This window comes from Marinobacter halodurans (assembly GCF_004327985.1).
Taxonomy (GTDB): Bacteria; Pseudomonadota; Gammaproteobacteria; order Pseudomonadales; family Oleiphilaceae; genus Marinobacter_A; species Marinobacter_A halodurans.
Genome location: NZ_SJDL01000033.1, coordinates 1 through 57,208, shown reverse-complemented (window position 1 = coordinate 57,208; position 57,208 = coordinate 1). Strand labels below are relative to the sequence as shown.

General features: G+C 61.6%; 50 protein-coding genes and 1 pseudogene. 26 read left to right on the top strand and 25 right to left on the bottom strand.

Translation table 11 applies throughout. From position 1 onward, the window contains the following. Positions 1 to 37 precede the first annotated feature (37 nt). Complete coding sequence (locus tag EZI54_RS17980; RefSeq protein WP_131483269.1) at positions 38 to 715, top strand: GntR family transcriptional regulator; 678 nt, start codon at positions 38 to 40, stop codon at positions 713 to 715. A 29-nt stretch (positions 716 to 744) separates the two neighbouring features. Here the strand turns inward: EZI54_RS17980 and EZI54_RS17975 are convergent, their stop codons facing one another. Beyond that, the gene (locus tag EZI54_RS17975) at positions 745 to 1,191 is read right to left on the bottom strand and encodes a DUF4864 domain-containing protein (RefSeq protein ID WP_242674515.1); all 447 of its coding nucleotides are present in this window, start codon (positions 1,189 to 1,191) and stop codon (positions 745 to 747) included. 190 nt (positions 1,192 to 1,381) lie between these two features. Between EZI54_RS17975 and EZI54_RS17970 the strand changes: the two genes are divergently transcribed. After that, positions 1,382 to 2,170 (top strand): substrate-binding periplasmic protein, encoded by a 789-nt coding sequence (locus EZI54_RS17970; RefSeq protein ID WP_131483268.1) that lies wholly within the window; start codon positions 1,382 to 1,384, stop codon positions 2,168 to 2,170. Between the two features lie 201 nt (positions 2,171 to 2,371). Then, the gene (locus EZI54_RS17965; RefSeq protein ID WP_131483267.1) at positions 2,372 to 3,367 is read left to right on the top strand and encodes a DUF6160 family protein; all 996 of its coding nucleotides are present in this window, start codon (positions 2,372 to 2,374) and stop codon (positions 3,365 to 3,367) included. A gap of 146 nt (positions 3,368 to 3,513) precedes the next feature. On the opposite strand, the gene EZI54_RS17960 is transcribed toward EZI54_RS17965, so the two are convergent. From EZI54_RS17960 to EZI54_RS17950, 3 genes are all read right to left on the bottom strand, one after another. Continuing rightward, complete coding sequence (locus tag EZI54_RS17960; RefSeq protein WP_131483266.1) at positions 3,514 to 5,259, bottom strand: alpha-amylase family glycosyl hydrolase; 1,746 nt, start codon at positions 5,257 to 5,259, stop codon at positions 3,514 to 3,516. A gap of 27 nt (positions 5,260 to 5,286) precedes the next feature. Continuing rightward, positions 5,287 to 6,531 (bottom strand): glycosyltransferase family protein, encoded by a 1,245-nt coding sequence (locus EZI54_RS17955; RefSeq protein ID WP_131483265.1) that lies wholly within the window; start codon positions 6,529 to 6,531, stop codon positions 5,287 to 5,289. Positions 6,532 to 6,614: 83 nt separating this feature from the next. Then, positions 6,615 to 7,439, bottom strand: coding sequence for an HAD-IIB family hydrolase (locus EZI54_RS17950; protein WP_131483264.1), 825 nt, complete (start codon positions 7,437 to 7,439; stop codon positions 6,615 to 6,617). 316 nt (positions 7,440 to 7,755) lie between these two features. Here EZI54_RS17950 and EZI54_RS17945 point away from each other — a divergent pair, with 316 nt between their 5' ends. From EZI54_RS17945 to EZI54_RS25360, 3 genes are read left to right on the top strand one after another with little or no spacing between them, the layout of a single operon-like run. Then, positions 7,756 to 8,847, top strand: coding sequence for a lysylphosphatidylglycerol synthase transmembrane domain-containing protein (locus EZI54_RS17945; protein WP_131483263.1), 1,092 nt, complete (start codon positions 7,756 to 7,758; stop codon positions 8,845 to 8,847). Next, positions 8,834 to 11,059 (top strand): glycosyltransferase, encoded by a 2,226-nt coding sequence (locus tag EZI54_RS17940; protein WP_131483262.1) that lies wholly within the window; start codon positions 8,834 to 8,836, stop codon positions 11,057 to 11,059. The genes EZI54_RS17945 and EZI54_RS17940 overlap by 14 nt, the downstream gene beginning before the upstream one ends. Positions 11,060 to 11,067: 8 nt before the next feature. Further along, positions 11,068 to 11,175 carry a hypothetical protein gene (locus EZI54_RS25360; RefSeq protein WP_131483261.1) on the top strand — a complete coding sequence of 36 codons (108 nt, stop codon included), beginning with the start codon at positions 11,068 to 11,070 and terminating at the stop codon, positions 11,173 to 11,175. A gap of 7 nt (positions 11,176 to 11,182) precedes the next feature. Here the strand turns inward: EZI54_RS25360 and EZI54_RS17930 are convergent, their stop codons facing one another. The 6 genes from EZI54_RS17930 to EZI54_RS17905 form a co-directional block, all read right to left on the bottom strand. Then, entirely contained in the window at positions 11,183 to 11,941 is a 759-nt protein-coding gene (locus tag EZI54_RS17930) for a DUF481 domain-containing protein (RefSeq protein WP_131483260.1), read from the bottom strand. Positions 11,942 to 12,057: 116 nt separating this feature from the next. Continuing rightward, positions 12,058 to 13,056 (bottom strand): oxygen-dependent tRNA uridine(34) hydroxylase TrhO, encoded by a 999-nt coding sequence (gene trhO, locus EZI54_RS17925; protein ID WP_131483259.1) that lies wholly within the window; start codon positions 13,054 to 13,056, stop codon positions 12,058 to 12,060. 133 nt (positions 13,057 to 13,189) lie between these two features. Beyond that, entirely contained in the window at positions 13,190 to 13,741 is a 552-nt protein-coding gene (locus EZI54_RS17920) for a porin family protein (RefSeq protein ID WP_131483258.1), read from the bottom strand. Between the two features lie 193 nt (positions 13,742 to 13,934). After that, positions 13,935 to 14,666 (bottom strand): DsbA family protein, encoded by a 732-nt coding sequence (locus EZI54_RS17915; RefSeq protein WP_131483257.1) that lies wholly within the window; start codon positions 14,664 to 14,666, stop codon positions 13,935 to 13,937. A 217-nt stretch (positions 14,667 to 14,883) separates the two neighbouring features. After that, positions 14,884 to 15,222 (bottom strand): chaperone modulator CbpM, encoded by a 339-nt coding sequence (locus EZI54_RS17910; protein ID WP_423227009.1) that lies wholly within the window; start codon positions 15,220 to 15,222, stop codon positions 14,884 to 14,886. Between the two features lie 10 nt (positions 15,223 to 15,232). Continuing rightward, positions 15,233 to 16,189: a DnaJ C-terminal domain-containing protein gene (locus EZI54_RS17905; protein ID WP_131483255.1), complete on the bottom strand. Its 957-nt coding sequence runs from the start codon at positions 16,187 to 16,189 to the stop codon at positions 15,233 to 15,235. A 284-nt stretch (positions 16,190 to 16,473) separates the two neighbouring features. Here EZI54_RS17905 and EZI54_RS17900 point away from each other — a divergent pair, with 284 nt between their 5' ends. Then, positions 16,474 to 17,181, top strand: a complete 708-nt coding sequence (locus EZI54_RS17900; RefSeq protein ID WP_131483254.1) for a MerR family transcriptional regulator — start codon at positions 16,474 to 16,476, stop codon at positions 17,179 to 17,181. Next, positions 17,178 to 17,585 (top strand): PIN-like domain-containing protein, encoded by a 408-nt coding sequence (locus tag EZI54_RS17895; protein WP_131483253.1) that lies wholly within the window; start codon positions 17,178 to 17,180, stop codon positions 17,583 to 17,585. The genes EZI54_RS17900 and EZI54_RS17895 overlap by 4 nt, the downstream gene beginning before the upstream one ends. A 70-nt stretch (positions 17,586 to 17,655) precedes the next feature. Here EZI54_RS17895 and fba read toward each other — a convergent pair whose 3' ends face one another. From fba to EZI54_RS17870, 5 genes are all read right to left on the bottom strand, one after another. Then, entirely contained in the window at positions 17,656 to 18,720 is a 1,065-nt protein-coding gene (fba, locus tag EZI54_RS17890; protein WP_131483252.1) for a class II fructose-bisphosphate aldolase, read from the bottom strand. A gap of 33 nt (positions 18,721 to 18,753) precedes the next feature. Then, positions 18,754 to 19,920: a phosphoglycerate kinase gene (locus tag EZI54_RS17885; RefSeq protein WP_131483251.1), complete on the bottom strand. Its 1,167-nt coding sequence runs from the start codon at positions 19,918 to 19,920 to the stop codon at positions 18,754 to 18,756. Between the two features lie 53 nt (positions 19,921 to 19,973). Continuing rightward, positions 19,974 to 21,002, bottom strand: coding sequence for a type I glyceraldehyde-3-phosphate dehydrogenase (gap, locus tag EZI54_RS17880; protein ID WP_131483250.1), 1,029 nt, complete (start codon positions 21,000 to 21,002; stop codon positions 19,974 to 19,976). Between the two features lie 103 nt (positions 21,003 to 21,105). Then, complete coding sequence (gene tkt / locus EZI54_RS17875) at positions 21,106 to 23,106, bottom strand: transketolase (RefSeq protein WP_131483249.1); 2,001 nt, start codon at positions 23,104 to 23,106, stop codon at positions 21,106 to 21,108. Between the two features lie 115 nt (positions 23,107 to 23,221). After that, on the bottom strand, positions 23,222 to 23,401 hold the full coding sequence (locus EZI54_RS17870; RefSeq protein ID WP_131483248.1) for a hypothetical protein: 180 nt from the start codon (positions 23,399 to 23,401) through the stop codon (positions 23,222 to 23,224). A gap of 79 nt (positions 23,402 to 23,480) precedes the next feature. On the opposite strand from EZI54_RS17870, the gene EZI54_RS17865 reads away from it, so the two are divergent. The 7 genes from EZI54_RS17865 to EZI54_RS17835 all read left to right on the top strand — a co-directional run bounded on the left by EZI54_RS17865 (position 23,481) and on the right by EZI54_RS17835 (position 30,852). Next, positions 23,481 to 24,485, top strand: a complete 1,005-nt coding sequence (locus EZI54_RS17865; protein WP_131483247.1) for an ArsR/SmtB family transcription factor — start codon at positions 23,481 to 23,483, stop codon at positions 24,483 to 24,485. A 94-nt stretch (positions 24,486 to 24,579) separates the two neighbouring features. Then, positions 24,580 to 25,770: a methionine adenosyltransferase gene (gene metK / locus EZI54_RS17860; RefSeq protein WP_131483246.1), complete on the top strand. Its 1,191-nt coding sequence runs from the start codon at positions 24,580 to 24,582 to the stop codon at positions 25,768 to 25,770. Positions 25,771 to 25,995: 225 nt separating this feature from the next. Next, complete coding sequence (ahcY, locus tag EZI54_RS17855) at positions 25,996 to 27,390, top strand: adenosylhomocysteinase (RefSeq protein ID WP_131483245.1); 1,395 nt, start codon at positions 25,996 to 25,998, stop codon at positions 27,388 to 27,390. A gap of 98 nt (positions 27,391 to 27,488) precedes the next feature. Continuing rightward, positions 27,489 to 28,358: a methylenetetrahydrofolate reductase [NAD(P)H] gene (gene metF, locus EZI54_RS17850; RefSeq protein WP_131483244.1), complete on the top strand. Its 870-nt coding sequence runs from the start codon at positions 27,489 to 27,491 to the stop codon at positions 28,356 to 28,358. Between the two features lie 232 nt (positions 28,359 to 28,590). Then, complete coding sequence (locus EZI54_RS17845) at positions 28,591 to 29,349, top strand: transporter substrate-binding domain-containing protein (protein ID WP_131483243.1); 759 nt, start codon at positions 28,591 to 28,593, stop codon at positions 29,347 to 29,349. 72 nt (positions 29,350 to 29,421) lie between these two features. Then, complete coding sequence (locus tag EZI54_RS17840; RefSeq protein WP_131483242.1) at positions 29,422 to 30,093, top strand: amino acid ABC transporter permease; 672 nt, start codon at positions 29,422 to 29,424, stop codon at positions 30,091 to 30,093. Between the two features lie 12 nt (positions 30,094 to 30,105). Then, on the top strand, positions 30,106 to 30,852 hold the full coding sequence (locus tag EZI54_RS17835) for an amino acid ABC transporter ATP-binding protein (RefSeq protein WP_131483241.1): 747 nt from the start codon (positions 30,106 to 30,108) through the stop codon (positions 30,850 to 30,852). Positions 30,853 to 31,277: 425 nt separating this feature from the next. On the opposite strand, the gene EZI54_RS17830 is transcribed toward EZI54_RS17835, so the two are convergent. Then, complete coding sequence (locus tag EZI54_RS17830; protein ID WP_131483240.1) at positions 31,278 to 31,766, bottom strand: DUF2505 domain-containing protein; 489 nt, start codon at positions 31,764 to 31,766, stop codon at positions 31,278 to 31,280. 242 nt (positions 31,767 to 32,008) lie between these two features. Between EZI54_RS17830 and EZI54_RS17825 the strand changes: the two genes are divergently transcribed. From EZI54_RS17825 to EZI54_RS17800, 6 genes are all read left to right on the top strand, one after another. Further along, entirely contained in the window at positions 32,009 to 33,358 is a 1,350-nt protein-coding gene (locus EZI54_RS17825) for an adenosylmethionine--8-amino-7-oxononanoate transaminase (RefSeq protein WP_131483239.1), read from the top strand. Between the two features lie 18 nt (positions 33,359 to 33,376). Continuing rightward, a complete protein-coding gene (locus EZI54_RS17820; RefSeq protein ID WP_131483238.1) occupies positions 33,377 to 34,120 on the top strand; it encodes a 16S rRNA (uracil(1498)-N(3))-methyltransferase in 744 nt (247 codons plus the stop codon). A 151-nt stretch (positions 34,121 to 34,271) separates the two neighbouring features. Beyond that, entirely contained in the window at positions 34,272 to 35,543 is a 1,272-nt protein-coding gene (locus EZI54_RS17815; RefSeq protein ID WP_165495790.1) for an efflux RND transporter periplasmic adaptor subunit, read from the top strand. Continuing rightward, complete coding sequence (locus EZI54_RS17810; protein WP_131483236.1) at positions 35,536 to 38,697, top strand: efflux RND transporter permease subunit; 3,162 nt, start codon at positions 35,536 to 35,538, stop codon at positions 38,695 to 38,697. The genes EZI54_RS17815 and EZI54_RS17810 overlap by 8 nt, the downstream gene beginning before the upstream one ends. Positions 38,698 to 38,870: 173 nt before the next feature. Further along, a complete protein-coding gene (locus EZI54_RS17805) occupies positions 38,871 to 40,100 on the top strand; it encodes a DUF445 domain-containing protein (RefSeq protein WP_131483235.1) in 1,230 nt (409 codons plus the stop codon). A 109-nt stretch (positions 40,101 to 40,209) separates the two neighbouring features. Beyond that, entirely contained in the window at positions 40,210 to 41,238 is a 1,029-nt protein-coding gene (locus tag EZI54_RS17800) for an HDOD domain-containing protein (RefSeq protein WP_131483234.1), read from the top strand. A gap of 6 nt (positions 41,239 to 41,244) precedes the next feature. On the opposite strand, the gene EZI54_RS17795 is transcribed toward EZI54_RS17800, so the two are convergent. The 5 genes and pseudogenes from EZI54_RS17795 to EZI54_RS17775 form a co-directional block, all read right to left on the bottom strand. Continuing rightward, positions 41,245 to 42,573, bottom strand: coding sequence for a YihY/virulence factor BrkB family protein (locus EZI54_RS17795; protein WP_131483233.1), 1,329 nt, complete (start codon positions 42,571 to 42,573; stop codon positions 41,245 to 41,247). A 218-nt stretch (positions 42,574 to 42,791) separates the two neighbouring features. Then, positions 42,792 to 42,920 (bottom strand): annotated as a pseudogene (locus tag EZI54_RS25115) (NAD(P)-dependent alcohol dehydrogenase); the annotation flags it as partial. A gap of 127 nt (positions 42,921 to 43,047) precedes the next feature. Next, positions 43,048 to 44,076 (bottom strand): acyltransferase, encoded by a 1,029-nt coding sequence (locus EZI54_RS17785; protein ID WP_165495789.1) that lies wholly within the window; start codon positions 44,074 to 44,076, stop codon positions 43,048 to 43,050. A gap of 213 nt (positions 44,077 to 44,289) precedes the next feature. Beyond that, a complete protein-coding gene (locus EZI54_RS17780) occupies positions 44,290 to 44,685 on the bottom strand; it encodes a DUF952 domain-containing protein (protein ID WP_131483231.1) in 396 nt (131 codons plus the stop codon). A 51-nt stretch (positions 44,686 to 44,736) separates the two neighbouring features. Continuing rightward, positions 44,737 to 45,306 (bottom strand): NADPH-dependent FMN reductase, encoded by a 570-nt coding sequence (locus EZI54_RS17775; protein WP_131483230.1) that lies wholly within the window; start codon positions 45,304 to 45,306, stop codon positions 44,737 to 44,739. A gap of 111 nt (positions 45,307 to 45,417) precedes the next feature. Between EZI54_RS17775 and soxR the strand changes: the two genes are divergently transcribed. Continuing rightward, complete coding sequence (soxR, locus tag EZI54_RS17770; protein ID WP_131483229.1) at positions 45,418 to 45,900, top strand: redox-sensitive transcriptional activator SoxR; 483 nt, start codon at positions 45,418 to 45,420, stop codon at positions 45,898 to 45,900. A 75-nt stretch (positions 45,901 to 45,975) separates the two neighbouring features. Beyond that, positions 45,976 to 46,638 carry a DsbA family oxidoreductase gene (locus EZI54_RS17765; protein WP_131483228.1) on the top strand — a complete coding sequence of 221 codons (663 nt, stop codon included), beginning with the start codon at positions 45,976 to 45,978 and terminating at the stop codon, positions 46,636 to 46,638. Between the two features lie 48 nt (positions 46,639 to 46,686). Here the strand turns inward: EZI54_RS17765 and EZI54_RS17760 are convergent, their stop codons facing one another. Further along, positions 46,687 to 47,577, bottom strand: coding sequence for an AraC family transcriptional regulator (locus tag EZI54_RS17760; RefSeq protein ID WP_131483273.1), 891 nt, complete (start codon positions 47,575 to 47,577; stop codon positions 46,687 to 46,689). A gap of 689 nt (positions 47,578 to 48,266) precedes the next feature. On the opposite strand from EZI54_RS17760, the gene EZI54_RS17755 reads away from it, so the two are divergent. The 3 genes from EZI54_RS17755 to EZI54_RS17745 all read left to right on the top strand — a co-directional run bounded on the left by EZI54_RS17755 (position 48,267) and on the right by EZI54_RS17745 (position 54,124). Then, positions 48,267 to 49,442 carry an efflux RND transporter periplasmic adaptor subunit gene (locus tag EZI54_RS17755; RefSeq protein ID WP_131483227.1) on the top strand — a complete coding sequence of 392 codons (1,176 nt, stop codon included), beginning with the start codon at positions 48,267 to 48,269 and terminating at the stop codon, positions 49,440 to 49,442. 70 nt (positions 49,443 to 49,512) lie between these two features. Beyond that, positions 49,513 to 52,689, top strand: coding sequence for an efflux RND transporter permease subunit (locus EZI54_RS17750; protein WP_131483226.1), 3,177 nt, complete (start codon positions 49,513 to 49,515; stop codon positions 52,687 to 52,689). Continuing rightward, the gene (locus tag EZI54_RS17745) at positions 52,682 to 54,124 is read left to right on the top strand and encodes an efflux transporter outer membrane subunit (RefSeq protein WP_131483225.1); all 1,443 of its coding nucleotides are present in this window, start codon (positions 52,682 to 52,684) and stop codon (positions 54,122 to 54,124) included. The genes EZI54_RS17750 and EZI54_RS17745 overlap by 8 nt, the downstream gene beginning before the upstream one ends. A gap of 352 nt (positions 54,125 to 54,476) precedes the next feature. Here EZI54_RS17745 and EZI54_RS17740 read toward each other — a convergent pair whose 3' ends face one another. From EZI54_RS17740 to EZI54_RS17730, 3 genes are all read right to left on the bottom strand, one after another. Continuing rightward, positions 54,477 to 54,731 (bottom strand): hypothetical protein, encoded by a 255-nt coding sequence (locus EZI54_RS17740; protein WP_131483224.1) that lies wholly within the window; start codon positions 54,729 to 54,731, stop codon positions 54,477 to 54,479. 458 nt (positions 54,732 to 55,189) lie between these two features. Beyond that, positions 55,190 to 55,840 (bottom strand): hypothetical protein, encoded by a 651-nt coding sequence (locus EZI54_RS17735; RefSeq protein WP_131483223.1) that lies wholly within the window; start codon positions 55,838 to 55,840, stop codon positions 55,190 to 55,192. After that, a complete protein-coding gene (locus EZI54_RS17730; RefSeq protein WP_131483222.1) occupies positions 55,837 to 57,147 on the bottom strand; it encodes an RHS repeat-associated core domain-containing protein in 1,311 nt (436 codons plus the stop codon). Before EZI54_RS17730 ends, EZI54_RS17735 begins: the two co-directional genes overlap by 4 nt. Positions 57,148 to 57,208 lie beyond the last annotated feature (61 nt).

The following is a 57,208-nucleotide window of genomic DNA, read 5'->3' as shown; positions in this document are numbered from 1 at the left end:
GGGATTTATCCCACTCTTGCAAAGCGACGAACCGTCTATGGAATTCCGGGCTCCCAATACGCTCGCCGAACAGATCGCGAACTACCTGGCCGAACGTCTGATGACGGGCGACATCCAGCCGGGCGAACGCATCCAGGAAGCCACCATCGCCAGTGACCTGGCCGTCAGCCGGGCGTCGGTCAAGGAAGCGCTGTATACCCTGGAACGCTGGCATCTGGTGGACATCACGCCGCGAAAGGGCGCGTCAGCGACGGTACTGGACGCCAGCCACGCCGCCGAACTCTATGACGTGTATATGCATTTGCTGATCATGCTGGCCCGGCGGCTCTGCGAACGCTGGGAAGAACGGGATCGGGAGGGTCTGCTGGCGGCCATCAAACAGGCCACCACCCGGCTCTACGCCAAGCCGCCTAATATCCTGGCGGTGGTGCAGGCAAGTTTCGACGTGATGGATGCCTGTTGCGAGGTGGTGCGTAATCCGTACCTGACCGAGGCACTGACCAATTTCAAGCCGGCGGTCAGCCGCACCTACTATTTCTGCGCCGATCGCTACCGGCAGGATCTGGACCGGACAGCGGCCTTCTTTGCCCGGCTGACCCAGGCGGTGCTGGCGCGGGACGCGGGCGCCGCAGAGGAGCAGATCGTCCAGTTTGCCGAGCACCAGAAAACGCTCATTCACCAGGCGCTGACGCAGGACATACCGGCGACAAGCTAGAGCCCGCCAGGAACGCCGCTGAACAATGCTTAGATGCCGCCGGCCACCCGCTCAAGCACCACGCCCCCGATACACCACCCGCCATCCCGGCGTTCCATCCGGTAATAGGCGTCCCAGTACAAGCCGTTGGGGTCCCGCAACTGGACCCGCTGGACGACAAAGCCCGGGTGCGGCACCTGCTCACGGAATCTCACGGTGGTGGCGTTGTACACCTCCGGATAGCGCTCACGCACCATATCGCCGAAGGCCCGGGGGCTGGAGAACCCCCGCTGGATGGCTGGCGAGGCAAAGCTGAAGGCTTCTTCGTCGTCATCCCGGGAGAAGGCCTGCAACTGGGCCCGGATGACCCGTTCGAGGCTATCCTGTTCCGGGGCGCCGTCTGCCCGGACCGCCACCGGGCCGGATGCAAGCACCATCAGCACGACCAGCCACACGTAAACGGTCAAACGATGGCCGACACTCACGTTCAGGTTCATGGCGATTCCTCCCGTGGGATATCTTCGCGCCGCGACTTCGACCGGATGCGCCCGGGCCAGGGCGCAGATTTTGCAAACTTTGTCGTTCTGGGCCTTTGTCGCTTCCCCTGTCAGCTATATTAGACTCGTGGCCTCATCGGCACTATGCCAAGCGCCATGCTTCAGCTAACCGTCACCATGTGGTTATTCAATGCAAGCCAGTCACGACGGATTTCCGGCCCGGGTCTTCATGTTTTTAATCAGCCTGCTGATGCTGAATGCCTCCGCCGCAGTTCATCCTGCCGAATCGGACGACCGGCTTTCGGTGATCCACTTCAACATCGCACCGGGCGGTTACCCCCCTTACACCATCATCCATGATGGTGGCCAGGTTTCTGGCATCATGTGGGATGTCATGGAGGTCCTGGCCAGGCGTCAGAACCTGACACTGGAAGCCCGGCAGATTCCGACAAAACGGGTCAACGGCTTCCTCCTGTCCGGCCATCTGGACGCCACCATGCGAGCCATCGAGTGGACGTCGAAGCCCGAACGTTTCGTGTTCACCGACAGCGTCGTGCAAGCGCACGACGTTATCTTCAGCACCACTCAAAATCCCCTCAACGCACAGACGATTGACGACCTGAAAGGCCACACCCTGCTGGCTAACCTGGGTTATCACCATCCGGTGCTGAAGCCCCTTTTCGATAACGGCGCGATTCATCGGGTCGATGTGCACAACACGCTGGAGATACTGAAGCGGCTCAGCGCCGGGGACCGTTTCGACGGCGGCATTGCCAACGCCAGGGCCGGCCTGTGGCTCATCCGCCAACATGGATGGGAAGGGGCGTTCCAGATAGAGCCCGTGAAGCTGGACGAGACCAAGTACCGCCTGATGTTCGCTCCAAGGTGGGCTCCGATGATAGCCGCCTTCAACCAGACGCTGGCCGACCTGAGGCAATCCGGCGAACTGGACGCCATCATCAACCGCTATGTTCCCTGAACCGGCCGCTCCAGACCCGGGACGTGAATCCGTTCACAGACCCGACACACCCCGCCCATTAGTGTAACGATATGTCATTCGCCCCGAGCCGCCAGTCCGGTGCAATTGCACACAACAACACGGAACCGGTGCGTCGCTGGCCTGAACGGCGCCCAAAAAAGATAAAAACGTGGTCCCTGAAGCCACGACAAGGAATGCACCATGACCGGACTGCAGCGTACAGCCCTGTGCTTGCCCCTGCTCGTCATCCCGCCCTGCACGCTGGCTGACATCGAAGCGCTCGACGATAAAAGCCTGAGCCAGGTGACCGGCCAGTCGGGGGTCACCATCGAACTGGCCACCCGTATCGACCTGGATCGATTCTCCTACATCGACGAAGGCTCGCTGAGCATCTATGACCTGTCCCTGTCCGACCCGGACGGCTCCGCCATGGATAACATGGAACTGACCGTGGATGTGGCGGGCGACGGCGAAGTGCTGGAGCACGGTTTCTCGGAAATGGCCCGTCGCGCCAATGCCGGCCAGTTGGACACCGGTAACCCGGATGTGGCCGACGCCCTGGCCAGGTACGCGGTCGGCGGCAGCTTCGGCAAGCAGTTCAACGCCGGCGACGCCGTGATCCACCTGGGCCCGATAGACAGCGGCGACCCGACGTCTCTCGACGATTACCTGCATTCCGTGGATTTCGCCCTGGACATCGGTGCGGTGAAGGCCGAGGGCCCTGTGGACAGCACCACGATGTTCTCCAACATCCACCTGGAAGGCTACCTGGGCCCCACCGATATCGTGATCCGCAACGCCGGCGACAGCACGCGCACGCTGGCCAATGGCGACACGGTGTCCGACTCGGAGCTGCAGCTGGACACGCATTTCGAGATCACCGACGGCTCGCTGGACTGGGATGTGGCTGACGTCATCCTGCTGTTCAATTTTGCCGCTGTCGGCATCGAGGGCCTGCAGGTCCACAACCGCTGGGGCGAGGACACCGCCGGCCACTTCGGTATGGCCAGTGCCACCGCCAGGCTGTCCCAGGGCACCAGCGGGCGCAGCGGTCACGAGGGCCTGTCGATCCACAACGTGGAATTCCGCGCCGACATCGACATGCCGGTGTTCAAGGTGGGCGGCACCAGTATTGGTACCATACAGTTCGAGGACTTTGTGATCAGTAACACGAATATGATGGTTTATGGGCACTAGGAACGGCCCTCGAATCGTCCCCATGTAGCAGACGCTTCAGCTTCTGAGGCGCCGAAGGTGCCCCGGGTTGATCCCGGCAGGCCGCGGGCCTGCTCCGAAGCTGAAGCGTCGGCTACATTTTTCAGGGACCTCTTGAAAACCCCGCCTCAATCCCGATTACTCAGCCAGATAAACTCATACGGCTTTAACGTCACCGGCTTCATCCGGTCCTCGAAGGACGCCCCACTCACCAGATCCTTCCACTGGTCCGTCACGATGAGGTTCAGTTCCGACAGGTTGAACACCTGTTCCTGCCCACTGATGTTATGGATGGCGAAGATACTCTGCCGGCGATCGATGCTTTGCCGCCAGAAGGCGAACAGGCCGTCACCCAGGTGCAGGGTGTACTGGGTGGCGTTGGGGTGGAAGGCGCCCTGGCGGGTGCGGATGGCCAACAGGCGGCGCAGGGCCTCGAACACCTCCCGGTGGTGGGTATCGCTCTCCAGCAGGTTATCCAGCTCATCCGCGTCCCATACGTGGCGGTTGATGGATCGGTTCTGGCTGGTGTGCTCTACCCGGGCCTCGTCGTTTTCGGTGGCCAGCAGGCTGTGGATGTAGAACGCCGGCACCCCCTCCAGCGCCATCATGATGGCGTGGGCACAGATAAACCGGGCGAACTGGAGGCCATCGTTCTCGCCGGACGTTTCGGTCCGGGCCATGGCGTTCCACAGGCTGATGTTGATCTCGTAAGGCCGCAGCTCTCCGGAGGCGCCGGTGCGCGCGGTGATGCGGGCACCGGAGTGGACCAGGGTCTCGATCATCCGGTCCCGCTCCTCGTCGGTCAGCAGCCCTTCCACCGGTCGCAGGCCGATCCCGTCGTGGGACGCAATGAAGTTGAGGTAGGCGGTGCCCTGCTGCGCCGGCGGCATGGTCATCAGCCAGTGCTTGAGGTGCTGGGCGTTGCCGCTGAGCATGGCGTGCAGCAGCAGCGGCGGCAGCGAGAAGTTGTAGATCATGTGGGCTTCGTTGGCGTTGCCGAAGTAGGTCAGGTTCTCCTGGTTGGGGATGTTGGTCTCGGTGATGATCACCGCGTCCGGATCGCGATGCTCGACCAGCAAACGGATCAGGCGGATGACCTCGTGGGTCTGCGGCAGGTTGATGCACGGCGTGCCGATGGTTTTCCACAGGAAGGCCACCGCATCCAGCCGGAACCAGCGCATGCCCCGATCCATATAGAGCTTGATGATGCCCAGGAATTCCAACAGCACGTCCGGATTGGAAAAATCCAGGTCCACTTGGTCGTGGCTGAAGGTGCACCAGACGTAACGCTCACCGGCGACGGTTTCCACCGCCCGCAGCAGCGGCGAGGTGCGCGGCCGGACCACATCGGACACATCCTCGTCCGGCGACGCCTCGATGAAGTAACGCCGTCCGGGATCGCGCCCGGCCTTGTAGTTCTCGAACCAGAGGCTGCGGCTGGAGCAGTGGTTGATCACCAGGTCGGTCATCACCTGGAAGCTGCGGGACAACTCGGTCAGGTCCTCCCACTGTCCCAACGACGGGTTCACCGTGGTGTAGTCCATCACCGCAAAGCCGTCGTCCGAACTGTAGGGAAAGAACGGCAGCACGTGGACCGTGGAGATCATGCCGCCGAAATGGGCCCGGCAGAACTGCGTCAGGGTCTGCAACGGCGCCTCGTCTTCCCGCCTCACCGAATCACCATAGGTAATCAGCATGGCCGTTCCCGGGCCCCAGTTGTTGCGGTGGGGGCCGGGCGTCGGCGCATCCGGCGCGACCCCGAACACCGCCAGGCACCGGGTCGCCAGCGCACTGATGTCCTCGGCGGGATACAGGCACCGCAGGTGGGCCTGAACACGCTGTTCCAGCGACGGTAGGACCTCTGGCTCGTTCATCGATGCTTCCTTCTGCTCATGGAATCCTCAGGACCGCCGGGCGTTGCTCTTGGGAACATGTTCCTCCAGATCCTGCTCGACAGCGTCATGCAACTGGGTCATCACGCCCGGGAAGGCGCTGGCCACCCGGTTCCAGCATGAGATAAACGGTGCCTCCATTGGGTTTTCCAGGAAGTAGACGCCGGCTTTCATGATGTTGCGGGCAAACAGCTCCACCGCCTGCTCCTCCTGGTGCACGTCGAACCGGAGGCCGTTGATCTCGGCGTCGTTGCGGTAGGTCTCGACGAAATCCAGCGCGATGCGGAAATAGGTGGCCTTGATCGTCCGGAACGACTCCTGGTTGAACACGATGCCGTTGGTGGCCAGCTTGCGGAAGATCGCCTTGGAGATGTCGATGGACATCTTCGACAGCCCGCCGGTGTCGTCCTCCGGTGACAGGTTCTGGTGCTTGTGGTCGTAGCAGTCGGCGATATCCACCTGGCACAGGCGATTGGTGCTGTAGTTGCGTTTCATCTCGCTGAGCACGCCGATCTCCAGGCCCCAGTCGCTGGGAATGCGGATGTCGGTCATCACATCCTTGCGGAAGGAGAACTCGCCGGACAGCGGATAGCGGTAGCTGTCCAGGTAATCCAGGTAGTCCAGGTTGCCGAGGACTTTCTTGAGGGCCCGCAGCAGGGGCGTCACCAGCAGCCGGCTGACCCGGCCATTGAGCTTGCCCTCGGCCACCCGGGCGTAGAAGCCCTTGCAGAATTCGTAGTTGAAGTTGGGATTGGCCACCGGGTAGATCAGGCGCGCCAGCAGCTCCCGGTCGTAGGTGACGATATCGCAATCGTGCAGGGCGATGGATTCGGCACGACCGGAGGCCAGCACATAGCCCATACAGAACCAGACGTTACGCCCCTTGCCCGGCTCGTTAGGTGCCAGTTCCTCGCCCTTGAGCTCCCTGTCGATCCGGCGCAGCCGCGGTCCGTCATTCCACAGGACCCTGTGACGTTGTGGCAGGGCCGAGAAGAATTCCAGCGCGTGGTGGTACTGCGCCTCATTGGCCCGGTCGAGGCCGATGACGATTTCGCTCAGGTAGGGGACCTGCTTGAGGTGTTCGAGGATCCGGGGCATGGCCTCGGTCTCCAGTTCCGAGTAGAGACAGGGAAGGATCAGCGCCATCGGCCGAACCTTCGAGAACCTGACCAGTTCCGCTTCCAGATCCTCCAACGGGCGGCGTGACAGGTTGTGCAGCGTGGTCACAATGCCATTCTGGTAGAAATCACCCATAGCGTGTTCCTCTCTGTAGAGCGCCGTCGCTTGATGGTTTGCTACCACGGCGCTGTTTGGAGCCCCTGCCTATCCGTGGGGAATCAGGGGTGCCGTATGCCCGCCTGCTCCAGTACGGAAGTCACCGCTTCCGCCCAGCCTTCGGGGCCACAGTGAGAGGTAATGCACACATCGGGCCGATCCGGGATCGTTGGTGGTGCATGCACCGGCGATCGCACCAGAAACGGGACGTCGGCGGCGGCCAGCATGTTCAGGTCGTTCTCGCTATCCCCCAGCGCCACGGAGGTTATGGCGCCACCGAAGGCCTTCTGATAGACCGCCAGCAACCAACTCATGGCCTGCCCCTTGTCGCCGGCGCCGATGACATGATGAAAACGCCCCCCGCGCACCAGGCGCAGATTGAGCGCGCCCAGGGCTTCAATGCACTCTTTTAGTGCATCCTCCGAGTCCATCCACACCAGCGGCTCGCTGAATTCACGCTGCAAGGCGAGGATCGCCTGCTGGCGCTCCAGCCCAGTGCGCTCCATCAGCTCATTCACCGCCATGTCGGACAGGCTGCGGAAGCGGAAACGGCCACGCAGTGGGTTCAGGGCCTCGAGGATTTCGGTACGGGGGATCGACAGCAACTTGCAGTAGAGGTCGTCGGTGGGCCGGGCATCCGGCGGCAGTGGCAGGTCCGTGTCGCCCGGAAACCAGACGGCGGCGCCGTTCTCGACGATAAAGGGCTCGTGCAGGCCCAGTTTCTCCTGCAGTTGTTCGACTTCCACCCGGGTCTTGCTGGTGTTGAAGATACACGGCACCCCGGCCGCTTGCGCCGCTTCCCAGGCCGGACGGGCCGGCTCGGCCGAGTATGTGTGGTGATCCAGCAGGGTGCCGTCGAGGTCGGTAAAGATAACCAGTCGTGACATGGCCTTTCTCCTCATGACCGTCCCATGCCGTCGCGCCGGGACGTGATCTCATCCTTGGATGATCGGTGTTTCCCACGGTGGTTCCCCACCGCCCCGCAGCAACCTATGCAAGGGAAACGCCAGAAGACCGCAGCGTGGATCTGACGGTTTTGTAACCTGCCCGCCGACCCACCCGGGAGAGTCCCACCGGCAATCGCTCGCGGGCCGGCCAGCGGCCGAATTCCGTCGATTCACCACATTCCGAGACCGTTCAGAGACTTGCCAGCGCCCCCTGCAATCGAAGTACACTTCCGCTGCACACACACAGAGAGCCCCCATGGCCGAACCCCGACAACAGCCCGAAGGTTCCGGATGGCGTCTGGCCGGCTTCACGCTGCTGTTCCTGCTTTTCAGCATAGCCGGAACCTGGACCATCTATTCCCAGTTCGCCGAGCGCAGCTTCCGGTTCGACGACCGGTTGCTCAATCCGCTCTTCCTGGTTGCTGTGGTGCTGTTGCTGGGCGTCTACTGGCTATCCGACGGCCTGCGGCTGTATTACACCCTGCGGGCACTGGGGCACTCGGTTCCGTTCCGGCATATGGTGCGGCTGGTCTTCATCAATATCTTTTTCTCCAACGTGACGCCCATGGCCACCGGCGGTGGCGTGGCCCAAATCTGGTATCTGCGGCGGCATGGCGTCCGCCTGGGGACGGCCACCGCCGCGACCACCATCCGTACCGTGCTGGCCATCGCCTTCATCTTTACCGTGACGCCTGCCTGCCTGCTCTGGCTGGACGCACTGCAGGGGCGCCCCATCATCGGCCGGGTGTCGGAATTGCTGGCGGTGTTTATCGTCCTTTACCTGGGCTTCTTCGCGGTGGTGCTGTGGCGCACCCGCTGGTTGATCCTGCTGCTGACCAGGCTCCTGCGGGGCCTGCGACGGGCGCACCTGATCGGCCCGCACCGGCACAAGCGCTGGCAATTCCACATGAAGCGGGAGATGACCCGCTTTTCCCGCGCCTTCAAGGTTTACCTGCGCGGCCCGCGCCGTTACGTGGCCCTGTCGGTGCTGTTTACCCTGACCTTCCTGATCAGCCTGTTCTCCTTTCCCGCCCTGCTGATGCTGACGCTGGGCTATGATGTGGATTATCTGACGGTATTGGGGTTGTTGTTCGTGACCACTTTCGTCATGTATTTCGCGCCCACCCCTGGTGCCTCTGGCATTTCCGAGGGGGTTTTCGGTATCTTTTTCAGATCGCTGCTCAGTCCGGGGCACCTTGTCCTGATCACCTTGGCCTGGCGCTTCCTGACCATCTACCTGGGCATGATCATCGGATTGATCCTGATGCAGATGGATCTTGCGGCAGGACGCCGGCAGCGCCGGGCCGCCGACGCAGCGCCGACAAGGACCGGGGATGATCCAACGTAAACCGCTCAAGGCGCTGTTCTATCTCTGCCTGCTCACCGTCATCCTGGTGATCGGCTACAAGATCTACCTGGACTTTTTCGAGCCCAACTACGAGGCGGTCCACACCCGGCAGATCGACCGGCTGCACCAGATCCTCGATGGCAGGGAGACGTACAGCTTTGCCGTGGTGGGCAATATCAACAACTCGGTGGGGGTGTTCGAGCGCAAGATCATCCCGATGCTGAACGACGCCAACGTGGACTTCGTCGTCTCCGCGGGCAACGCCGTCAGTAGCGGTGGCGAGGACAAGTACCGGGCCCTGTTCCGCACCCTCAGCGGACTCAATGTGCCCTACCTGCTCACCTTCGGCGACAACGAGTTCAGCAACTTCGGCAGCTTCCGTTTCTACGAGCACTTCGGGCCCTATTTCTATTCGGTGCATACCGGCGACAGCCTGTTCGTGTTCCTTGATGCCACCGGCAAGACGTCCTGGCGCTGGCAACTGCGCTGGCTGGACGACCTGTTCCGCCAGGACAAGAGCCAGCACCGCTTCGTGTTCATCGGCGAGCCCCTGCAGAAGACGAACCAGAACACGCTGTTCAACGATGAGGACGAGTACCTGCAGAACAAGGCGTTCCGCGACGGGCTGGTACAGCGGTTCCGCCAGTACAAGGTGGATGCCGTGTTCTCCGCCAACCTGCCGCTCTATTCCGAGCAGCGCCATGGCCCGACCCGTTACATCATTACCGGTGGCGCCGGTGGATTGGTGCTCAACAACGACACCAGCTTTTACCACTTCGTCCGGGTGGACGTGTCGCCGGACGGCATCAACACCACCCTGGAACGGCTGAACATCGGCCAGCACCCGATCTTCAAGCAACTGGAGAGCCTGTGGTTCTTCATCCACTCGCTATTCTATGTCGGCTACGTCAATTTCATCCTGATCCTGTGCATCCTGGGGCTGATCACCATCAAGCTCTATTCGCTGATCTTCGTGGACCGGGACTATTACCCGGATTTCGACCTGGACCCGTCGCCCTGGCGTGCAAAGCGACTGCGGATCGTAATGTTCACCAACAACTACCTGCCGTTTATCGGCGGGGTGCCCCTGTCGATCGAACGCCTGCGCCGGGGACTGGAAACCCTGAAGCACGAGGTACGCATCGTGGCCCCCAGCTACCGCGACCAGAAACCCGACGAGGAAAACGTGCTGCGGGTGCCCTCGCTGGTCAGTGTGGGCGCCCAGAGCGAGTTCCGGCTGGCCAACATCTTCCTGGGCCGGATCCGCCGCGAGGTGCGCGCCTTCAGGCCCGACCTGATCCACCTGCATCATCCGTTCTGGCTGGGATCGCTGGGCCTGTGGATGGCCCGGAGACTGAAAGTCCCGGCGATCTATACCTATCACACCCGCCTGGAGCACTATGCCCACTTCGTACCGCTGCCCGGCCGGATCTTCCGGAACCTGATCTCCCATGCGCTGATCAAACGCTTCGCCAACAAGTGCGACGGGGTGATCGTGCCGACCTACTCGGCGGAGGAATACCTGCGCATGATCGGGGTAAAGTCCCTGGCCTTCGTGCAGCCCACCGGCATCGAGTTCGAACGCTTCCAGCATGTGGCGGACGAGGACGTCGCCAAGCTGCGTCGCAAGCTCGGCATCCAGGAGGACGAGCACGTTTTCATCAGTGTCTCGCGCCTGTCCACGGAAAAGAACATCGACTTCATGATCGAGGCCATCGCCAGCCTGAAAGCCAACAGCGATCATCCGTTCCGCTTCCTGATGATCGGCGACGGTCACGAGCGCCAGCGACTGCAACAGAAAATCGACGAACTGGAGCTGTCCGACACCTTTATCCTCGTGGGTGCGGTGCCCCCGGAAGACATGCCCACCTACTACCAACTGGGTGACACCTTCCTGTTTGCCTCGGTCTCGGAGACCCAGGGCATGGTCATCCTGGAGGCCATGGCAGCAGCCATGCCGGTGATCGCCGTGCGCTCCAGCGGCATCGACGACGTGGTCCGGGACGATTACAACGGCTTCAAGACGCCGCGCAATCGCGAGAAATGGCGCCGCGCGGTACAACATCTGATGGACGATCCGGAGCTACACCGGCGCCTGTCCGAGAATGCCCTGGCGTTTGCCCGCGACTACTCCATCGACAACTTTGCCCACGACGTGGAAGGCATCTACGCAACGGTTCTGGCGGACTACCATAAGCGCAAAGGCCGCTGATCGTGCCCATGTCGTTGCTGCGGATGGCCCATCGCCGCCAGCCCGGGGAATACCTGGACCGGCAGGAATACATGACGCCCTACCCGGAAGAGCTCGGGCTGCGCAACACCATCTGACGGCGGGTCAGAAGCCGTACAGCAGGGCCAGGGAGATTTCGGTGTCGACCTTTTCCGTGTCCGGCGGCACCTGGCTCTGGTGCTGGACGCGGTAGGACAGTTTCATGGAGAGGTTGCCGACCACATCCGCCTGTAGCGATGTGAGCGACTCGGAGATCACGTTGTCGTCTTCAAGGCCCACTTCCGAGCTGAGCTCCTGGACGAACAGCGCGGTCGGCGACAGTTCGTAATTGAAGGCACCGGCAAAGCGCAGGATGGCACCTTTCTCGGCATCCTCGCCGTCGTCATTCAGCTCGTCCAGCTTGTTGTAGCGATAACCGGCACCGGCCTTGAGCTCCAGGAAAGAGCGTTCACCCTGCTCCCAGACACGATTACCGTAACCGGTACTGGTCGAGGACTGGAAGTCGTACCCGGAAAAGCGATCGTCGGTGTAGGCCCCCCTCAGGAACCAGAACTGACGCTCGTCGAACTTGTAGTTCGTCTCAGCCTGGGCCGCGTACTTTTCGGCGGTGGTCTCCTCTTCGCCGGTCTCGTCGTCCCTGGATTGTGAATAGACCGAACGCAATTCCATGTTGTTGCGCCATTTGGCAATTTCCTGCTTAAGTGCCAGACGGGCGTTGATATTGGTCGACTCGCTGTTACCCCTCGTGATCAGCAGCCCAACTTCACCTTCGCCCTTCCAGGGCTCGTCGGCGTCCTGGGCGAAGGCGGTCGGGGAACTGGCGGCCAGTATGGCCAGGCCGATCAGGGATTGTTTCACTCGCATGCCCACTCCTTAGTCGTTTTTCCCGAATAATGCTGTGCACCAACCGTGCCTATGAAACACGATGGGTGACAGCCCGGAAAAGTCGATAGTCGAGACAGGCAACCGATGAAGGCAGATCAGCCCTGTTCGCCGAGAAGGCTCCGCTTGGCCTGAAGGGCCCGTTCAGCACGCTTGGCGGCCTTGCGTTCGGCAATCACTGCAGCGGCCTCCCCACCCACGTGGGATTCACCGCGCTCGCGGGCCAGACGGATCTGCTTCTCGCGCTCGGCAAAGCGGGCACGCTGCTCCGGCGTCAGGTCGCCGATGCACTGGTGGCAGCTGACGCCCTGCTCATACTCGGGGCGTTCCTTATCCGCATCGGTAATGGGACGGCGGCAGGCGTGGCACTGGTCGTAACCGCCCCGCTCGAGTTTATGGTTGACGGTCACCCGGTCGTCGAACACAAAACACTCGCCTTCCCAGAGGCTGTCCTCTTCAGGTACGTCCTCCAGGTACTTGAGGATCCCTCCCTTGAGGTGATAAACCTCATCGAAGCCCTGTTCTTTCAGGAAAGCGGTGGATTTCTCACAACGGATACCGCCGGTACAGAACATCGCCACCTTGCGGTGCTTCTGCGGATCCAGGTTACGGGCGACATACTCCGGGAACTCCCGGAAGGTGTCGGTGGCGGGATTGACGGCGTTGCGGAAGGTGCCCACCTCCACCTCGTACTGATTGCGGGTATCGATCAGCACCACATCGGGGGCGGAGATCAGCGCGTTCCATTCCTTCGGGTCGACGTAGGTGCCCACGGTACGACGGGGGTCGATATCTTCCACCCCCATGGTGACGATCTCCTTCTTGAGCTTCACCTTGGTGCGTTTGAAGGGCTGGATGTCGACAAGGGATTCCTTGAAGTCGACGCCATCAAAGCGGCTGTCTTCCGCCAGCCAGGTCTTGACCGCATCGATACCGGCGCGGGAACCGGCAATGGTACCGTTGATTCCCTCGTGGGCGAGCAGCAGGGTGCCGCGAACTTCATTCCGGGTCATCAGCGTCAGCAGCGGATCGCGCAGACGCTCGAAATCTTCCAGCGCGGTGAATTTATACAACGCGCAGACAACAACATCGTTCATTTTTTTCTCCTGCGGGCCGGACCGTAAATCCGGAGCATGATTCAATGGAGGTCGGATTCTAACCAATGCATACAGGAGAATGAAGAGCCTTGCGGAAGACACCGATGTGTGAACGGTGTCTTCGCGTCAGCGATCAGAACTTGAACTGACCACCAAAGGAGATGCCTGAAATATCGATGCCATCCTTATCGTAGTACTGCATGTACTCAACATTGGCCGCAAAGTTGTCGGCTATGTCCAGATTGACACCTGCACCGTATGAGATATCGGATCCGGAATCGGAATTTGAGACCTGGTAATAGCCGCTGGATGCTGTCACTTCCACTTCCGCACGTGAAACACCCGCAACCACATAGGGGTAGACCAGGGTTCCGGTGGGAATGCCCGCTTTCAGATAACCACCGAACAGGTTCTTGATCTCGAGACTCGCATCCACCCCGTAAATGGTGGTCGAGTCATCGGTAATACCGGAGCCAACGCGGAGTTCACCGGCCAGGTATGGATTAATCTGCGCGCCCAGTTGAACAAAGATGGCGCCCACGTCCAGCGTGTCATCCACGCCGTCTTCTTCATATTGAGCCGCCAGATAGTTCAGGCCCAGATAGGCCTTGGGTTGGGCGTCATCAGCCAGCACGTGTCCAGAGATGAGAACGCCTGCCAGCACAGCGATAGCGCTTTTTTTCATGATTCATCCTTATCGTTGAATACCGTTTTTATCGTTTTATGTCCCACTCTTCGCGGTACGGAACACGAAAACGCGGATATGGTATTCAAGGCGACAGGAACCCGCCAGCCTACAGGCGTCATAGAACGTAAAAGCAGTCTGCTCAAATCGCCAGGCTACGGGCAATAAAGGCTCCGTTTGCCATCAAAGGCAATCACCGCTGCCCGGATAACTCCCGCTCGATCACCGCTTGCATCTGAGCCCAGCCCGGACGGGTCAGACGGATGTTGTTGACATAGACCGTCGGCGTGCTGGCCACTTTGATCTTTTGCGAAACGCCCACGCTCTGGTTGATCACATCCCGGTGCAGGTCGGTTTCAATGCAGCGGGACAGGCGCCGGCTGTCGAGGCCCAGCTCGTCGGCATAGCGGGCGAAGGCGGGTACGGGATCAGACAGTCCCTCCCAGTCGGACTGACTCTCATACAGCTTGTCCTGCATGGGCCAGAACGCTTTCTGGTCCGCCGCACAACGGGCCGCCAGCGCGGCGGGCATGGCGTTCCTGTGCTGGCGCAGGGGCAGGTCGAAGAAAACCAGGCGCACCTTGCCTTCCTTCACGTAGGTCGCGCGGAGCTTTTCCGATGCCGGCGCAAATCGGGCGCACGCCGGACACTGGTAGTCGGCGAATTCACGAACGACGATGGGCGCATCGACGGCACCGATGGAGACACCGACGGAATCGTAGCTGGACGGGAAGGGCCGATTGCTGGTGGCCACCGGCAGATCGTCCGACGTAGCCCCCGGTGGCTGCGTCACCCACCAAAGCAGGGCCACCAACACCAGGACACCGACAACGGCCGCGAGCCCGATCAGCAGCGTGCGCCGATGCTTGCGTTCCGAGACCGGACTCCGTTTCCCTGTGGCTTGACGCCGTTTTGCCTCACCCATTCTTCCTGTCTCCCTGTCGGGCTGATATCCCGTAACATCACATGAAATGCAGCTTACACCATCGGCCGATCCCGACAATAGACGGCTGGGCCGGTTGGGGTACCGCCCCTTTCCAACGGGCACAACAAGCATAAAAGCCTGGAAACGGCCGGCTACCCCATGGACAGGCTCAACCAGTCCGGCGCCATTGATTACGGCGACTTTGCTGGCTGAGCGGTCACTCTTCCATAAACTGCCGCAGTTGCTGATTCAACCGGGCCACCTCCCGGCGCAGTTGCTCGACGTCGTCCAGCAGGTCCAGCGACATGGCCAGCCCCGGCAAATTGAGTTTCAGATCCCGCTGCAGGCGCTGGGCCTTGCGCAGGCGCGCCAGGGCCACCGCGTCGAAGGCCCAACTGCTAGCCGGGCCTTCGTCGATCGGCGCAATCACCCCGTAATTCACCAGCTTGACGACGAACTCCGCGTGCACGTCGGTGCGCTCGCACACTTCCCGCAATGTAAACCGGGTGCGCTGGTCGAGTACTTCCACCTGATAGCTTGTTTCCGTCTTCACGATCAATGCTCCGTTACACTTTCAGATGGGCGCGGGGATTGAATCCCTTCTCCGCCTCGGCCAGTTGCCTGTAGAGGGCTTCGCTGTCTTCACTGTGCTTGTGCGGCAGGGCGATCTGCAACACCACGATCTGGTCGCCGGCTTTCCGGCCGGGCAGCCCTTTGCCTTTCAGGCGCAGCTTCTTGCCGCTGGTCGCCCCTTTGGGCACCTTGACCTTCACTTTGCCCGCCAGCGTCGGCACCGTGACGTCCGCCCCCAGCGCGGCTTCCCACGGCGTGACCGGCAGCGTCATCACCAGGTCGCGGCCGTCCACGGTGAAGACCGGGTGCGGCGCCAGTTCCACCTCGATGAACAGGTCGCCGGGTTCGCCCCCGCCAAAGCCCGGCGCACCCTGACCTTTCAGGCGGATGTGCTGGCCCTGGGACATGCCGGCCGGAATCTTCACTTTCAGGGTCTTGTTGCGCCGTACCGGCATGCCCTGCTTGTCCGTGTCGGTCACCTCAAAACTCACCTGTTTCTCGCAACCGTTATAGGCCTCTTCGAGGAACAGGGCCAGCCGGGCATGCACGTCCTCGCCACGCATGCGCATACTCTGGCGGAAACCGCCAAAGCCGCCATGGCGCCCGCCACCGCCAAAGATGGACTCGAAGAAATCACTGAACTGGCCGGCATCGGCTTCGGTGTAGCCACCGCCGCCAAAGCGGGATGAGCTCTGCCAGCCGGGCGGCGGTTCGAAGTGATCGCCGCGGCCGGCGCCGTATTTGCGCAGCTGGTCGTATTCCTCGCGCTTCTCCGGATCCTTCAGAACCTCGTAGGCTTCGCCGACGTCCTTGAACTTGTCCTCGGCCTTGTCCTCCTTGCTGATGTCCGGATGGTATTTGCGCGCCAGTTTGCGATAGGCCTTCTTGATCTCATCGGGCGACGCGTCTTCTTTGACGCCCAGTGTCGCGTAATAGTCCTTGAATTCCATAATGGATTGGCACCCTCCGGATGAGTCTGCGCTTGCATTATGCAAGCGTAGTCGATCTGCATATTGATCAATAATTGTTCCGAATCAGCGAAATACAAGTAGCCGGTGATGAGGACTTGTTCGCATGGGGGCGGGATTGATACGGGTCAATGAATGGGCGAATTAGGTACTCTTTTGTTTGCAATGCTCTTGGTGGCAAGCAAACCTCATCAATAGTGGAGGTTTAACCTCTGTGCTAGACTCGCGCTGTGTTCATGGATGACACAATGCGAGGGAGAGCAAAGATGAACTCTGCACTTAGTTTGGGTGACACGTTGCCAAAGAACATGCTTGGTATTGGCCTTTATACTCTCGGCGAAGCATCGAGATACACCGGTATACCTGCTAGGGACATCAACCGTTGGCTATTTGGGTATAGCGCTGGAAACCGGCACTATGATGGCCTATGGCGCTCTCAACTCGCCGATCTCGAAACCAAAGCACTTGGCTTTCATGATTTGCTCGAAGTCCGATTTGTACATGCTTTCCGCAAACACGGAGTAAGCTTGCAGTCGATACGCCTTGCATCAGAACACGCAAAGGCGTTGTATAAGCATCCCTACCCATTCACGTGCACCCGGTTTCAGACCGATGGCAGAAGCATATTCGCGACGGTATTAAATGAAACCGGCGATGAATCTCTACTGGATTTGGTGAAGAGACAATACGCGTTTAGAGATGTCATCAAGCCCTCCCTTTACTCGGGCATTGAATACTCGGAAAACGGTGATGCCGAAAGATGGTTTCCGCAGAAGCGAAATCGGCGAGTCGTAATGGATCCAAATCGCAATTTCGGCAAACCAGTTCTTTCCGATTATGGTATTGATACCAGCATACTCAAACAGGCATGGGATGCAGAAGGCGAGGATACAAAGTTTGTTGCATCCATGTATCAAGTTCCCATCGAGGCAGTGGAAGCCGCGATTCAATTTGAGCAAAGGGCTTTGGCTTGAAGTATTTGTTGGATAATAACCTACCCGCTCCACTGGCCATAGCGCTCAACGAACTCTCCAGACCAGAAAAACATACAGTCGTTCACCTCACAGAAAAATTTCCCAAGGACGCACGTGATATAGACTGGATTCAGACACTGCACGATGAAGGTGGCTGGGTCATCATCTCTCAAGACAAATTCAACAAAAGCGATCTTGAGAAACAAGCTATTCGTGAGGCTGGACTACTTGTTTTCTGCCTTGCCAAACACTGGAGCGCCGAGAGGTATTGGAATAAAGCCTACAACTTGGTTCGTTGGTGGCCAAAAATCGTCCAGCAATCGGAAATGTTGTCAGGTGGTGGCGCGTTTAAAGTCCCTTGGAAGTACGGACATGCACCTAAATTCGAGCAGATAAAGTTCTAGATAAACATGCCAGCAACCCACGGAATATTGCGGCTTGCTGGCATGTATGCACGTCAACACTAACTTTGGATCAGTTTACCTTCGGATCCAGCTCGCCGCGCTCATAGCGCCCGAACATGTCTTCCAGGTTGATCGGCTTGATCCTGCTGGCGTTGCCGGCGGTGCCGAAGGCTTCGTAGCGGGCCATGCAGATTTCGCTCATGGCCTTCACGGATTCCTTCAGGTATTTGCGCGGGTCGAACTCGGCGGTGTTCTGGGCCAGGAAGCGACGGATCGCGCCGGTGGACGCCAGACGCAGGTCGGTGTCGATGTTGACCTTGCGCACGCCGTGCTTGATACCTTCGACGATTTCCTCAACCGGCACACCATAGGTTTCCGGGATCTCGCCGCCGAACTCGTTGATGATCTGCAGCCAGTCCTGGGGCACGGAGCTGGAGCCGTGCATGACCAGGTGCGTGTCCGGGATGCGGGCGTGGATCTTCTTGATCTGGTCGATGGCCAGGATGTCGCCGGTGGGCGGACGGGTGAACTTGTAGGCGCCGTGGCTGGTGCCGATGGCGATGGCCAGGGCGTCCACGTGGGTCTTCTTGACGAAGTCGGCGGCTTCTTCCGGATCGGTCAGCATCTGGCTGTGATCCAGCGTGCCTTCCGCGCCGATGCCGTCTTCCTCGCCGGCCTGACCGGTTTCCAGGGAGCCCAGGCAACCCAGTTCGCCTTCCACGGATACGCCACAGGCGTGGGCCATTTCCACGGTACGACGGGTCACGTCGACGTTGTACTCGTAGTCGGTCGGGGTCTTGCCGTCTTCACCCAGGGAGCCGTCCATCATCACGGAGCTGAAGCCCAGCTGGATGGAACGCTGGCACACCGACGGGCTGGTGCCGTGATCCTGGTGCATAACCACCGGGATGTGCGGGAACTCTTCCACCGCCGCCAGGATCAGGTGGCGCAGGAACGGTGCGCCGGCGTACTTACGGGCACCGGCGGACGCCTGGACGATCACCGGGGAATCGGTCTTGTCCGCCGCTTCCATGATGGCGCGCATCTGTTCCAGGTTGTTCACGTTGAAAGCCGGCACACCATAGCCATACTCGGCGGCGTGGTCCAGCAGCTGGCGCATTGAAATAAGAGCCATTGGATAGTCTCCTTGGATAATTCAGTTCAGAGTTCAGTCTTTTGCGCCGCGCTCTTCCAACACCGCGACGGCGGGCAGGGTTTTACCTTCCACAAACTCCAGGAAGGCACCACCGCCCGTCGAGATATAAGAGATCCTGTCACTCACGCCATACTTGTCAACGGCCGCCACCGTGTCGCCACCGCCGGCCAGCGAGAAGGCGTCGCTCTGGGCAATGGCGTTGGCCAGGGCCTTGGTGCCTTCGCCAAACTGGTCGAACTCGAACACGCCGACCGGGCCGTTCCAGAGAATCGTGTTGGCGGACTTCAGCAGCTCCGCGAAATGCGCCGCCGTTTTCGGGCCAACGTCCAGGATCATGTCGCCCTCAGCCACCTCGTCGATGGACTTGATGGTGGCCTTCGCATCTTCGGCGAATTCGCCGGCAACGACCACATCTTCCGGCAGCGGGATCTTCACCCGGCTGGCGATGTCTTTCGCTGTGTCGACCAGGTCGTGCTCGCACAGGGATTTGCCCACCGGATGGCCGGCTGCGGCCAGGAAGGTGTTGGCGATGCCACCGCCGACGATGATCTGGTCGCAGATCTTCGACAGGGCATTGAGCACGTCCAGCTTGGTGGAGACCTTGGAGCCGCCGACGATCGCCACCACCGGCGCTTTCGGCGTTTCCAGCGCCTTGGTCAGCGCCTCCAGCTCGGCGGCCAGCAGCGGTCCGGCGCAGGCTTTCGGTGCGAATTTGGCCACGCCGTGGGTGGAGGCCTGGGCGCGGTGAGCCGTGCCGAACGCATCCATCACGTAGACGTCACACAGGGCCGCGTATTGTTTGGCCAGGGCTTCGTCGTCCTTCTTCTCGCCCTTGTTGAAGCGGACGTTCTCAAACAGGACCACTTCGCCGTCAGCCACCTCAACGCCGTCCAGGTAGTCCTTGATCAGGCGTACCGGCTGGCCCAGCAGGCTGCCCAGGTGCTCGGCCACCGGCTTCATGGAGGAGACCTCATCGTAGACGCCCTCTTCCGGGCGGCCCAGATGGGACATCAGCATGACTTTGGCACCGGCTTCCAGCGCCGCCTTGATGGTCGGCAGGGACGCACGGATACGGGCATCGCTGCTCACCTTGCCGTCCTTGACCGGGACATTCAGGTCTTCACGGATCAGGACGCGCTTTCCGGCGAGATCCAGCTCGGTCATTTTCTTGATCGTCATGAAACTTTCCTTTTTTCAAAGCGTTGATAAAGGCGTCAAAACGTTTTTAGTGGTTATCGGGATTCGACGAATCGGGACAGCCAGCTGCGACTGACGTCCAGCATGCGGTTGGCAAACCCCCATTCGTTATCGAACCAGCACAGAACCTTCACCATGCGACCGCCGCTGACCCGGGTCTGGCCGCCGTCGACAATGACGGAGCGCGGGTCATGGTTGAAATCGGCGCTGGCCAGGGGCTCGTCGGTGTAGCCGACAATGCCGTCCAGCGAGCCTTTTGCGGCCTCCCGGATGATCCGGTTCACGGTCGCCACATCGGTGTTTTCGGAGACGTTCACGGTCATGTCGATGGCGGACACGTTCAGGGTCGGCACCCGCATCGCCACCGCACTGAAGCGGTCTTTCATCCTGGGTAGCAAGCGTTCAATGCCGCGCGCCAGACCGGTATCCACCGGCACGATGTTGTGCAGGGCACTGCGGGTGCGCCGCAGGTCGTTGTGGTGGTAGGCGTCGATCACCGGCTGGTCGTTCATGGCCGCGTGGATGGTGGTAATGGCACCCTGCTCCACGCCGAACGCGTCATCCAGCGCCTTGATCACCGGCACCACGCAATTGGTCGTGCAGGAGGCGTTGGACACGATGCGGTCGTCCGAGGTCAGGTCCTGCTCGTTGATGCCATACACCACCGTCCGGTCCACATCGGGTTCCGCCGGCTGGGAAAACAGCAATCGCGGGGCGCCGGCGTCCAGGTGATGCTGGGCCGTCGCGCGATCGCTGAACGCCCCGGTGCATTCCAGCACCAGGTCCACGTCCAATGACGACCAGGGCAACTCCGCCGGTTGGCTGGCCCGCAGGACCTGGATCTCGTCGCCGTTGACCACCAGACCGGTGCCGTTGCTGTTAACGTCCCCGCGGAATCGGCCGTGGGTCGAGTCGTAGCGGGTCAGGTGGGCAATGGTTTCGAGATCGGACAGTTCATTAATGGCGACCACCTGCAGCGCATCGCGATAGCCGTTCTCATAAAGGGCCCGCAGAACACACTGGCCGATGCGGCCGTAGCCATTAATTGCCAGACGATATGCCATGACGTAGTGGCGTCTCCCGGATGAAAAAATACAGTCGAAGGGCAACCCAACGACTGTATTTTACTTGAATCGTAACGATGATTTTTAACTGAATCGTGACGACTTAGTTATCCAGCAGGTCCTGGGCCACGGCGACCACGTTGTCGACCGTGAATCCGAAGAACTTGAACAGGTCACCGGCCGGTGCGGACTCGCCAAAGCTGCTCATGCCAACAATGCGACCGTCCAGGCCGACGTACTTGTACCAGTAGTCCTCAGCCGCCGCCTCGATGGCGATGCGGTTGGTGACATCCAGCGGCAGTACCTGCTGCTTGTACTTGGCATCCTGGGCTTCGAACACTTCGGCGGACGGCATGGACACGACGCGAACCTTCTGGCCCTGCTCACGCAGTTGCGCCGCGGCGTCCTGGGCCAGGCCAACTTCGGAGCCGGTGGCGATCAGGATCAGGTCCGGCGTGCCGTCACTGTCGGACAGGACGTAGGCGCCCTTGGCGATATCCGCCACCTGCGCCGCGGTACGATCCTGGTGCGGCAGCCCCTGGCGGGAGAAGACCAGCGAGGACGGACCGTCGTTACGCTCCAGCGCGGCTTTCCAGGCCACCGCGGATTCAACCGCATCGGCCGGACGCCAGACGTGCATGTTCGGAGTGACCCGCAGCGTCGCCAGTTGTTCGATCGGCTGGTGGGTCGGGCCGTCTTCGCCCAGACCGATGGAATCGTGGGTAAACACAAAGATGGAACGCTGCTTCATCAGCGCCGCCATGCGCACGGCATTGCGACAGTATTCCATGAAGATCAGGAAGGTCGCGCCGTAGGGTACGAAGCCGCCGTGCAGGGCGATGCCGTTCATGATGGCGGCCATGCCAAACTCGCGCACCCCGTAATAGAGGTAGTTGCCGCTGGCGTCTTCCTTATTGATGCCCTTGCTACCGTTCCAGATGGTCAGGTTGGAGCCGGCCAGGTCGGCGGAGCCGCCCAGCAGTTCCGGCAGCATCGGGCCGAACGCGTTCAGCGTATTCTGCGAGGCTTTACGGCTGGCCACGGTTTCGCCCTTGGCCTGCAGCTCATTGATGTAGGCGTCCGCCTTCTCGGAGAAGTCCGCCGGCAGATCACCTTTCACGCGGCGTTCGAATTCGGCGGCCAGCTCCGGGTGCGCGCTCTTGTAGGCGGCGAAGGTTTCGTTCCAGCTCTTCTGGGCTGCGGCGCCCTTTTCGCGAGCGTCCCAGGCGGCATAGATGTCGTCCGGGATCTCGAACGCCGGGTGGTTCCAGCCCAGGTTCTCGCGGGTGGCGACGATCTCGTCTTCACCCAGAGCGGCGCCGTGGCAGCTCTCGGTGCCCTGCTTGTTGGGTGCGCCAAAGCCGATGATGGTCTTGCAGCAGATCAGTGTCGGCTGATCGGTGTTGGCGCGGGCCTCCTCGATCGCGCGGCGGACTTCCTCGGCGTTGTGGCCGTCGACGTCCGGAATCACCTGCCAGCCGTAGGCGTCGAAGCGCTTGGGCGTGTCATCGGTGAACCAGCCGTCCACTTCGCCGTCGATGGAGATGCCGTTGTCGTCGTAGAACATGATCAGCTTGCCCAGGCCCAGGGTGCCGGCCAGGGAGCAGACTTCATGGGAGATGCCTTCCATCAGGCAGCCGTCGCCCAGGAAAGCGTAGGTGTAGTGATCGACGATGTTGTGGCCGTCACGGTTGAACTGGGCCGCCAGCGCCTTCTCGGCCACCGCAAAACCCACCGCGTTGGCGATGCCCTGCCCCAGCGGGCCGGTGGTGGTTTCAACGCCCGGGGTGTAACCGTACTCCGGGTGCCCCGGCGTCTTGCTGTGCAGTTGGCGGAAGTTCTTCAGGTCGTCGATGGAAAGATCGTAGCCGCTCAGGTGCAACAGGGAGTACTGCAGCATGGAGCCGTGGCCGTTGGACAGGACGAAGCGGTCCCGGTTGGCCCAGTGCGGGTCGGTCGGGTTATGGCTCAGGTAATCGTTCCAGAGCACTTCGGCAATATCTGCCATGCCCATGGGGGCACCGGGGTGGCCGGATTTGGCCTTCTGGACCGCATCCATGCTGAGTGCGCGGATGGCGTTGGCAAGATCTTTACGGGACGGCATTCAGTTATCTCCAGCGTGTGCGACGACTTTTTCATGGCGGGTTTCAGGGCGCCTTTTGCCCCCTCGAAACCCGGACCCGAAATCAGGAAGGCGCATATTTTCGCCGATTAGGCAGTCAATGGGCAAATACATCCCCGGGAAATTCGGGGGATGGGCCGCCGTCCGAGTAAAGCAGTTTGCCAAGGTTGACGCCGAAGTCCCGGAAAGCTTTGAAAATAGGTGTGATCGACAGCTGGAAACAAACCGGCGACACGACGTCGGGTGGCGGTGGGAAAGCGGCGGCAGGCTCGCGCATCAAACCCGCCTCACATCTATATCAAAATTTTTTGATATATTTATTGATCCCAACCTGAACAGCGCCTAAACTGCATCCCATGAACAGTATTGCCCCCTTTCCCGCCGACCAGCCTGCTGCGCTGGATGTCCTGGCGCCGGTCCTCAAGGCCAGCGGCGATCCGTTGCGCCTGGAGATCCTGCGGGTCCTGCAGCGGGATACGTTCGGGGTACTGGAACTCAGCCGGATTTTCGACATGCGCCAGTCGGGCATGAGCCACCACCTCAAGGTGCTGAGCCAGGCGGGCCTGCTGGAACCCCAGCGCGAAGGCAATGCCATCTTTTACCGGCGGCCGCTGCGGGCCAACGTCGAGTCGCTGGCCGATCGGGCGGTACACCAGGTGTTCGAACTGGTCGATCAGGTGGTGCTGCCTGCTCACCTGAGCGAGCGCATCCAGGAAATCCGCGATCAGCGGGCGGATCAGTCCCAGGCTTTCTTTGCCCGTCACGCCGAGCAGTTCCGGGAGCAGCAGGAGTTGATCGCGGCGTTCGAGCAGTACGCCGAGCCGGTGGCGGAGCTGATCGCCCAGAAAGCAGCCGGACAGCGCTGGCGGGCCAGCCTGGAGATCGGTCCCGGCGAGGGCGCCTTCCTGGCCGAGCTGGGCCGAATCAGCGAGCAGGTCGTGGCGGTGGATAACTCCCGCGACATGCTGTCCAAGGCCCGCATCAGCTGCGAGGACACCGGGCTGGACAACATCCGGCTGCTGGAAGGCACCGCCGACCGCCTGCGGGATGAGCACCGGGCCAGCTTTGATCTGGTGGTGGCCAACATGGTGCTCCACCACGTCCCGAGTCCGGCGGACATTTTCGTGGACGCGGCGGCGCTGATGCGCGATGGCGGTTATCTCGTCATCAGCGATCTGTGCAGCCACGACCAGAACTGGGCCAAGGCCAACTGTGGCGATCTCTGGCTGGGTTTCGAGCCCGAAGAGCTAAGCGCCTGGGCCCGTGATGCCGGTCTGGAGACCGGTGAAACCCTCTTTATCGGATTGAGAAACGGTTTCCAGATTCAGGTTCGTGAATTCCGGAAACCGGAAAGCCAGTGATGGCGTAACCTTCAACCACACGTTGTTTAAACCCTTTGTTTCATCAACATGTTGCGGCGCGATAAGCCGCCTGAACAAAAAGGAATTCGCAAGCATGTCTGACTACAGCATCTTCACGTCCGAGTCCGTGTCCGAAGGTCATCCGGACAAGCTGGCCGACCAGATTTCCGATGCGGTCCTGGACGCCATCCTGACCGAAGATCCCAACGCCCGTGTCGCGTGTGAAACCATGGTCAAGACCGGCGTGGCGATTGTCGGCGGCGAGATCACCACGTCCGCGTGGGTCGACCTCGAAGACCTGGTGCGCTCGGTGATCAAGGACATCGGCTACACCTCCTCCGACGTCGGCTTCGACGGCGACACCTGCGGCGTGATCAACATCATCGGCAAGCAGTCCGTCGACATCGCCCAGGGCGTCGACCGCCAGAAGCCGGAAGACCAGGGCGCCGGCGACCAGGGTCTGATGTTCGGCTACGCCAGCAACGAAACCGACGTGCTGATGCCAGCCCCGATCTGCTATGCCCACCGTCTGGTGGAACGCCAGGCGGAAGCCCGCAAGAACGGGCTGTTGCCGTGGCTGCGTCCGGATGCCAAGAGCCAGGTGACCTGCCGCTACGAAAACGGCCGTGTCAGCGGCATCGACGCGGTGGTCCTGTCCACCCAGCACGACCCCAGCGTCAGCCAGGCGGACCTGAAGGAAGCGGTCATGGAGTTGATCGTCAAACACGTGATCCCGGCTGAGCTGCTGACCAAGGACACCAAGTTCCACATCAACCCAACCGGCAAGTTCGTCATCGGCGGTCCGGTGGGCGACTGTGGCCTGACCGGCCGCAAGATCATCGTCGACACCTATGGCGGCATGGCCCGTCACGGTGGCGGCGCGTTCTCCGGCAAGGACCCGTCCAAGGTGGACCGTTCCGCGGCCTACGCCGGTCGCTACGTGGCCAAGAACATCGTCGCCGCCGGCCTGGCCGATCGCTGCGAGATCCAGGTTTCCTACGCCATCGGCGTGGCGGAGCCGACTTCCATCTCCATCAACACTTTCGGCACCGGCAAGATCGCCGAGGACAAGATCATCCCGTTGGTCCGCGAGCACTTCGACCTGCGTCCGTATGCCATTACCCGCATGCTGGACCTGCTGCACCCGATGTACCGCGCCACTGCAGCCTACGGCCACTTCGGCCGCGAGCCGTATGAAATGACCGTCGGCGGCAAGACCTTCACCGCCTTCCCGTGGGAGAAGACGGACAAGGCCGCCGCGCTGAAGGATGCTGCGGGCATCTGATTCCCGACGTTTTAGCCACACCCTGTTAAAGCCCCTCGCCCCTTGCGGGGTAGAGGCGGCATAAGCGGAGTGGGGGTTTGGGGAGAGGGGGAGCAGGCCACTCTGCCGTTCGAATCACCCCCTCTCCCCCGGCCCCTCTCCCTCCAGGGGAGAGGGGAGCAAATACTGAATCATCGCGTTGCGGCGATTGACGCGGCAACGTCACCAGAACCAGGAGCACAGACAATGAGCACACCGGCTGAACAACTGACTGGCAACCAGGACTACAAGGTCCGCGACATTTCCCTGGCCGACTGGGGCCGCAAGGAAATCATGATCGCCGAGAGCGAAATGCCCGCCCTGATGGCCCTGCGCAACAAGTACAAGGGCGAGCAGCCGCTGAAAGGCGCCAGGATCATGGGCTGCATCCACATGACCATCCAGACGGCTGTGCTGATCGAGACGCTGATTGAACTGGGTGCCGAGGTTCGCTGGTCCTCCTGCAACATCTTCTCCACCCAGGATCACGCGGCGGCAGCGATCGCGGCGCAGGGCATCCCGGTGTTTGCCTGGAAGGGCGAGACCGACGAGGAGTACGACTGGTGCCTCGAGCGCACCGTGGGCGCGGACGTGGACGGCTGGGAGCCGAACATGATCCTGGACGACGGCGGCGACCTGACCGCCCTGCTCCACGAGAAACACGCGGACGTCCTGGCCAACTGCCACGGCGTTACCGAGGAAACCACCACCGGCGTCCATCGCCTGCAGGAAATGCTGCGCGAAGGCACCCTGAAAGTGCCGGCGATCAACGTCAACGACGCCATCACCAAGTCCAAGAACGACAACAAGTACGGTTGTCGTCACAGCCTGAACGACGCCATCAAGCGAGCCACCGACCACCTGCTGGCCGGCAAGAAGGCGCTGGTCATCGGCTACGGCGATGTGGGCAAGGGCTCGGCGGCCTCCCTGCGCCAGGAAGGCATGATCGTGAAGGTCACCGAGGCCGATCCGATCTGTGCCATGCAGGCGTGCATGGACGGCTTTGAGCTGGTCTCCGCCTATATCGACGGCGTCAACACCGGCACCGAAGCCGCCATCAACCGCGACCTGCTGCAGAACACCGACCTGGTGGTCACCACCACCGGCAACGTGAACGTGTGCGACGCCAACATGCTGAAGAACCTCAAGGCCGGCGCCGTGGTCTGCAACATCGGCCACTTCGACAACGAGATCGACACCGCCTACATGCGCAAGCACTGGGAGTGGGAGGAGATCAAGCCGCAGGTGCACCTGATCCACCGGGACAAGTCCGCCGGCGACTACCTGATCCTGCTGTCCGAAGGCCGCCTGGTGAACCTGGGCAACGCCACCGGCCACCCGTCCCGGATCATGGACGGCTCCTTCGCCAACCAGGTCCTGGCGCAGATGCACCTGTTCGAGCGCCGTTTTGCGGACCTGCCGGAAGATGCCCGCGCCAAGGGCGTCTACGTCCAGGTCCTGCCCAAGCACCTCGACGAGGAAGTGGCCCGCGCCATGGTGGAAGGCTTCGGTGGCACCATCACCAGGCTGACCCCGGAGCAGGCCAGGTACATCGGTGTCGATGTGGAAGGTCCGTACAAGCCGGATTCCTACAAGTACTGATCCGGCCCCTCGGAACACGGGTGCACCGGCACCCGCCTGTTAAACCGTGAAGTACGGTGCGGCCGGTTGGCCGCGCCGACAATGAATAGAGCAAGCCCATGGAATCCCAGAAACAGTTCAATCGACGCTTCAGTTTCGAATTCTTCCCGCCCAAGACCGACCAGGGCAAGGAGAAACTCCAGGCTGTGCGCGACCAGTTGGCTGAAGTAAACCCCGATTTCTTCTCCGTGACTTTCGGTGCCGGCGGCTCCACCCGCGACCGCACCATCGACACGGTGCTCAGCCTGCACAACCAGGGCATTTCCACCGCCCCGCACCTGTCCTGCATCGGCGGCTCCCGCGAGAGCGTTGCCGAACTGCTGGACCTGTACATGGAAAACGGCATCAACCGCATCGTGGCCCTGCGCGGCGATCTCCCCTCCGGCATGGGGGCTGGCGGCGAGCTGCGCTACGCCAACGAACTGGTGAGTTTCATTCGCGAGCACTCCGGCGACGCCTTCAACATCGAAGTGGCCGCCTATCCGGAATTCCATCCCCAGGCGCGCAGTGCCGAAGACGATCTGAAGAACTTCGTCCGCAAGGTGAAAGCCGGCGCCAACAGCGCCATCACCCAGTATTTCTTCAACGTCGACAGCTACTTCTACTTCATCGACCGGCTGGAAAAGATGGGCGTTACGATTCCGGTCGTGCCGGGCATCATGCCGATCGTCAACTACACCAACCTGGCGCGTTTCTCGGAAATGTGCGGTGCGGAAATCCCCCGCTGGATCCGCAAGCAGTTGGAAGCCTACGGTGACGACAGCGAGAGCATTCGCCAGTTCGGCGAGGAAGTGGTCACCGGTATGTGCGAGAAACTGCTGGAGGCGGGCGCACCGGGCCTGCACTTCTACACGCTGAACCAGGCCACCGCCAGCGTGAATATCTGGAACAACCTGGGCTTGGCCCAGCGCGACAAGATCTCGTTCTGATCGTCGCGATTCCCCGCCCGACCGGCCTTCTCCAGTCGGGCAATTTCCCCGCCAGAACAGACGTCAATACGACTTCAGTCTCGGCCGTTAAAATTGACTTTCCGTGCCCTTTCCCGCCATGGTCTAAACTCATCTGATTGGGAGAAATCCCCGCCGGTTACGGGATTTGCGGTCCCACGACGTCGTTGCCAAAAGCAAGATCAGATATCAAAAAAAGAAACCAGGAGGAACTATGAGCGCCAAATGGCTGAAGACCGTGAGTGCGACCCTCGCCCTGACCCTGGGCACCACAATGGCCAGCGCAGAGACCCTGCGTGCCGTCACCGACCCGAGCTTCGTCCCGTTCGAGATGATGGACCAGGATTCCGGCAAGATGGTCGGCTTCGATATGGACATCCTCGCTGAAGTCGCCAAGCGGGCGGGCTTCGACTACAAACTCAACACCATGGATTTCAACGGCATTATCCCGGCCCTGCAGACCGGTAACGTGGATATTGCCCTGGCCGGTATCACCATAACGGACGAGCGGGAACAGATCGTCGATTTCTCCGACCCGTACTACGATTCCGGTCTGCGCCTGCTGGTCAAGAAGGGCGACGACTCCATCAAGACCGTCGACGACCTGGAAGGCAAGAAGGTCGGCACCAAGATCGGCAGTACCAGCTACGACTACCTGACCAAGAACATCGAGGACGATGACGGCGTCACCCCGTATCCGGGCAGTGCCGACATGTACATGGCCCTGATGTCCGGCAGCGTCGATGCGGTGTTCTACGATGCCCCGAACGTGGGCTACTTCGCCCGCACCAAGGGCAAGGGCCGCGTCACCACCGTGGGCCCGCTGTATGAAGGCCAGCAGTACGGTATCGCCCTGAAGAGCGGCAGCAAGTGGCTGGATAAGGTCAACGAGGCCCTGGCCAGCATGAAGGAAGACGGTACTTACAAGGATATCTACGAGAAGTGGTTCGGCCCGATGCCGGAGGACCAGTAATTCCAATGCAAACAGCGCAGGGTACCTCGCGGTGCCCTGCGTTTTTCTGTTTAGACACTGGAGAAACGTAACGTGGAATCCGGCTTTCAATTCGATTGGGGCGCCGCCTTTGGCTCAGTGCCCTATCTGCTGAAGGGTATTCCCTACACCCTGCTCATATCGTTCGGCGGCCTGCTGATCGGCTTCGCCATCGGGATCATCACGGGTCTGGCGAGCCTCAGCCGCAACCGCCTGCTGCGCTGGCCGGCAACGGCCTACATCGAGGTTTTCCGGGGCACCCCCATCCTCGTGCAGGTGCTGTTCATCTTCTACGGTCTGCCCGACATCGTGGGCGGCCCGATCAACGCGCTGACCGCCGGTATCGCAGCCATCGCCCTCAACTCAGGCGCCTACATCTCCGAAGTGGTCCGCGGTGGCGTGCAGTCCATCGACAAGGGCCAGACGGAAGCCGGCGTCTCACTGGGGCTGTCCCGGTCGCAGACGTTCTGGTCCGTGATCTGGCCGCAGGCCCTGCGTCGCATGATCCCGCCGCTGGGCAACCAGGCCATCGTCAGCATCAAGGACACTTCCCTGTTCTCCGTCATCGGCGTGGGCGAACTGGTCCGCCAGGGCCAGATCTACATCGCGACCACCTTCACCGCCTTCGAGGTGTATTTCATGGTGGCCCTGCTGTACCTCGCCATCACCCTGACCCTGTCGTCCCTGCTGCGCTTTGTGGAGCGCCGCGGACTGGCATCGACCTGACGGAGGCTGACCATGGAAAAGATCGTGCGCATGCAGCGCCTGAACAAGTATTTCGGCGATCACCATGTTCTCAAGGACATTGACCTGGAGGTCCAGTCCGGTGAAGTGGTGGTGATCATCGGCGCCAGTGGCTCCGGCAAGTCGACGCTGATCCGCTGCGTGAACGGCCTTGAGGGGTATGAGTCGGGCGAACTGGTCGTCGACCAGCAGAAGCTCGCTCCCAAGGGCGGCAACCAGAAGGCCCTGGCCGCCATCCGCAAGGAAGTCGGCATGGTGTTCCAGCAGTTCAACCTGTTTCCGCACCTGACGGTGAAGGAGAACATCATGCTGGCGCCGATGAAGGTCAAGGACACGGACAAATCGGCGGCGGCCGGCGTGGCCATGAAGCTGCTGGACCGGGTCGGCATTGCCAACCAGGCGGAAAAGTACCCGGCCCAGTTGTCCGGCGGCCAGCAGCAGCGTGTGGCGATCGCCCGTGCCCTGGCCATGGAACCGCGCCTGATGCTGTTCGACGAGCCCACCTCGGCCCTGGACCCGGAGATGATCGGCGAAGTGCTGGATGTCATGCGGGAACTGGCCAAGGAAGGGATGACCATGATGGTCGTCACCCACGAGATGGGTTTCGCCCGGGAAGTGGCGGATCGCGTCATCTATATCCACGGCGGCCAGATCGTCGAGGAAGGCAAACCGGACGCGGTCTTCGACAACCCGCAGAACGAACGGACGCAGTCGTTCCTGTCACGGGTGTTGAAGCACTGACGGCAGCTTGCCAAAACGACGCGACGCAAAAAGGGAGCCATTCGGCTCCCTTTTTTGTTTCAGCACGAGATGTCATGGCAGCCTGGGGTGACCAACAATGTAGCCGACGCTTCAGCTTCGGAGCAGGCCGGAGGCCTGCCAGGTTCCGTTAACGCCAAGGTCTCTCAAAGCCAGTGGATATCCTTGCCGAAGGAGGGACAGGGACGTCCCGGTTGTAATAGCCGGCCAGGGAGGGCCGCCTATTGCAACGAAGGCTAGGGTATCCACTGGCTTCAGGCTTGAGTCGGCATGCCTGCGAACAGCCCAGAAAACACGCTCTGTTCTGACATTATGGGCTTCGATCTGAACTTGTCGGATAGTTCCGGGGCCCTGGCGGGCCCTCCGAAGCTGAAGCGTCGGCTACATGCCCTTGCCAACCGGGAAACTCAGAGCATACCCCGCGTGGCGTCGTATTCCTGCTCGATCTTGATGCGCGTATCCTCCACCAGGAACTGGGCGATTTTCTTGCCCAGCAGCGGGATTTCACAGCGTACATCCAACGACACGTGGTTGGTGCAGGCCTCGCCCTCCCCCTTGAGCTGCATGTTGCCCTTGATCTTGGCGGGCACGCCTTCGATCCGCACCCGGAACTCGCAGTGCCACTCTTCGGAGTCCTTGCGGAACCAGTGTTCTTCCTGGCGAACGGCGTTCCACTCCCGATGAAAACCGGCCAGTGCCCCGGGGACCTTGACCGAGGTGGTCATTTCCCGCTCCACCACGATCTTGCCGGCCGTATCGTCACACTTGAGTTCGCGAACCTGTACGTTACGGTGGCCCAGGCGCTCGTTCTTTTCCTGGATATGCTGCTCGTCAAAGAAGGCACCCAGCACGGTATCGAGACTCGCATCGTACGGGTGCACCACGTCAAACTTCATGCTGTGTCTCCTGTCTCATCGCTGAAACCATCTTCCACTACCGCAACGACTCCGCCATTGGCCGCGGGTACCCGGGCCCGGGGCAGATTGGCCAGCGTTCCACCCTATGGATAATCCCCCCGAACTGGCACCTACCCCCTGGGCACCAGTATCATTGCGGATCCGAATTTTTCGTTGCCGGGACACGACAAAAGGGCGAAGCTCAAGAACCCCCTCATCCCGGGCCGTCAGAGGAGAGAACCATGCGCAACGCCGATATCGTCAAGCGGGACCTGAAAGCCGTCTGGCACCCCTGCACCCAGATGAAAGACCACGAAAGCCTGCCGCTGATTCCCATCAAGCGGGGCGAAGGCGTCTGGCTGGAGGACTTCGAAGAGAACCGTTACATCGATGCGGTCAGTTCCTGGTGGGTCAACCTGTTCGGCCACGCCAACCCGCGGATCAACGCTGCCATCCGCGAGCAGACCGAGCAACTGGAGCACGTCATCCTCGCCGGCTTCAGTCACGAGCCGGTGGTCAATCTCTCCGAACGCCTGATCGACATCACCCCGGACGGCCTGAACAAATGCTTCTATGCAGACAACGGTTCGTCTGCCATCGAAGCCGCGCTGAAAATGAGTTATCACTACTGGCGCAACAAGGGCAAACCCGGCAAGAAGAACTTCGTCAACCTGGGCAACAGCTACCACGGCGAAACCCTCGGCGCCCTTGCCCTGGGTGACGTGTCCCTCTACAAGGACACCTACGAGCCGCTGCTGATGAAAGTCATCACCGCACCGTCACCGGATGCGTTCAACCGCGAGGAAGGCGAAAGCTGGGAAGACTACGCCCTGCGCCAGTTCGAGGCGATGGACCGGATCCTGGCCGAACGCCACGACGAGATCTGCGCGGTGGTCGTCGAGCCGCTGATCCAGTGCGCCGGCAACATGCGCATGCACCACGCGATCTACCACACCAAGCTGCGGGAAGCCTGCGACAAGTACGGCGTGCACCTGATTGCCGACGAAATCGCCGTGGGCTTCGGCCGCACGGGGACCCTGTTCGCCTGTGAGCAGGCGGGCATTTCCCCGGACTTCATGTGCCTGTCCAAGGGACTGACCGCCGGCTACCTGCCGTTGTCCGTGGTGCTGACCACCGATGACGTCTACGACGCCTTCTACGACGACTACGAGACCATGCGGGCGTTCCTGCACTCGCACAGCTACACCGGCAACCCGATCGGTTGCGCGGTTGCCCTGGCCACGCTGGACATCTTCCGCGACGACAACGTGATCGAGAACAACCAACGCCTGGCCCGCTGCATGGCGGATTCCGTCGCGCACCTGGCCGATCACCCGCACGTGGGCGACATCCGCCAGCACGGCATGACCCTGGCCATCGAGATGGTGAAGGACAAGGCCAGCAAAGAGCTCTTCCCCTGGCAGGAACGCCGCGGCATCCGCGTCTACCGTCATTCGCTGACCCGCCAGGCGCTGCTGCGTCCGCTGGGCAACGTGGTCTACTTCATGCCGCCGTATGTGATCACCGAAGAGCAGATCCGCCATCTGGCACAGGTGGCCACCGAAGGCATCGAAATCGCGACCCAGGACTGAGCAAGCAGAGGTTCCCTAATGCGCATCCCCCGCATCTACTCGCCGGTGACCCTGGTCGCCGGCCAGGAAATCGAGCTCGATGCCCACGCGGCCAACCACGTGGGCCGCGTGCTGCGCATGCAGCCGGAACAGGCCATCGAACTGTTCAACGGCGACGGCTACGACTATCCGGCCACGCTGACGGAGGTCGGCAAGAAAGCGGTGTGGGCGCGTGTGGGCGAACCGGTGGCCAACGCCGCCGAGTCGCCGTTGCGGGTGCACCTGGGGCAGGTGTTGTCCCGCGGGGATCGCATGGATTACGCCATCCAGAAAAGCGTGGAGATGGGTGTGGCCCGCATCACGCCGCTGGTCAGCGATCGTTGCGAGGTCAAGCTGAAGGGCGACCGCGAGGACAAGCGCCTGCGGCACTGGCAGCAGGTGGCGATCAGCGCCGCGGAACAGTGCGGGCGGGCCGTGGTGCCGGTGATCGAACCGGTGTCCACGCTGGCGGACTGGTTTGCAGCCACCGGCGAGGACGATCTTCGCCTGGTCCTGCACCACCGCACCGAGCAGTCGCTGACCGGCCTGGCGACGCCGACGCGCCTGGCCTTGCTGGTCGGCCCCGAGGGCGGCCTGAACGAAGAGGAAATCGGCGCCGCCGAACAGGTGGGATTTATTGCCGCCGCCCTGGGCCCCCGGGTCCTGCGGACCGAAACCGCGCCGGTCGCGGCGCTGGCCATCTGCCACTGGCTGTGGGGCGACGGCCAGCAGCACCATAGCTGAGGTTTCCCTACAGATTGCGCCCGACCATGCGGCGCGGCGCAAAACCCACTAGAATGCGGCGTATTGGGCGCACTCCGTCCAGTCAGTAAGACACCACACTAAAACAGTCCGCAAACGCCCCGGACGATAACAACCGTTGAGAGTTCAGGCCGTGCATGCATCCATTCGATCCCGCCTTAACCGGCGGCGTCTGCTTCCAGTCCTGCTGGTCCTTGTAGCCGTCGTTATCGCCGGCCTGCTGATCGCCTTACGGCCGACACCACCGGAAAGCACCCCGGAAGAGAAGGCCTGGCCGATCCAGACCACAGTGATCGAGCCTGCCAGCCGATCGCCGCAGATACGCCTGTTGGGGCGTGTTGAAACGCCTTTCCGCTCGACCCTGAGCGCTGCGGTGACCGCGGACGTGGCCCGCCTGGTGCATTTGGAAGGCCAGCACGTGAAGCGGGACGACATTATCCTGGAGCTGGAGGACGACGAAGTCAGCCTGCTGGTGGACCAGCGCCAGGCGGACTTGGCGGAACTGGAAAGCCAGATCGCCCAGGAGCGCAACCAGTACGACGCCGACCGGCAACTGCTGGACCGGGAGAAGTCCCTGGTCGCCCTGGCCCAGCGGGCGCTGGACCGCGAGCAGCGCCTGTCCGAATCCAATCTCAACAGCCAGACCCGTCTGGACCAAGCCCGGGAAGCCCTCCAGGCCGCCGAAATCTCCCTGGTCAACCGCCAGCTCGCGGTGGCCAACCATGACAGCCGCCTGAAATCGCTAAAGGCCAAACTGGACCGCGCCAACGCGCTGTTGGCCCAGGCCGGACTCGATCTGGGCCGTACCCGTATCCACGCGCCGTTCGACGGCATCATTACCGAAATCGACGTCAGTCCCGGTGAGCGGGTCCGGCCCGGCGAAGCGCTGGTCAGCCTTTACGCCAGCGACGACCTGGAAGTCCGCGCCCAGATTCCCATGAACCGCATCCCCACGATCCAGCAGGCCCTGGCCAACGATCGGGCGCTGACCGCCACGACGCGTCTTGGCGGAGTTTCCCGCCAGCTCCACCTGACGCGCCTGTCCGGCCAGGTCAATACAGGCGCCGGCGGCGTGGACGGGCTGTTCCGCTTTACGGACAACGCGCCCGATGCGGCGCTGAACCGGACCCTGGACATGACCCTCGAACTGCCCGCGGAACCGGGCCTGTTCTCCGTACCGGTCGCGGCCCTTTACGATGAACACACCCTGTATCGGGTACAGGACGGCCGTCTGGAAGCGCTGGATGTGCAGGTGATGGGCGATCGCTTCGAACAGGATCGCCAGTTCCTGCTGGTCCGCTCCGACCGGTTACGGGACGGTGACCGGATCCTGGCCACCCAGTTGCCCAATGCCATCAGCGGCCTGAAGGTCAGTGTGATGGACGGAGCAACGGATCATGGCTGACCCGCGCGGCGAGCATCGACAGGACCTGCTGGGCCGCTTTGCACGACACAAGGTCGCCGCCAACCTGCTGATGCTGATCATGGTCCTGGCGGGCATCTATGCGCTGACCGGGCTCAACCGCCAGTTCTTCCCCAACTTCGCCACGGACTTCATCACCGTGCACGTGGTCTGGCCCGGCGCCAGCGCCGAGGACGTGGCCCGCTCCATCACCACGCCACTGGAGCAGGAACTGCGCAACCTGGATAACGTCAAGGAGATGCGCTCCACCTCGTCGCTGGGTTACTCGAACATCGTGATCGAGTACCAGGAAGGCTCGGACATGGGCATCGCCCTGGACCAGGTGAACGAGCACGTGGGCCTGGTCCGCAACCTGCCCAGCGACGCCGAGCGCCCCGAGATCAGCAAGTTCGTCCGCAACGAGCCGATCGCCAGCATCATCCTGACCGGCCCGGTGCGGCTGGAGGCCCTGCGCCCGCTGGCCTATCGCTTCGAGAACGAGCTGCTCGACCGGGGCGTGGCCAAGGTGGAGATGACCGGTCTGCCGGACCGTGAAATCGCTATCGAGGTGGGCAGCGACCGCATCGCCGAACTGCACCAGTCGCTGCCGCAACTGGGCCAGCGCATCCTCGGCCAGAGCCAGGACATCCCGGCCGGCACCGTGGGCGAGGAAGAATCGGCCCGGGAAATCCGCAGCCTGGAAAAGGGCCGCACCGCAGCCGAATTCAGCCGCATGCCGATCATGACCACGGCCGCCGGGCGCCGGCTCACCCTGGGCGACATCGCCGACATCAGTCTGCGGCCCAAGGACAACGCCGTGGAAGTGTTCTACCAGGGCCAGCCGGCCGTGCTGATGCAGTTGCAGCGGGCCGAGACCAGCGACGCCCTGAGCTCCGCCGACATCATGCTCAACTGGCTGAATGACACCCGCCCGTCCCTGCCGGACGGCGTCAAGTTGATCACCTTTGATGAAAACTACGAGCTGATTGTCGACCGCATCAACCTCCTGCTCAAGAACGGCCTGAGCGGGCTGATCCTGGTGGTGGGCATCCTGTTCGTCTTCCTCAACGGCCGCATTGCTTTCTGGGTGGCGGCAGGCATTCCCATCTCATTCATGGGGACGCTGGCGATCCTCTGGCTCAACGGCGGCAGCATCAACATGGTGAGCCTGTTTGCACTGATCATGGCACTGGGGATCATTGTGGACGACGCCATCGTGGTGGCCGAGGACGCGATGACCCACTACCAGAAGGGCGAGCGATCGCTGCAGGCCGCCGAAGGGGGCGCCCGGCGCATGCTGGTGCCGGTGATGAGTTCGTCGCTGACCACCATCGCCGCCTTCCTGCCCCTGATGCTGGTCAGCGGCATTATCGGCCAGATCCTGCGGGACATCCCCTTCGTGGTGATCTGTGTGATCACCGCCTCGCTGATCGAGAGTTTCCTGGTCCTGCCCGGACACCTGCGCGCGTCTTTCCACAAGCACCATCACCGGGAGGAAGGCCCGCTGCGCCAGAAGCTGGACCGGGCGTTCAGCCGCTTCCGCGACCACACTTTCCGGCCCATGGCGGAGTGGAGCCTGAGAAACCGGGCCACGGTACTGGTTGCCACCGGCTGTGCGCTGGTCCTGAGTGTGGTTCTGGTGGCGTCCGGCCACGTGCGTTTCACCTTCTTTCCCACACCGGAATCGACGCGCATCGTTGCCAGCGTGAAGTTCGCCGCCGGCACCCCACCCTCGGCCGTCAAGGCCTATGGCCAGCAGATGGAGGATACGCTGTGGCAAACCAGTGACGAGCTGGGCAAGGACGGCCCACTGGTGAAAATGGCGGTGCTGGAGCTGAACCGCGGGTCGTTTGACGGCGGCCGCTCCACCGAACGGGGCGAGCAATACGCCATGGTGTCGGTGGAACTGGTCGAGCCCGACGCCCGCGACATCCGCAACCCGCAGTTTATTGCGGCGTGGCGTGACGCCCTGCCACGCCGGGCCGGCATCGAGCAGCTGTCGATTACCAGTCCACAGGGCGGCCCCCCGGGCAAGCCGCTGGATATTTTCGTCACCGGAGCGGATGCCGGCACACTCAAGCAGGCGGCGGAATCCCTCAAGACCTCACTGGGTCAGTACCAGGGCCTGACGGATATCCTCGACGACCTGCCCTGGGGCAAGCAGCAGTACATCTTTACCCTGACCCCGCTGGCCCAGAGCCTCGGGCTGACGATCGACGACGTCGGCCGCCAGATGCGCGCCGCCCTCGACGGCCAGCTGTTGCAGGTGTTCTACGACAGCCACGACGAAGTGGAAGTGCGCATCATGCTGCCCAGGGCCGAGCGCGACCTGCAGCGCACCCTGGACACCCTGCCCATCGTCACGCCCACCGGCGACACCACACCGCTGGCCAACGTGATCAACCTGGAATCCCGCCGCGGCCTGGCCCTGCTGAGACACACCGACGGCCAGCTCGGGGTGCATGTGACCGCCGACGTGGACAACGAGGTCACCAACGCCAACCAGGTGCTGGCCGACCTGCAGCAAAAGACCATCCCGCAACTGCAAAGCCGGTACGGCGTGCGCACCACGTTCAAGGGCAAGGCCGAGGAACAGCGAGAGACCGGCCGGGACATGGCCTCGGGCGCCCTGATCGGCCTGGCGATGATCTACATCATCCTGGCCTGGGTCTTCTCGGCCTACACCTGGCCACTGGCGGTGATGATCGCCATCCCCTTCGGCCTGTGCGGCGCCATCCTCGGCCACCTGTTGCTGGGCATCGACCTGACCATCCTGTCGCTGTTCGGCATGTTCGGGTTGTCCGGTATCGTGATCAACGATTCGATCATCCTGGTGACCTTCTACCAGGAACTCCGGGAAGGCGGGATGCCGGCGCGGGAGGCGCTGGTGGAGGCGTCCTGCCAACGCCTGCGGGCCGTGCTGCTGACCTCCCTGACCACGATCGGCGGGCTGCTGCCACTGCTGTTCGAAACGTCGCTGCAGGCCCAGTTCCTGATCCCGATGGCGGTGAGCATTGCCTTCGGCCTGGCCACCGGAACGTTCCTGATCCTGCTGGTGGTTCCGGTGCTGCTGTCACTGATCGAAGGCGCCACCGACCGTCTCAAAGGCCGGCCGGCTGCGGACGAGTCCCCGGACATTCGCAGCGAAACGCTTTGATCGTGCTGACCGCACGTTCCTGCGCCAGCGTCATTGACAGTTTTCGGGCGCATGCAGAAGATGCCAGGGCGTGTTTCCGCCCGGTGGCCCACCATCGGGCGGCACGCGATCCGATGGCACAGCCGGTGGCGCCCTGCCTTCGATAACGATAACGGACAAGACGAGTCGTACGCATGAGCGAGTTGCTGCACAGCGCCGAATTCTGGCAATACCTCAGTATCCCCGTTATTGCCGCATTGATCGGCTGGGTCACCAACTGGCTCGCCATCAAGATGACCTTCTACCCCCTGGAGTTTATCGGTGTGCGCCCCATCTGGGGCTGGCAGGGCATCATCCCCTCCAAGGCCCGTAAAATGGCGGCCAAGAGCGTGGATGCCACCATTTCCAAGATCGGCACGGTGCGCGAGATCTTCGAGCAGATCGACCCCCAGGTGCTCGGCGAGTACGTGGTGCAGACCGTCGAGCCCCGCACCGAGGAATACGTCGACGAACTCATGCTGCGCGAATACCCCACCTTCTGGGAGAACCTGCCCGCCTCGGCCCGCAAGATGGTGTATGACCGGGTCCGCCGCTCCACGCCGCAACTGGTGGACAACCTGGTGGACGACCTGTCGGCCAATATCGAGGGGTTGCTGGACATCAAGGGCATGGTCATCGAGCAACTGGCCACCGACAAGCGCCTGCTCAACCGGATTTTCCTGGAATGCGGCGAGAAGGAATTCCGCTTTATCGTCAACTCCGGACTCTACTTCGGCTTCCTGTTCGGGCTGGTCCAGATGGCGGTCTGGTATTTTTACCAGGCCTGGTGGGTACTGCCTTTCTTCGGCCTGCTGGTGGGTTGGGCCACCAACTGGATCGCACTGAACGTCATCTTTCGCCCGCTGCGCGAGCGCAAGGTGGGCCCGATCCTGCTGCAGGGACTGTTCCTCAAGCGCCAGCGGGAAGTGGCGGAATCCTTCTGCTACATCGTCACCCACGAGATCCTGACTGTCGGCAACATCATCAACGCCGTCCTCAACGGCCCCAACGGCGATCGCGCCAAGAACATGGTGCGCAAGCACATGAAGCCGCTGGTGGACGAAACCACCGGCATAGCGAAAGCGCTGACCCAGATGGCCTTCGGCCCCACCGGCTTCGCCACCCTGAAGAACCAGGTGGGTGAAAAGGCGCTGGAAATCTCCTCTTCCTCATTCAACAACCCGGTATTCGAAAAGGATCGGGCCGAAGCGGTGGAAAGCATCATGGTCGAACGTATGGTGGCGCTCAGCTCCGAAGAGTTCCAGGACCTGCTGCGTCCCTGCTTCCAGGAAGACGAGATCAAGCTGATCCTGGTGGGCGCCGCCCTGGGTTTCGCCGCCGGTGTGGCCCAGTTCATCTTCGTGTTTGGCGAGCAGTTCTCCTGACGCGTTGCACGCGGCCATTGCTGTGTAGCAATATCCTACGCTTTCAAAACGTGACACCTTTCACGCTGCTATGCTTGGGGAAGAGTCGCGACTGCATGAGGCCGTACGGATGTGGCGCCTGTTTCAATGGTTTAAACCAAACACTGCCGACCCGGCGAAACCGGCCCGCCGCAAAGGCGGGCTACTGAACCCGGTTGGTACGGACCCGGCTGACGAGGAGCTGACCCGCAGCGCCCTGATCCACCTTGAGAGCCACCTGTTCTGCTGGCTGCTCAACGCCTCACCGGCCGAACTGGCGCGGGATACGCCCCAGGCACCCATGGTGCTCACCCGGCTCCAGTCGGAGCTGGATGACGACAATCTGACGGAGCTGCCCCGCCAGCCCGCGGTCCTGCCCATGCTCATGCGGGCCCTCTCCGCGGAAGACACCAGCCGCCACCAGTTGGCCGAGATCATCCTCGGTGATCCGTCCCTGACCGAGCAACTGCTGCACGTGGCCAACAGTCCGTTTTTCCGGCCCAGCGACCAGCCGATCGAGTCCGTGGAGCACGCCATCTTCCTGCTGGGACTGGATGGCGTACGCAGCGTGGCCGCCGCCGCGGTCATGCGCCCGATGATGACCGCCCGGTCCAACCACGAAGCCCTGTTTACGCAGCGGGTCTGGCGCTGGGGCCTGGCCTGCGCCCGGGCCGCCGAACTGATTGCCCGCTCCCGCGGTGCCGATGGCAACGCCTTTTTCCTGGTCAGCCTGGTACCGGCACTGGCCTACATCACACTGCGCCGGGAAGTCGCGCGCATCTACCGCGCCCTGGATCAGGCCAGCCTGCCGGAAGCCTCCGTCATCCGCACGGCCCTGCGCACCCACGAATGGGATGTGGCCCGCCTGCTGTCGGCGCGCTGGGATCTGCCACCGCAGTACCAGGCCTACCTGATGACCGCCGAGCGCCCGCCGCCCAGGGGGCCGCACACGCCCATCAACGACGGCATCATCCTGGGGACCCGCGAGGTACTACGCCATGCCCATCAGCGCAACCTGCCGGAGGAGCAGCTGTTGCGGGCCCTGCAACTGGATGAACCCACTTTCGTGAAGATCCGCACCGCATTGCTTGGCATGCTGCGGGAGGCTCCCCATCCCTGAACGCCGTCAGGTCCGCGACTCCAGATCCTGCGCGGCAGGCGACTGGTGCAGGACTTCAGACATCGTGCGTGGATCGCGGCTGAAGTGGGCGTGGAGCTCCTTGGGCAGGACCCGCGGCAGGCGCCGGGCGAGGTGATCCTCATCGGCCCGCACCACCTGCAGGATATCGTCGATGGTGATCAGGTCGAGCGCGCGGCCCGGGACCAGGCAGTCGCCACCGGCGCCGGCCAGGTTCAGCAGACCACCGCGGATCAGCTTGTCGCTGACCCGCCGGGTGACCTCTCCCGGCACGCGCATCTGCTGCTCCAGTGTCTCTTGCTGGGGCGCCTTCCGGCCTTCACTGAACGGTTTGCACACCAGCCACATCAGCACCAGGGCCACCTGCTCCTGTAACTCCGGTGAGTAACGCACCCGGTACCGCTTGGACACAGCACCGGGGTTCTGCAGGTAATAGACAATACTGGCACCAATCAGCAGCAGGAGCCAGTTCAGGTACAGCCAGATCAACAGCACGATGCCGATCGCAAAACTGGAGTAGATGGCCGCGTAGCGTGCCGAACCCGCGACAAACGAGGCGAAAAGCATCCCCCCGGCCTGCCAGGCCACCCCCGCGATCAGCCCGCCCACGGCCGCATAGCGCAGCTTGACACGGGTATTGGGGATGAAGATGTAAACGAAGGTGAAGGCCAGCACCACCAGGAAGAACGGCGTGAAGCGGCTGAAAAAGAGGATCAGCGATCCCAGCGGCTCCACGGCCATCAGCGCCTGGATATAGGTGGAGGAGAAGATGGTGGCGGTGATGCCGATGGCACACACGATCAGCAGGGGGCCGACCGTAATCACGCTCAGGTAGTTGCTGAAGCGCTGGGCCAGCGAGCGCATCTGCGGCACCCGCCAGATCATGTTGAACGAGCGCTCGGTCTTCTGGACCAGGGAAATCACCGTATAGACCAGCAGCACCAGCCCGACCGACCCCAGGACCCCGACCTTGATGTTGTCGACGAAACTGAGGATCTTCTCCGCCATTTCGATGCCCTGCGGTCCCATGGGTTCGAAAAACTGGAACAGCAGCGGCTGGATACGCTGATGCACGTCCAGCGCCTTGAGCACCGAAAAGCTCAGGGCCAGCAGCGGGACGATGCTGAGCAGGGTCGTATAGACCAGACTCATGGCGTGGAGCGTCAATTGCCCGTTGATCACATCCCGGGTCACCGCATAGGCGGTGCGCCCCGTCCCGTAAAGCCAGGTCCAGGGCCAGTGCCGGGGTGGATTGGGGTTGGCCAGGATCCACTCTTCCGCGGCTCTGATACGTTCCTTGATTTCCGACAGGTTCACGGATGCTCCCTTGATTCCTGAAATCGACGTCTCGTCGGCAATATTTAACCGATTGAATCCGATACGCACGGCAAGACGATATAGGCTTTCAGTATGGCGCATTTTTGCGCTGCGCAGAAATGGGCCACGGGACAACTATCGGGAAAACAGAGAGTTTAGAGTAGCGAGCGGCCTCCCGGCATGTCCGTTCGGGAGGCTTTGGCTGATCCCCCGCGTCGGGGCGTAATCGCGATCCTGAGGACACCATCGCGCTGGTGCGAGAACAGGTCGTCGGCGTCGACAATGTCATCCAGGCGGAAACGGCGAGTCACCATGGCCGTCAGGTCCACCCGGCCGGAATCGATGAGAGGGGGCACGGCACATAAGACATCCTTTTCCCGGGAAACGGCACATCCCGTCATACGTGCCCAACTGACAGATCGCTCATTATAAAGGGGAATAGCGACGGGATAAGGCCATGACCGATCGGCGGTTTCAGGAGATCTGCCGGAACCAGGCCATCCGTCGCAGCAGTCGGATAACCGCGAACGACACCACCGCCACCACCGCCACGTCCAGCACCATGAACAGCCACAGTATGCCCTCGAAGTAACGCGACAGCGGCATGGTGGTGAAGATTATCAGCGGGTGGATCAGGTAGATGCCGAAAGACGCATCCGACCAGGCACTGATTCCCGGGCGCGCCTTCAGGCGATCCGCCTGTTGGCGCAGCAGGATAAAGATGGCGAAGGTACAGAGAATGACCAGGGGACCCAGGTTGTTCAGGACCAGGAAATCCTCGTGGATCCCGAAGCCCCGGTACAGCACCGCATTCAGACCGGCGCCGATCAGCACGGTCGCCACCACCACGCCCCACAGGGTCCCGCGCGAAAACCGGAAACGTTCCGGATAGCGGTCGATCACGTAGCCGCCCACGAAGTACAGGATGTAGAGTGGGAATACGGCGTACCAGGTGATGTCCGAGTCCGCCACTGCCTTGACCAGCAGTGAGCCCTGATCCAGGCAGGCGAACAGGAAGAACAGCACCGCCAGTGCCGCGAACTCCGCCAGCCCCGGCTTTTCCCCCCGGATGTACTGGTTCAGGAACGGCGCAAACAGCATCAGGCAGGCGAACATGGTCAGGTACCAGAGATGCCCGTAGCTGTGACCGGCCCGGATCATGGTGCCGGTCAGCGCCAGCAACGAGCGGTGGTCCGGGTTCCACAGGAAATACCCCAACACCAGGTAGACCAGGTTCCAGACGATGATCGGCGGCAGCAGGCGCCAGGCGCGTTTGCGCAGGAATTCCGGCGGCGCGATAGCCCGGCCCAGCAGGACGACGCCGGAGGCCATCACAAACAGCGGCACCGAGAAACGGCTGGCCGCATCCAGCAGGTTGGCAAACCACCAGTCAACGTCGCTGATGACGCCATACTGCTTGTAGAAGACGGTGCTGACGTGAATGGCAATCACCGCCAGGATGGCGATGACGCGGAGGTAGTCGATCCAGACTTTGTGTTGCATGCACTTCCCTAGGGTCGGCATGCGTCAGACCGGAGGCACAGCGAACTCCGTCCAACGGCGCGTTCGACACGTGAGGAACCGGGTCGTCGCCATCTGAGCGGCGTTGGACGCAATCCCCCGATACAAAGCCCGTTATTCTGGCAAGGATCAGGCAGGGCGAATATATCGCCTTCCGTTATACAGGAACAGGCGACACACCTGCACCCCGCCGGGCTAACCCGCCGATCGGCGCAGCGCCCACTCCACCTGTTCGCGCTTCATGGCAAAGGCCGGTTTGCCATCGCGCTCGGAGTAAAGCAGCAGATGGACACCGGTCACCCACCCCATGTCGAGGTAGGGCCGGCGCAACATGGGATACAGCCACGGCGCTGCGGCTGTCGGAGAATGCCACTCCAGGTCGTCCCAGAAGTGCACTGCATCCAGCTCGACCACCACCGGAAACTCGCTGGCCCGGAAATGCCGTGTGGCGACGGTTTCCACGATATCGCGGGTATTGAGGTGAATCAGGCCGACCCGCCGGTCTGCCCGGCAGGGTTCGATCACACCCCGACGGGACGCTTTCCCCCAGTCCTTTGCACTGATCACCCGGTAGAAATGCCTGATTTCCATCCTCGACGTCCTCTCCTCTCAACCCAGTCGCTCACCGCGCACCGGACATCCTCAGCCTGCCTGCTCGTAGGGCTCCGCCAGGCGCGCTTCGCGGGTAGCCCGGGCCCACCAACGCAGGCGCGAGGCCATCCGATGCAGCGCCGCCTCGGCCCGGCCCGGTTCAACGAGTTCCCCGTGATCGTCGAAGCAGCGCCAGATGTCGGCGAAGGCCACGCCGTCGCGCAGGGTCACCGCATGCAGTTCGGCAAACACCTGGCGTAATTGTTCCACGGCCCGGATGCCGCCGGACAAGCCGCCATAGCTGACGAAGCCGACCGGCCGGGTCTGCCACTCGTCGTAGGCCGAGTCGATCAACTGCTTCAGGACAGCCGGAAAGCTGTGGTTGTATTCCGGCGTCACCACGATGAAACCGTCCATCCCGGCGAGCCGCTGCTTTACCGTCATGGTCGAATCGCCATGGTGATTTTCGACAGCGGGTAACGCGGTCCGGGGGTCGATCACCTGGACGCGTAAGCCGTTCTCCCCTTGCAGGGTCCTGACCACCCAGGCTGTGACCCGATCGCACAGCCGCCCTTCCCGGGCACTTCCCATAATCACGCCAATATGCAGTGGTGCCGTCATTGCCTTGCTCCTTTCATTGTCATTGCGAGGTCCCTGAACGCATCAGGTTGGAAAGGAGCCTAGGACCTCAAGTAAACTTGAGGTAAAGCCAAACCTTCATAAAGGCTTGTTATGTCGACCATTAAATCGATCAATCGTCACCAGCCCCTGAGCGTGGGCGAGGTCAGCCGCCGCAGCGGGGTGGCCGTCTCCGCCCTGCACTTCTATGAACAGAAAGGGCTGATCCACAGCTGGCGTACCAACGGCAACCAACGCCGATACCATCGGGACATCCTGCGCCGCATCGCCGTGATCAAGGTGGCCCAGCGCCTGGGTATCCCCCTGTCGGACATCGCCGGAGCCCTGGAAACCCTGCCGGAAGGACGCACCGTGACGGCCGAGGACTGGCAGCAACTGTCCAATCGCTGGCGCGCGGACCTCGACGACCGTATCGACAAACTCACCCGTCTGCGGGATCAGCTGACCGACTGCATCGGCTGTGGCTGCCTGTCGGTGGAGGCCTGCCGGTTACGGAACCCGTCGGACACCCTGGGCGAGAACGGCAGCGGTCCACGCCTGCTGGATCCGGACGAAAGCCCCCCGGTCAAAAGATGAACAGGAACGCGCTTACCGGTATCATCGGAACAAGACGCCTTGCACTGACATGTCTCAACCCTCAGGAGTAACACCATGAAGACCTTGCGGATCGACATCGTGTCGGATGTCGCCTGTCCGTGGTGTGCGATTGGTTATGCACGCCTGAAGCAGGCCATGGACCAGCTTTCGGGCGAACTGGATTTCACCGTCGAATGGCACGCGTTCGAACTGAATCCCGACATGGCCCTGGATGGGGAGCCCATCCTGGCACACCTGAGCCGGAAGTACGGCCGCAGCCCGGAGGAAATGGAGGCCAACCAGGCCCAGATGATGACCATCGCCGAAGGGCTTGGCCTGAATTTCGCCGGCCTGCAGCAACGCTATTCCCGCAATACCTTCGACGCCCACCGGCTGCTCAAGTGGGCCCGGGAGCAGGGTCGCCAGACCGAGCTCAAGCTGGCGTTCTTCGAGGCTTACTTCGGCAAGGCGGAAAACATCTCCGACAAAGCGGTGCTGACAGGCTGTGTGGAGGCCGTTGGGCTGGACGCTGAAATGGCCCGGCAGATCCTGGATTCCGACGAGTATGGCGTCGCCGTCAGGGCCGACGAAGAACGCTACCAGCAAGCCGGCGTCACCGCCGTGCCGGCCTTTATCGTCAACCAGCGCTACCTGATCTCCGGCGCCCAGGAACCCGAGACCCTGGTCAATGCGTTCCGGGAGATCGCGGAAGACCGGATCGAAACCTCCCAGGCATAGATCCCCGGCCGGCCCGCGGGATCAAATGATCCCGCGGGCGGGCAAGTCTCACGCCAGAGCCGTTGTCCGCTGCTCGCCGCGCAGTTTGACCACATCCGTGCGGGGCGGCGCGCCGAACAGGCGGCTGTATTCCCGACTGAAGTGGGACGGGCTTTCATAACCCACCCGATAGCTGGCCGTGGCCGCTTCCAGTCCTTCGGACAGCATCAGGCGCCGGGCCTCGTGCAGGCGCAGCTTCTTCTGGAACTGCAACGGCGACATCCGCGTCACCTGTTTGAAAGTATGGAACAGGGCGGATTCGCTCATGTTCACCTCCTCGGCCAGATCCTTGACCCGCAGGCTCTCGGTAAAGCGATCCTTGAGCAGGTCGATCACCCGGGAAACCCGGTGGACCTGGGAATCCGCCACCGCGAACTTGCGCATCCGCGCGCCCATCTCGCCGATCAGCGCCCGGTAGATGATCTCACGGCGAATCAGCGGTGCCAGCACGCCGATATCCTGCGGCGTATCCAGCAGGCTGGTCAGGCGGGTCACCGCGTCCAGCATGCCCAGATCCATTCGCGCCAGGCAGAGGCCGCAACTGGCTTCCGGGCAGGTTTCCGCAGCGGCGTCCAGCGGCAGTTGACTGCCCATTTCCAGGACCAGGTTACTGACCTCCTGCGGGTCGACGGTGATCTTCATCGCCAGGTACGGCTCCTCCTTCGAGGCATGAAGCACCCGCCCCAGCACCGGCATATGAACCGATGACACCAGGTAGGAAAGTGGGCCGTAGACCAGCTCCCGGTCGCCGAAATTCACGGTCTTGCTGCCCTGGACAATGAACGCCAGGGACGGGTCGTAGACCGATGACACACAGCTGGTCGACGAGTCCGAACCGACAACGTCGAGGCCCGGAATCGCGGTGCTGCGGAGCTGCCGGTCCACCGGCGTGGCCCGCATGATGTTGTCGGCCAGCTTCAGGCGCAATCGCTCAAGCTCGGGATCGACGGTGGTGGTCGCATTCAGGGAAAAGTCCAGGTTCTGATCCTGGACCGGTGTGGAAAGATCGGTATCGGGCACGGTGCATTCTCCTGCCGGTCGATGGCATCACCAAAACGCCAACCAGTATACTCAGCCGCCCGGAACTGTGAGTAAATAGTGACCGAGATTCGCAGAAATAGGCAACCACCCAACAGGAATGGGCAAACCTCAACTTCCGTATGCCTAATCCTCCAGATTACTAGCCGGATCCTCCAGAATCCGTCAATCGCCAGAGCAGGCATTATACGACCCACCGGAAGCCAGAAAAAACTGACACCTGCGTGCAAAATTGTGCATCCCAGGCGTCATGCCGACGATCCCGGAGTCCGGCCAGAGTGCGCTGGGGCGCCGCTTCGCCAAAGCGGCCCGGTAGCGAATTTCAGGTACTCAACAATAGCCCATACAGAATTAGGCAAGCACTTCGCAGAAACTGGATACCCCTTTTCAGGCCCCAGCCCCTAAAGTAGCTCTACATCTTCGATGGAGTTCCCGAACACTGTCCCTGCCAGTAGTGGCCCCATTCCATAAAGGACAGGCCCGGGAGACTCAGTCTGTGCCAACCCGCGACGTTTGCTGGAAAACATCCATACACCAGGAGAGAACACCTGATGGACTCATTTAAAGAAGGAGCCCGTATTACCGGCCTGACGCTGCTTGTCATCCTTATGGTGACCTTTGGACTGGCCGGCTGCGATGCCCACAGCGAGGAAGCCGCCGCGACACCGCCGCCACCCGCCGTCGACGTGGCCCAGGTGGAGCCGGCGCCCATCACCCTGTGGGACGGATTTACCGGCCGCATCGCCGCACCGGAAAGCGTGGACTTACGCCCCCGGGTCAGCGGTTACATCGACAAGGTCGCCTTTGCGGAAGGGGAAATGGTCAAGCAGGGTGACCTGCTGTTCCAGATCGATCCCCGCCCCTACCAGGCACGCGTGAACGCCGCCAACGCGGATCTCGGCCGAGCCCAAAGCCAGCTGAAGCTGGCGAAGAGCGAAGCCGATCGCGCCCTGCACCTGCTGGATGGCCACGCCATCTCCCGGGAGGAGTTCGACCAGCGCCAGGCCGCCCTGGCCGAAGCCCGCTCCAATGTGGATGCCGCCCGGGCGGCTTTGGATAGCGCGAAGCTGGATCTCGAATACACCCACATCCGCGCGCCGATTGACGGTCGAGTGAGCCGGGCGTACGTCACCCGGGGCAACCTGGCCACCAGTGACCAGACCCTGCTGACCCGCGTCGTCTCCGTGGATCCGATGTACGTGTACTTCGAAACCGACGAACAGACCGCCCTGAACAACCTGGGCCGGCTGGATGGCGACACCCCGCCGCAGGTCAAGGTCAGCCTCGCAGGCGAACCGGGGTTCGACCACACCGCCACCCTCGACTTCGTGGATAACCAGTTGGACGCCAGCACCGGCACCCTGCAATACCGAGCCGTGATGGCCAACCCGGACGGTCAGTTCCGTCCAGGCCAGTTCGCCCGGGTACAGATGCCGGTGGCCGACCTGAGCCAGGCCCTGCTGGTGGACCAGAAAGCGGTGATGGCCGACCAGGATCGTCGCTACGTCTATGTGGTGGGCGATGACAACACGGCCAGTCGCCGCTACGTCGAGCCGGGCCGGAGTTCAGACGGCATGCTGGTCATCGAGGATGGCCTCAAGCCCGGCGAGCGCGTGGTGGTCAACGGCCTGCAGAAAATCCTGATGCCGGGCATGCCCGTCGCCCCGGAACAGGTGGCCATGCGGCCAGACCAGCGCAAGCAGGCACAGGTCGCCAGCGCCCAGTAATACCCCGACTTTCCGTAACTGAACAGGAACTGGCCTGCCCTCTTTGAGGGTGGGCCCAGGGAGACTTTGCATGAATATTTCCCGCTTCTTCGTGGACAGGCCGATCTTTGCGTCGGTGTTGTCCATCATCATCTTCGTAGTGGGGTTGATCAGCATTCCCGGCCTGCCGGTGAGCGAGTACCCGGATGTGGTGCCGCCCAGCGTCCAGGTCACCGCCCGTTACCCGGGCGCCAACCCCAAGACGATCTCCGAGACCGTCGCCACGCCGCTGGAGGAATCCATCAACGGCGTGGAAGACATGATCTACATGAAATCCGTCGCCGGCAGTGACGGCACCCTGTCCCTGACCGTCACCTTCAAGCTCGGCACCGATCCGGACCGGGCCCAGGTGCAGGTGCAGAACCGGGTGACCCAGGCCCTGCCCCGGCTTCCCGAAGACGTGCGTCGCCAGGGCGTGACCACCAAGAAGCAGTCGCCCAACCTGATGATGGCGGTGCACCTGCTGTCGCCGGACAACACCTTCGATGCGACCTACATCCGCAACTACGCGGTGCTGCACATCCGTGACGAGCTGGCCCGGATTCCCGGCGTCGGCGAAGCCGGCCTGTTTGGCGCGGGCGACTACGCCATGCGCCTGTGGATCGACCCGCAGCGGGCCGCCGCCCACAACATCACCGCCAGCGATGTCGCCAAGGCGGTGCGCGAGCAGAACATCCAGGTGTCCGCCGGCCAGATCGGTGCCCAGCCGATGCCGGGCAAGAACGACTTCCTGATCTCCATCAACGCCCATGGGCGCCTGAAAACCGCCGACGAATTCGAGAACATCGTCATCAAGACCGACGATGACGGCCGCGTCGTGCGACTGCGTGACATCGGCCGGGCCGAACTCGCCGCCTCCCAGGATTCCCTGCGGGCGCTGCTGAACGGCAAGCAGGCGGTGGCGCTGCCGATCTTCCAGTCGCCGGGTTCCAACTCCCTGGAAGTGTCCGCCGCCGTGCGGGCCAAAATGGCCGAACTGGACGACAACTTCCCCAAGGGCCTGACCTGGGAAGTGGCCTATGACCCGACCGTGTTCGTCAGCAGCTCCATCGAAGCGGTCATCTCCACCCTGCTGGAAGCGGTCGGCCTCGTCGTGCTGGTGGTCATCCTGTTCCTGCAGACCTGGCGCGCGTCGCTGATTCCACTGCTGGCCGTGCCGGTGTCGATCATCGGGACGTTCGCGGTGCTGTCGGTGCTGGGCTTCTCCATCAACACCCTGACCCTGTTCGGCATGGTGCTGGCCATCGGTATCGTGGTGGATGACGCCATCGTGGTGGTGGAAAACGTCGAGCGGAACATCGAGGAAGGCCTCAAGCCCATCGCCGCGGCCCACCAGGCCATGCGCGAGGTGAGCGGGCCGATCGTGGCGATTTGCCTGGTGCTGTGTGCGGTGTTCGTCCCCATGGCGTTCCTGGACGGCATCACCGGCCAGTTCTACCGCCAGTTTGCCGCTTCCATCGCCATTGCGACCGTGATCTCCGCGATCAACTCGCTGACCCTGTCGCCGGCGCTGGCCGCCACGCTGCTGAAAAGCCGCGGCGCGCCCAAGGATCTCCCGGCTCGCCTGATCGACCGCCTGTTCGGCTGGCTGTTCCGGCCGTTCAACCGCTTCTTCGATCGGAGTGCCCACGGCTACCAGGGCTTCGTGAAGCGCAGCCTGCGTACCCGCGGCTTGGTGTTCCTGATCTACGTGGCGATGCTGGGCGGTACCTTCTACCTGTTCAACCAAGTGCCCGGCGGGTTCATCCCCACCCAGGACAAGACCTACCTGGTGGGCAGTATCCGCCTGCCGGAAGGCGCGTCGCTGGACCGCACCGAAGACGTGGCCCGTAAAGTGAGCGACATTGCCATGGACACCGACGGCGTGTCCTACGCGGCGGCCTTCGTCGGCTTCAACGCGCTGCAGGGCACCAACACGCCCAACATCGGCACGGTGTTCATCCTGTTCGACGACTTCGACAAGCGGGACAAGACCGCGCAGCAGATCGCCGGCGAGATCAACGCCAAGCTGGCGGGCATCAAGGAAGGCTTTGCCGTGACCTTCATGCCGCCGCCGATCTTCGGTCTGGGCGCAGGGTCGGGGTACTCGCTGTACGTGCAGGATCGTAACGGCGCGGGCTACGGCGCACTGCAGAACGCCACCAACCAGCTCGCCGGCACCCTCAGCCAACAGACCGGACTGAGCTATCCGTTCAGCTCCTACCAGGCCAACGTACCGCAGCTGGATGCGGACGTGGACCGGCGCCAGGCCAAGGCACAGGGTGTCAGTCTGGACGAACTCTACGGCACGCTGCAGTTCTACTTCGGCTCGCTGTACCTGAACGACTTCAACCTGTTCGGCCGCACGTATCGCGTGGTGGCCCAGGCGGACGCGCCCTACCGGGACGACGTCAGCGACCTGGAGCACCTGTTCGTGCGCAACGACCGCAATGAGATGGTGCCGCTCAGTTCCATGGTCACCCTCAAGCGCAGCTACGGTCCGGATCCGGTCATCCGCTACAACGGCTACCCGGCGGCGGACCTGATCGGCCAGTCCGACCCGTCGATCCTGTCCTCCGGCGAGACGCTGGAGAAGGTCGCCGAGGTCGCCGCGAAAACGCTGCCCCGGGGCATGGACATCCAGTGGACGGACCTGAGCTTCCAGCAGATTACCCAGGGCAACGCGGCGATGATCGTCTTCCCGCTCGCCGTCCTGCTGGTGTTCCTGGTGCTGGCAGCACTCTACGAGAGCTGGGTGCTGCCGCTGGCGGTCATCCTGATCGTGCCCATGTGTCTGCTCGCCGCGCTGTTCGGCGTCTGGCTCACCGGCGGTGACAACAACGTGTTCGTCCAGGTGGGACTGGTCGTCCTGATGGGACTGGCCTGCAAGAACGCCATCCTGATCGTGGAATTCGCCCGCGAGAAGGAGATGGAAGGCATGGACACCATCAGCGCCGCGCTCGAAGCCTGCCGCCTGCGGCTGCGCCCGATCATCATGACCTCGGTGGCCTTCATCGCCGGCGTGGTGCCGCTGGTGCTGGCCTCCGGCGCCGGCAGCGAAGTGCGCAACGCCATGGGCATTACCGTGTTCAGCGGCATGATCGGCGTGACCCTGTTCGGCCTGCTGCTGACCCCGGTGTTCTACGTGGGCCTGCGCCTGCTCAGTGGCAAGTCGCTGGCCGTTGAACCGCCTGCCCTGACTCACCAGACCGGAGACCACCATGCGTAAACGTTTCCTGGCCCTGGCGCCCCTGCTGCTGGCAGGGTGCGCCGTCGGCCCCGACTATCAGGCGCCGGATGTGCAGGCGCCGGAGCAATTCACGGAATCCGACAGCACGGCCGCCTTCTCCGCGGCCGACGAGGCCCGCTTCTGGGGTGGCTTTGACGATCCCCTGCTGGCGTCGCTGATCCAGGATGTCCTGACCGACAACCCGAGCCTGCAGGCCGCCCTGGCCCGCTACCAGCGTGCCGATGCCCTGGTCCGCGGCAGCAAGGCCGAGCGGTTGCCCGAGATCGGGGCGAGCGCTTCGGCGGCGTCACAGCACCTGGCCGTTGCCGAGCGTTCGGGCAGCTCCGACGCCAACATCGACCTCTACGAGGTGAACGCCAACGCCAGTTGGGAGCTGGACCTGTTCGGTCAGCTGCGGCGCGCCAGCGAAGCCGAAGTGGCCCGCCTGCAGGCCGCCGGCTCAGAGGTGAACGCGCTGAAGGTGTCCCTGGCCGGAGAGATCGCCGCCAGCTACTTCGAGCTGCGCGGGCTGCAACAGCAGCTGTCGGTGGCCCGGGGCAACGTCCAGATCCAGCGGGATTCCCTCGACATCGTACGTTCACGCCTGGACGCGGGACGCAGCACCCGGTTTGACGTCCGCCGCGCCGAGGCGCAACTGGAGCGCACCCGCGCCGCCCTGCCCCAACTGGAAGCGGACGTGCGTGTGCAGATGCACCGGATTGCCGTGCTGACGGGACGAGCACCGGGCGAGCTGATCCCGCGACTGTCGGCGCCGGAACCGTTGCCGACCGCGTTGCCGGTGATTCCGCCGGGCACGCCCGGAGACGTCCTGCGCCGACGCCCGGATATCCGCGTCGCGGAACGCCAACTGGCCGCCGCCACGGCGGATATCGGGGTCGCCACGGCGGACCTGTATCCGCACTTCAGTCTGAACGCGCTGATCGGCTCCGTCGCCCTGGACAGCGGTAACCTGTTCACCGGCTCGGCGGAATCTCGCTCCATTGGCCTCGGCATCGACTGGTCATTCCTGAACTTCGGCCGGGTCCGTTCCCGGATCGATGCAGCCGATGCGGATGCCCAGGCGGCCCTGGCGAACTACCGACAGGTCATCCTGGACGCCCTGGAAGAAACCGAGAACCGCCTGGTGCGCTACCAACGCGCCCAGCAGCGGACCCAGCGACTGGCCGCCAGCGCGGACGCCGCCAGGGATGCCGCGCAGCTGGCTCGCACGCGCTATGAGCAGGGTTATATCGGGTACTTCGAGGTGCTGGATGCCGAGCGCGAGCAACTGGACAGCGAGAACGCCCTGGAACAGGGCCGGACCGCGTCGGTGCTGGCGATGGTGAACCTGTACCGGGCGTTGGCGGGGGCTCCGGGAAGCGCCGAACAGGCCACGGCGTCAAAAGCACCGGCGGAGTCCGACGGACCGGCTTGAGCCCATAAGGTACCCGCCATGTAGCGGACGCTTTAGCTTCCGAGCCGTCCTTCGGGACGGCCGATATGCCGACACTGGGGCCCTGACGGGCCCTCCGAAGCGTCGGCTACAGACTCCCCAACCAAAGAGGCCGGCAGGTTTCCCCGCCGGCCTCTTTCATTTCAAACACATTTTCACGCCTGAGCCGCCCGCACCTCCGGACTCGCCTCGCCATTTTCATCCAGCGCATGCTCGGCTCCAGCCTAACGCCAGCTCTTCCTCGTCGGTCCTAGCCATCAGGGACAGCAGCACATATGCACAACGTCCTGGGCCCCGACTCAGCCAAGCTACCTCAGAAAGCCGTATGCAAAACCTAAAAGCCCCGCCAAGAGAGGGAACACAAACGCCCTGCAAACCAGACGTAACTACCATTTCCTCTGACTATTTTTAAGCCTGCATTCAGAGCTAACATACCCAATACAGCAATAGCTATTGCGCCACGCAGCAGGTCGCCATCGAGCCACCATGTTCCCGCGATAGCCGCCAGCAGATAGGTGGTAGCCAATGCAAAAGAGGTGATCAGACCGTTAAGCTGTCTATCTCTTGGCATGAAATGTTTGCTGCTCATCTTTTGATGATCACTACACGATGATCTCGCCGAAAACCTTCTTCAGTCAGTAGGATAGGCAGTGATAGGATCAATTAACCCATCGCCACCATCATCCCTGACGACCAAGTCTCTTTCCTTTTAATTCACATAAACATAGTATGTCGTAATTTCTGGAAGCTCCCTATACAAATATAATTTTGAGCCCTTTGGCAACACTCCTTCATTATCAGGTGATACTTGCAGACTTACCGTGTGTTTTAACTCATATACGCGGGAATTTGATGCCTTATATGTAGCAAGCCAATATCCAGCGCCAAACGAAATAGCGCTAAATATCGCGCAAAACAGCATTGCGCTCTTACTCATTAATTAAGACCTAATTGCACCAGTCAAGTTAGAAGCAACCGACGCCTGAAAGCGACTAGTGACGCGAAATCATATTGAAAATCCAAATAACAGCCAATTGAGCACAGGCACTAACCAGCCGCATAGCAGTTTTCGTTTTCCCAAACCAAGAAGCTTTCCCCATCATAGGCACCTACAACTAATACCTTCAATTCAAGAGCAAGCTTTTTAAATTCTCTAAAGCTAGCCTTCTTTGGGTCGAAATCCCTACCAAATCCTGCACAAAGAAAATGCCAGCTTTCATTAACAGCAGTAACAATTTCCTGCACCTTCTCTAACCGAAAGCTATCACCTGAAATCGCATGATACACTTCTTCGCCAATAGAGAAGGCCGACTCAGAGAGTCGGCCGATTATGTCGGGATCACTGGGCCTAGCCATTACATCTTCGAAAATACATGTTTTTATAACCTTTCCCTCGAATAACCCTTTAACATATAAAGTCAGCAAGCTTCCACAACTACCTTTAGCCTTTACCGAATAGAAGGCATCACCTTTATATATTTTTTTTGCACCACCTATACCATTTTTTATCAAGCCACCAGAGGAGAAGTCATAAAGCTTTTGAGAATCCACATCTTCCGGAGCATAAGCCCAGACTTCCCCGTGATCTAGAGGAACATTCTCAAGTAAAGCACCTGAAAGACCCGTATTAACGGACAAGGATTCCCTGATCCAGTCTAATGCGCGGGCGTCCAATTCATGCTTTGAAATATTGGTCATTTCGGCTTAACACTTCCGTCAGGATAAACTCGGGCTCCGCCCTTCTTACGATCTGTATAATCCCAATGAGGACCTACCGGCGGCGCATGATCTAAATCCGGATGAACGCTCACATCCGGATTATCGGGATTAACATAGCCACCTCTTTTACCACCAGGGGCGTCTGGCCCCCTCCATGGCCATTCAGCACCGTCAGGACTGATTGGAGGCTTAGATGGATCGTTCCAATCCAATTCTGGAACCTCATCCGAGCCCGGACACCACTCATTATCCTCAGAAATATCTTCGTTGTTGTATATCAACCAATCTACTAGTGCCGCCCCACCAAGCGCTGCACCATAACCCAACCACTTAGGCCAAGCTACATCAGTAGGATCGGGAATCGCTGTATCCGTGCCAATCCACCCACCAACCACAGCAGTAGCTGATTTGCCATAGGAATCGATATAGTTGATCGGGTTCCCGCCAACATAAACGTAGGTATTGATACCGCCCCGCAATCCAATAGGATCACTTTGTACGAGTCTACCTATAGATGGATCGTAATCCCTATAGTAATTGTAATAGAGCCCTCTTTCGTTATCCCAGTATTGACCTGGGAAACGCAGATTAAATTTAAGATCGCGACCATCTCCATCGACATCTTCGTCTGGCAAACTATCCCCGAAAGGACGTAAATCCCATTGCCACAAAAGCTCACCAGACTGATCCGTTATGGCTACAGGCGCATCAATCTGGTTTGAGCTGACGTAATAGAGCTCACCGTCTTCAAGCAGACCAACCGGCTTGCTTCCTGCCCAGACAATTTCCTGGCGGGCGTTCCCTTGATCGTCGTATTCCCCCATCAGGCTTGCACCGTCATAGACGAAGCGAGTTTTGGTCACGGTTTCAATCTGTTGACCAAACCGGCAATGCAGAAACCGCTCAAGGAACCAGTTATGGGTGAGATGCGTGGCCATGCAGGAAATGTCCCGATGGTTCACCTTGCCATCCTGGTTAAGGTCGGCTCGAACCGGCGATTCTCTGTGATGAATGATCTCCAGCAGTGTCAACAAATCCGCAACGGATTTACGGCCATCCTGGTTGAGGTCTGCGCTAATCTGATAGGTTTCCTGGGTTCGCTTGAACGCCCGCGCGCCCATGGCGTTGTATCCGTACTCTGCCGTATCGCCGCCGTCGACGCTGACCAATCGGTTTCTGGCGTCATACTGGTAGGTAGTCGGCCCTGCAAAAGAAAAACTGAAATAAAGACAATGAGTTGGCTTTGTTTCAAAGTATAATATCCAGCATAAATCGCCCTGTTTCACTCAGAATCCGGAAGAAATGCCCATGATCCCACGGGATAAACGCCAGGCTCCGCAGCGAGAT

What these genes read in the sequence shown, in the direction of transcription:
- EZI54_RS17980 (WP_131483269.1), top strand. Translation starts at nt 38, where the DNA reads ATGGAATTCCGGGCTCCCAATACGCTCGCCGAACAGATCGCGAACTAC.
- EZI54_RS17975 (WP_242674515.1), bottom strand. Translation starts at nt 1,191, where the DNA reads ATGAACCTGAACGTGAGTGTCGGCCATCGTTTGACCGTTTACGTGTGG.
- EZI54_RS17970 (WP_131483268.1), top strand. Translation starts at nt 1,382, where the DNA reads ATGCAAGCCAGTCACGACGGATTTCCGGCCCGGGTCTTCATGTTTTTA.
- EZI54_RS17965 (WP_131483267.1), top strand. Translation starts at nt 2,372, where the DNA reads ATGACCGGACTGCAGCGTACAGCCCTGTGCTTGCCCCTGCTCGTCATC.
- EZI54_RS17960 (WP_131483266.1), bottom strand. Translation starts at nt 5,259, where the DNA reads ATGAACGAGCCAGAGGTCCTACCGTCGCTGGAACAGCGTGTTCAGGCC.
- EZI54_RS17955 (WP_131483265.1), bottom strand. Translation starts at nt 6,531, where the DNA reads ATGGGTGATTTCTACCAGAATGGCATTGTGACCACGCTGCACAACCTG.
- EZI54_RS17950 (WP_131483264.1), bottom strand. Translation starts at nt 7,439, where the DNA reads ATGTCACGACTGGTTATCTTTACCGACCTCGACGGCACCCTGCTGGAT.
- EZI54_RS17945 (WP_131483263.1), top strand. Translation starts at nt 7,756, where the DNA reads ATGGCCGAACCCCGACAACAGCCCGAAGGTTCCGGATGGCGTCTGGCC.
- EZI54_RS17940 (WP_131483262.1), top strand. Translation starts at nt 8,834, where the DNA reads ATGATCCAACGTAAACCGCTCAAGGCGCTGTTCTATCTCTGCCTGCTC.
- EZI54_RS25360 (WP_131483261.1), top strand. Translation starts at nt 11,068, where the DNA reads ATGTCGTTGCTGCGGATGGCCCATCGCCGCCAGCCCGGGGAATACCTG.
- EZI54_RS17930 (WP_131483260.1), bottom strand. Translation starts at nt 11,941, where the DNA reads ATGCGAGTGAAACAATCCCTGATCGGCCTGGCCATACTGGCCGCCAGT.
- trhO (WP_131483259.1), bottom strand. Translation starts at nt 13,056, where the DNA reads ATGAACGATGTTGTTGTCTGCGCGTTGTATAAATTCACCGCGCTGGAA.
- EZI54_RS17920 (WP_131483258.1), bottom strand. Translation starts at nt 13,741, where the DNA reads ATGAAAAAAAGCGCTATCGCTGTGCTGGCAGGCGTTCTCATCTCTGGA.
- EZI54_RS17915 (WP_131483257.1), bottom strand. Translation starts at nt 14,666, where the DNA reads ATGGGTGAGGCAAAACGGCGTCAAGCCACAGGGAAACGGAGTCCGGTC.
- EZI54_RS17905 (WP_131483255.1), bottom strand. Translation starts at nt 16,189, where the DNA reads ATGGAATTCAAGGACTATTACGCGACACTGGGCGTCAAAGAAGACGCG.
- EZI54_RS17900 (WP_131483254.1), top strand. Translation starts at nt 16,474, where the DNA reads ATGAACTCTGCACTTAGTTTGGGTGACACGTTGCCAAAGAACATGCTT.
- fba (WP_131483252.1), bottom strand. Translation starts at nt 18,720, where the DNA reads ATGGCTCTTATTTCAATGCGCCAGCTGCTGGACCACGCCGCCGAGTAT.
- EZI54_RS17885 (WP_131483251.1), bottom strand. Translation starts at nt 19,920, where the DNA reads ATGACGATCAAGAAAATGACCGAGCTGGATCTCGCCGGAAAGCGCGTC.
- gap (WP_131483250.1), bottom strand. Translation starts at nt 21,002, where the DNA reads ATGGCATATCGTCTGGCAATTAATGGCTACGGCCGCATCGGCCAGTGT.
- tkt (WP_131483249.1), bottom strand. Translation starts at nt 23,106, where the DNA reads ATGCCGTCCCGTAAAGATCTTGCCAACGCCATCCGCGCACTCAGCATG.
- EZI54_RS17870 (WP_131483248.1), bottom strand. Translation starts at nt 23,401, where the DNA reads ATGCGCGAGCCTGCCGCCGCTTTCCCACCGCCACCCGACGTCGTGTCG.
- EZI54_RS17865 (WP_131483247.1), top strand. Translation starts at nt 23,481, where the DNA reads ATGAACAGTATTGCCCCCTTTCCCGCCGACCAGCCTGCTGCGCTGGAT.
- metK (WP_131483246.1), top strand. Translation starts at nt 24,580, where the DNA reads ATGTCTGACTACAGCATCTTCACGTCCGAGTCCGTGTCCGAAGGTCAT.
- ahcY (WP_131483245.1), top strand. Translation starts at nt 25,996, where the DNA reads ATGAGCACACCGGCTGAACAACTGACTGGCAACCAGGACTACAAGGTC.
- metF (WP_131483244.1), top strand. Translation starts at nt 27,489, where the DNA reads ATGGAATCCCAGAAACAGTTCAATCGACGCTTCAGTTTCGAATTCTTC.
- EZI54_RS17845 (WP_131483243.1), top strand. Translation starts at nt 28,591, where the DNA reads ATGAGCGCCAAATGGCTGAAGACCGTGAGTGCGACCCTCGCCCTGACC.
- EZI54_RS17835 (WP_131483241.1), top strand. Translation starts at nt 30,106, where the DNA reads ATGGAAAAGATCGTGCGCATGCAGCGCCTGAACAAGTATTTCGGCGAT.
- EZI54_RS17830 (WP_131483240.1), bottom strand. Translation starts at nt 31,766, where the DNA reads ATGAAGTTTGACGTGGTGCACCCGTACGATGCGAGTCTCGATACCGTG.
- EZI54_RS17825 (WP_131483239.1), top strand. Translation starts at nt 32,009, where the DNA reads ATGCGCAACGCCGATATCGTCAAGCGGGACCTGAAAGCCGTCTGGCAC.
- EZI54_RS17820 (WP_131483238.1), top strand. Translation starts at nt 33,377, where the DNA reads ATGCGCATCCCCCGCATCTACTCGCCGGTGACCCTGGTCGCCGGCCAG.
- EZI54_RS17810 (WP_131483236.1), top strand. Translation starts at nt 35,536, where the DNA reads ATGGCTGACCCGCGCGGCGAGCATCGACAGGACCTGCTGGGCCGCTTT.
- EZI54_RS17805 (WP_131483235.1), top strand. Translation starts at nt 38,871, where the DNA reads ATGAGCGAGTTGCTGCACAGCGCCGAATTCTGGCAATACCTCAGTATC.
- EZI54_RS17800 (WP_131483234.1), top strand. Translation starts at nt 40,210, where the DNA reads ATGTGGCGCCTGTTTCAATGGTTTAAACCAAACACTGCCGACCCGGCG.
- EZI54_RS17785 (WP_165495789.1), bottom strand. Translation starts at nt 44,076, where the DNA reads ATGCAACACAAAGTCTGGATCGACTACCTCCGCGTCATCGCCATCCTG.
- EZI54_RS17780 (WP_131483231.1), bottom strand. Translation starts at nt 44,685, where the DNA reads ATGGAAATCAGGCATTTCTACCGGGTGATCAGTGCAAAGGACTGGGGG.
- EZI54_RS17775 (WP_131483230.1), bottom strand. Translation starts at nt 45,306, where the DNA reads ATGACGGCACCACTGCATATTGGCGTGATTATGGGAAGTGCCCGGGAA.
- soxR (WP_131483229.1), top strand. Translation starts at nt 45,418, where the DNA reads ATGTCGACCATTAAATCGATCAATCGTCACCAGCCCCTGAGCGTGGGC.
- EZI54_RS17765 (WP_131483228.1), top strand. Translation starts at nt 45,976, where the DNA reads ATGAAGACCTTGCGGATCGACATCGTGTCGGATGTCGCCTGTCCGTGG.
- EZI54_RS17760 (WP_131483273.1), bottom strand. Translation starts at nt 47,577, where the DNA reads ATGCGGGCCACGCCGGTGGACCGGCAGCTCCGCAGCACCGCGATTCCG.
- EZI54_RS17755 (WP_131483227.1), top strand. Translation starts at nt 48,267, where the DNA reads ATGGACTCATTTAAAGAAGGAGCCCGTATTACCGGCCTGACGCTGCTT.
- EZI54_RS17750 (WP_131483226.1), top strand. Translation starts at nt 49,513, where the DNA reads ATGAATATTTCCCGCTTCTTCGTGGACAGGCCGATCTTTGCGTCGGTG.
- EZI54_RS17745 (WP_131483225.1), top strand. Translation starts at nt 52,682, where the DNA reads ATGCGTAAACGTTTCCTGGCCCTGGCGCCCCTGCTGCTGGCAGGGTGC.
- EZI54_RS17740 (WP_131483224.1), bottom strand. Translation starts at nt 54,731, where the DNA reads ATGAGCAGCAAACATTTCATGCCAAGAGATAGACAGCTTAACGGTCTG.
- EZI54_RS17735 (WP_131483223.1), bottom strand. Translation starts at nt 55,840, where the DNA reads ATGACCAATATTTCAAAGCATGAATTGGACGCCCGCGCATTAGACTGG.